52 protein-coding genes (2 of these 52 running past the window's edge) are annotated in these 57,168 nt (G+C 71.5%); 28 read left to right on the top strand and 24 right to left on the bottom strand.

The features are described 5' to 3' along the window. The 3 genes in view from ABD743_RS22950 to ABD743_RS22940 are tightly spaced (at most 29 nt apart) and all read left to right on the top strand, a layout consistent with a single transcriptional unit that may run on beyond the window. Positions 1-283, top strand: the 3' portion of a protein-coding gene (locus ABD743_RS22950; protein ID WP_344724208.1) for a dienelactone hydrolase family protein. The gene continues 422 nt to the left of window position 1, outside the view; 283 of the gene's 705 nt are visible here — the last part of the coding sequence; the start codon falls outside the window, past its left edge; its stop codon occupies positions 281-283. 29 nt (positions 284-312) lie between these two features. Beyond that, a complete protein-coding gene (locus ABD743_RS22945) occupies positions 313-1,614 on the top strand; it encodes an O-acetylhomoserine aminocarboxypropyltransferase/cysteine synthase family protein (protein ID WP_344724207.1) in 1,302 nt (433 codons plus the stop codon). Further along, positions 1,611-2,090: a CoA-binding protein gene (locus ABD743_RS22940; RefSeq protein WP_344724206.1), complete on the top strand. Its 480-nt coding sequence runs from the start codon at positions 1,611-1,613 to the stop codon at positions 2,088-2,090. The genes ABD743_RS22945 and ABD743_RS22940 overlap by 4 nt, the downstream gene beginning before the upstream one ends. Here ABD743_RS22940 and ABD743_RS22935 read toward each other — a convergent pair. Further along, on the bottom strand, positions 2,065-3,648 hold the full coding sequence (locus ABD743_RS22935) for an FAD-dependent oxidoreductase (RefSeq protein WP_344724205.1): 1,584 nt from the start codon (positions 3,646-3,648) through the stop codon (positions 2,065-2,067). The genes ABD743_RS22940 and ABD743_RS22935 overlap by 26 nt on opposite strands. Positions 3,649-3,702: 54 nt before the next feature. Between ABD743_RS22935 and ABD743_RS22930 the strand changes: the two genes are divergently transcribed. Then, complete coding sequence (locus tag ABD743_RS22930) at positions 3,703-4,350, top strand: TetR/AcrR family transcriptional regulator (protein WP_344724204.1); 648 nt, start codon at positions 3,703-3,705, stop codon at positions 4,348-4,350. Positions 4,351-4,357: 7 nt separating this feature from the next. Here ABD743_RS22930 and ABD743_RS22925 read toward each other — a convergent pair whose 3' ends face one another. Beyond that, positions 4,358-4,810, bottom strand: coding sequence for a hypothetical protein (locus ABD743_RS22925; RefSeq protein WP_344724203.1), 453 nt, complete (start codon positions 4,808-4,810; stop codon positions 4,358-4,360). 50 nt (positions 4,811-4,860) lie between these two features. Continuing rightward, positions 4,861-6,066 carry a DUF418 domain-containing protein gene (locus tag ABD743_RS22920; protein WP_344724202.1) on the bottom strand — a complete coding sequence of 402 codons (1,206 nt, stop codon included), beginning with the start codon at positions 6,064-6,066 and terminating at the stop codon, positions 4,861-4,863. Between the two features lie 162 nt (positions 6,067-6,228). On the opposite strand from ABD743_RS22920, the gene ABD743_RS22915 reads away from it, so the two are divergent. Beyond that, complete coding sequence (locus ABD743_RS22915; protein ID WP_344724201.1) at positions 6,229-7,224, top strand: malate dehydrogenase; 996 nt, start codon at positions 6,229-6,231, stop codon at positions 7,222-7,224. Between the two features lie 55 nt (positions 7,225-7,279). On the opposite strand, the gene ABD743_RS22910 is transcribed toward ABD743_RS22915, so the two are convergent. Beyond that, positions 7,280-7,738, bottom strand: a complete 459-nt coding sequence (locus ABD743_RS22910) for a nuclear transport factor 2 family protein (protein ID WP_344724199.1) — start codon at positions 7,736-7,738, stop codon at positions 7,280-7,282. Between the two features lie 97 nt (positions 7,739-7,835). Between ABD743_RS22910 and ABD743_RS22905 the strand changes: the two genes are divergently transcribed. After that, entirely contained in the window at positions 7,836-8,432 is a 597-nt protein-coding gene (locus ABD743_RS22905) for a TetR/AcrR family transcriptional regulator (RefSeq protein ID WP_344724198.1), read from the top strand. Positions 8,433-8,474: 42 nt separating this feature from the next. Here ABD743_RS22905 and treZ read toward each other — a convergent pair whose 3' ends face one another. From treZ to ABD743_RS22885, 4 genes are all read right to left on the bottom strand, one after another. Next, entirely contained in the window at positions 8,475-10,214 is a 1,740-nt protein-coding gene (treZ, locus tag ABD743_RS22900) for a malto-oligosyltrehalose trehalohydrolase (protein WP_344724196.1), read from the bottom strand. Between the two features lie 78 nt (positions 10,215-10,292). Next, positions 10,293-12,647, bottom strand: coding sequence for a malto-oligosyltrehalose synthase (gene treY / locus ABD743_RS22895; RefSeq protein WP_344724195.1), 2,355 nt, complete (start codon positions 12,645-12,647; stop codon positions 10,293-10,295). A gap of 11 nt (positions 12,648-12,658) precedes the next feature. Further along, entirely contained in the window at positions 12,659-14,827 is a 2,169-nt protein-coding gene (glgX, locus tag ABD743_RS22890) for a glycogen debranching protein GlgX (RefSeq protein WP_344724194.1), read from the bottom strand. 155 nt (positions 14,828-14,982) lie between these two features. Beyond that, on the bottom strand, positions 14,983-15,444 hold the full coding sequence (locus ABD743_RS22885) for a PPOX class F420-dependent oxidoreductase (protein ID WP_344724193.1): 462 nt from the start codon (positions 15,442-15,444) through the stop codon (positions 14,983-14,985). A 46-nt stretch (positions 15,445-15,490) separates the two neighbouring features. Here ABD743_RS22885 and ABD743_RS22880 point away from each other — a divergent pair, with 46 nt between their 5' ends. The 9 genes from ABD743_RS22880 to ABD743_RS22840 all read left to right on the top strand — a co-directional run bounded on the left by ABD743_RS22880 (position 15,491) and on the right by ABD743_RS22840 (position 27,275). Continuing rightward, positions 15,491-15,916: an HIT family protein gene (locus tag ABD743_RS22880; RefSeq protein WP_344724192.1), complete on the top strand. Its 426-nt coding sequence runs from the start codon at positions 15,491-15,493 to the stop codon at positions 15,914-15,916. A 13-nt stretch (positions 15,917-15,929) separates the two neighbouring features. Beyond that, the gene (locus ABD743_RS22875) at positions 15,930-16,559 is read left to right on the top strand and encodes a histidine phosphatase family protein (protein WP_344724191.1); all 630 of its coding nucleotides are present in this window, start codon (positions 15,930-15,932) and stop codon (positions 16,557-16,559) included. Positions 16,560-16,574: 15 nt separating this feature from the next. Continuing rightward, on the top strand, positions 16,575-17,699 hold the full coding sequence (gene ald, locus ABD743_RS22870; protein ID WP_344724190.1) for an alanine dehydrogenase: 1,125 nt from the start codon (positions 16,575-16,577) through the stop codon (positions 17,697-17,699). A 174-nt stretch (positions 17,700-17,873) separates the two neighbouring features. Then, positions 17,874-19,145, top strand: a complete 1,272-nt coding sequence (locus ABD743_RS22865; protein ID WP_344724189.1) for an MFS transporter — start codon at positions 17,874-17,876, stop codon at positions 19,143-19,145. 1,317 nt (positions 19,146-20,462) lie between these two features. Beyond that, positions 20,463-21,830 carry a sensor domain-containing diguanylate cyclase gene (locus tag ABD743_RS22860; RefSeq protein ID WP_344724188.1) on the top strand — a complete coding sequence of 456 codons (1,368 nt, stop codon included), beginning with the start codon at positions 20,463-20,465 and terminating at the stop codon, positions 21,828-21,830. A gap of 157 nt (positions 21,831-21,987) precedes the next feature. Further along, a complete protein-coding gene (locus tag ABD743_RS22855; RefSeq protein ID WP_344724187.1) occupies positions 21,988-23,283 on the top strand; it encodes a sensor domain-containing diguanylate cyclase in 1,296 nt (431 codons plus the stop codon). 46 nt (positions 23,284-23,329) lie between these two features. After that, positions 23,330-25,369: a 1-deoxy-D-xylulose-5-phosphate synthase gene (locus tag ABD743_RS22850; protein ID WP_344724186.1), complete on the top strand. Its 2,040-nt coding sequence runs from the start codon at positions 23,330-23,332 to the stop codon at positions 25,367-25,369. After that, positions 25,369-26,034, top strand: a complete 666-nt coding sequence (locus ABD743_RS22845) for a response regulator transcription factor (RefSeq protein WP_241039179.1) — start codon at positions 25,369-25,371, stop codon at positions 26,032-26,034. The genes ABD743_RS22850 and ABD743_RS22845 overlap by 1 nt, the downstream gene beginning before the upstream one ends. Before the next feature lie 11 nt (positions 26,035-26,045). Further along, a complete protein-coding gene (locus ABD743_RS22840) occupies positions 26,046-27,275 on the top strand; it encodes a sensor histidine kinase (protein WP_344724185.1) in 1,230 nt (409 codons plus the stop codon). 2 nt (positions 27,276-27,277) lie between these two features. Here ABD743_RS22840 and ABD743_RS22835 read toward each other — a convergent pair whose 3' ends face one another. The 3 genes from ABD743_RS22835 to ABD743_RS22825 all read right to left on the bottom strand — a co-directional run bounded on the left by ABD743_RS22835 (position 27,278) and on the right by ABD743_RS22825 (position 30,062). Further along, positions 27,278-28,456, bottom strand: a complete 1,179-nt coding sequence (locus tag ABD743_RS22835; protein ID WP_379659457.1) for an HRDC domain-containing protein — start codon at positions 28,454-28,456, stop codon at positions 27,278-27,280. 65 nt (positions 28,457-28,521) lie between these two features. Continuing rightward, entirely contained in the window at positions 28,522-29,175 is a 654-nt protein-coding gene (locus ABD743_RS22830) for a LuxR C-terminal-related transcriptional regulator (RefSeq protein WP_075949948.1), read from the bottom strand. 305 nt (positions 29,176-29,480) lie between these two features. Continuing rightward, positions 29,481-30,062 (bottom strand): DUF3000 domain-containing protein, encoded by a 582-nt coding sequence (locus ABD743_RS22825; RefSeq protein ID WP_344724184.1) that lies wholly within the window; start codon positions 30,060-30,062, stop codon positions 29,481-29,483. A 117-nt stretch (positions 30,063-30,179) separates the two neighbouring features. Here ABD743_RS22825 and hemE point away from each other — a divergent pair, with 117 nt between their 5' ends. The 3 genes from hemE to hemQ all read left to right on the top strand — a co-directional run bounded on the left by hemE (position 30,180) and on the right by hemQ (position 33,458). Then, positions 30,180-31,241, top strand: a complete 1,062-nt coding sequence (gene hemE, locus ABD743_RS22820) for a uroporphyrinogen decarboxylase (protein ID WP_344724461.1) — start codon at positions 30,180-30,182, stop codon at positions 31,239-31,241. After that, complete coding sequence (gene hemG, locus ABD743_RS22815; protein ID WP_344724183.1) at positions 31,238-32,674, top strand: protoporphyrinogen oxidase; 1,437 nt, start codon at positions 31,238-31,240, stop codon at positions 32,672-32,674. The genes hemE and hemG overlap by 4 nt, the downstream gene beginning before the upstream one ends. An 88-nt stretch (positions 32,675-32,762) precedes the next feature. Beyond that, entirely contained in the window at positions 32,763-33,458 is a 696-nt protein-coding gene (hemQ, locus tag ABD743_RS22810; RefSeq protein WP_344724182.1) for a hydrogen peroxide-dependent heme synthase, read from the top strand. Positions 33,459-33,482: 24 nt separating this feature from the next. On the opposite strand, the gene ABD743_RS22805 is transcribed toward hemQ, so the two are convergent. The 3 genes from ABD743_RS22805 to ABD743_RS22795 all read right to left on the bottom strand — a co-directional run bounded on the left by ABD743_RS22805 (position 33,483) and on the right by ABD743_RS22795 (position 35,751). Then, the gene (locus ABD743_RS22805) at positions 33,483-34,859 is read right to left on the bottom strand and encodes a hypothetical protein (RefSeq protein WP_344724181.1); all 1,377 of its coding nucleotides are present in this window, start codon (positions 34,857-34,859) and stop codon (positions 33,483-33,485) included. A gap of 108 nt (positions 34,860-34,967) precedes the next feature. Continuing rightward, positions 34,968-35,390 (bottom strand): peptide-methionine (R)-S-oxide reductase MsrB, encoded by a 423-nt coding sequence (gene msrB, locus ABD743_RS22800; RefSeq protein ID WP_344724180.1) that lies wholly within the window; start codon positions 35,388-35,390, stop codon positions 34,968-34,970. A gap of 55 nt (positions 35,391-35,445) precedes the next feature. Continuing rightward, positions 35,446-35,751, bottom strand: a complete 306-nt coding sequence (locus tag ABD743_RS22795) for a hypothetical protein (RefSeq protein WP_344724179.1) — start codon at positions 35,749-35,751, stop codon at positions 35,446-35,448. A 31-nt stretch (positions 35,752-35,782) separates the two neighbouring features. Between ABD743_RS22795 and ligD the strand changes: the two genes are divergently transcribed. Continuing rightward, complete coding sequence (gene ligD, locus ABD743_RS22790) at positions 35,783-36,826, top strand: non-homologous end-joining DNA ligase (protein WP_344724178.1); 1,044 nt, start codon at positions 35,783-35,785, stop codon at positions 36,824-36,826. A gap of 27 nt (positions 36,827-36,853) precedes the next feature. After that, complete coding sequence (locus ABD743_RS22785; protein WP_344724177.1) at positions 36,854-37,147, top strand: hypothetical protein; 294 nt, start codon at positions 36,854-36,856, stop codon at positions 37,145-37,147. 5 nt (positions 37,148-37,152) lie between these two features. Here the strand turns inward: ABD743_RS22785 and ABD743_RS22780 are convergent, their stop codons facing one another. Continuing rightward, the gene (locus tag ABD743_RS22780; protein WP_344724176.1) at positions 37,153-38,298 is read right to left on the bottom strand and encodes an RNA polymerase sigma factor; all 1,146 of its coding nucleotides are present in this window, start codon (positions 38,296-38,298) and stop codon (positions 37,153-37,155) included. Between the two features lie 26 nt (positions 38,299-38,324). Beyond that, positions 38,325-38,732, bottom strand: coding sequence for a YciI family protein (locus ABD743_RS22775; RefSeq protein WP_344724460.1), 408 nt, complete (start codon positions 38,730-38,732; stop codon positions 38,325-38,327). A 267-nt stretch (positions 38,733-38,999) separates the two neighbouring features. Here ABD743_RS22775 and ABD743_RS22770 point away from each other — a divergent pair, with 267 nt between their 5' ends. From ABD743_RS22770 to ABD743_RS22755, 4 genes are all read left to right on the top strand, one after another. Further along, positions 39,000-39,848, top strand: a complete 849-nt coding sequence (locus tag ABD743_RS22770) for an alpha/beta fold hydrolase (RefSeq protein WP_344724175.1) — start codon at positions 39,000-39,002, stop codon at positions 39,846-39,848. A gap of 231 nt (positions 39,849-40,079) precedes the next feature. Further along, positions 40,080-41,078, top strand: a complete 999-nt coding sequence (locus ABD743_RS22765) for a DMT family transporter (protein ID WP_344724174.1) — start codon at positions 40,080-40,082, stop codon at positions 41,076-41,078. Between the two features lie 187 nt (positions 41,079-41,265). After that, positions 41,266-42,600, top strand: coding sequence for an MFS transporter (locus tag ABD743_RS22760; RefSeq protein ID WP_344724173.1), 1,335 nt, complete (start codon positions 41,266-41,268; stop codon positions 42,598-42,600). 128 nt (positions 42,601-42,728) lie between these two features. After that, entirely contained in the window at positions 42,729-43,523 is a 795-nt protein-coding gene (locus tag ABD743_RS22755) for a hypothetical protein (protein ID WP_344724172.1), read from the top strand. A 16-nt stretch (positions 43,524-43,539) separates the two neighbouring features. On the opposite strand, the gene ABD743_RS22750 is transcribed toward ABD743_RS22755, so the two are convergent. The 6 genes from ABD743_RS22750 to ABD743_RS22725 all read right to left on the bottom strand — a co-directional run bounded on the left by ABD743_RS22750 (position 43,540) and on the right by ABD743_RS22725 (position 50,195). Then, positions 43,540-44,817 carry an MFS transporter gene (locus ABD743_RS22750; RefSeq protein ID WP_344724171.1) on the bottom strand — a complete coding sequence of 426 codons (1,278 nt, stop codon included), beginning with the start codon at positions 44,815-44,817 and terminating at the stop codon, positions 43,540-43,542. Positions 44,818-45,000: 183 nt separating this feature from the next. Further along, the gene (locus ABD743_RS22745) at positions 45,001-46,413 is read right to left on the bottom strand and encodes an MmgE/PrpD family protein (protein WP_344724170.1); all 1,413 of its coding nucleotides are present in this window, start codon (positions 46,411-46,413) and stop codon (positions 45,001-45,003) included. Continuing rightward, positions 46,410-47,258 carry a cyclase family protein gene (locus tag ABD743_RS22740; protein ID WP_344724169.1) on the bottom strand — a complete coding sequence of 283 codons (849 nt, stop codon included), beginning with the start codon at positions 47,256-47,258 and terminating at the stop codon, positions 46,410-46,412. Before ABD743_RS22740 ends, ABD743_RS22745 begins: the two co-directional genes overlap by 4 nt. After that, a complete protein-coding gene (locus ABD743_RS22735; protein WP_344724168.1) occupies positions 47,255-48,136 on the bottom strand; it encodes an HpcH/HpaI aldolase/citrate lyase family protein in 882 nt (293 codons plus the stop codon). Before ABD743_RS22735 ends, ABD743_RS22740 begins: the two co-directional genes overlap by 4 nt. Beyond that, the gene (locus tag ABD743_RS22730; RefSeq protein ID WP_344724459.1) at positions 48,133-49,341 is read right to left on the bottom strand and encodes a CaiB/BaiF CoA transferase family protein; all 1,209 of its coding nucleotides are present in this window, start codon (positions 49,339-49,341) and stop codon (positions 48,133-48,135) included. Before ABD743_RS22730 ends, ABD743_RS22735 begins: the two co-directional genes overlap by 4 nt. Further along, complete coding sequence (locus tag ABD743_RS22725; protein ID WP_344724167.1) at positions 49,341-50,195, bottom strand: IclR family transcriptional regulator; 855 nt, start codon at positions 50,193-50,195, stop codon at positions 49,341-49,343. Before ABD743_RS22725 ends, ABD743_RS22730 begins: the two co-directional genes overlap by 1 nt. A 167-nt stretch (positions 50,196-50,362) precedes the next feature. Here ABD743_RS22725 and ABD743_RS22720 point away from each other — a divergent pair, with 167 nt between their 5' ends. Next, complete coding sequence (locus ABD743_RS22720) at positions 50,363-51,718, top strand: FAD-dependent oxidoreductase (protein WP_344724166.1); 1,356 nt, start codon at positions 50,363-50,365, stop codon at positions 51,716-51,718. Positions 51,719-51,761: 43 nt separating this feature from the next. Continuing rightward, entirely contained in the window at positions 51,762-53,222 is a 1,461-nt protein-coding gene (locus tag ABD743_RS22715; RefSeq protein ID WP_344724165.1) for a dihydroorotase, read from the top strand. 65 nt (positions 53,223-53,287) lie between these two features. Here the strand turns inward: ABD743_RS22715 and ABD743_RS22710 are convergent, their stop codons facing one another. Beyond that, positions 53,288-54,088: an SDR family NAD(P)-dependent oxidoreductase gene (locus ABD743_RS22710; protein ID WP_344724163.1), complete on the bottom strand. Its 801-nt coding sequence runs from the start codon at positions 54,086-54,088 to the stop codon at positions 53,288-53,290. Between the two features lie 121 nt (positions 54,089-54,209). Here ABD743_RS22710 and ABD743_RS22705 point away from each other — a divergent pair, with 121 nt between their 5' ends. Next, the gene (locus ABD743_RS22705; protein ID WP_344724162.1) at positions 54,210-55,403 is read left to right on the top strand and encodes a zinc-dependent alcohol dehydrogenase; all 1,194 of its coding nucleotides are present in this window, start codon (positions 54,210-54,212) and stop codon (positions 55,401-55,403) included. 33 nt (positions 55,404-55,436) lie between these two features. On the opposite strand, the gene ABD743_RS22700 is transcribed toward ABD743_RS22705, so the two are convergent. Then, a complete protein-coding gene (locus tag ABD743_RS22700; protein WP_344724161.1) occupies positions 55,437-56,138 on the bottom strand; it encodes a class II aldolase/adducin family protein in 702 nt (233 codons plus the stop codon). Positions 56,139-56,241: 103 nt separating this feature from the next. Between ABD743_RS22700 and ABD743_RS22695 the strand changes: the two genes are divergently transcribed. Continuing rightward, on the top strand, positions 56,242-57,168 hold the 5' portion of the coding sequence (locus tag ABD743_RS22695) for a serine hydrolase domain-containing protein (RefSeq protein WP_344724160.1). 192 nt of this gene lie beyond the right edge of the window; 927 of the gene's 1,119 nt are visible here — the first part of the coding sequence; its start codon is at positions 56,242-56,244; the stop codon falls past the right edge of the window.

Below are 57,168 nucleotides of genomic sequence, written 5' to 3'. Positions count from 1 at the left end.
CCGCATCGACCTCCCCCGTTCGTGCCCGGTCGTCGCCAGCTACGGCGGGCGGGACATCACCACTCGTGGCTACCCGGAGCTGCTCGAAGCCCGTCTCGAGGCGATGGACGTGCCGCACGACGTCGTCACCTACCCCGAAGCGGGCCATTCGTTCTTCACACGCACCTCCGGGATGACGGGTTCCCTCGTGGCGCGCTCGCCGCTGCACGCCGAGTACCACGCGCCGAGCGCCGCGGACGCGCACCGGCGGATCGTCGCGTTCTTCCGGGAGCACCTCGGCTGAGCCCGGCCCCGCGAGGCAGGATGAACGGCATGAGCGATCAGGACCGCAACTGGGGCTTCCGCACCCGGGCGGTGCATGCGGGGCACGTGCCCGACTCGGCCACCGGCGCCCGGGCCGTGCCGATATACCAGTCCACGAGCTTCGTCTTCGAGGACACCACCGACGCCGCGAGCCTGTTTGCGCTGCAGAAGTACGGGCTGATCTACAGCCGGATCGCCAACCCCACGGTGGCCACCCTGGAGGAACGGCTCGCCAGCCTGGACGGGGGGATCGGCGCGGTCGCCACGTCCAGCGGGCAGGCAGCCGAGTTCCTGACGTTCGCCTGCCTCGCCGGGGCGGGCGACCACATCGTGGCCGCCGCCGGGCTCTACGGCGGCACGATCACGCAGCTCGACGTGACGCTGCGGCGGTTCGGGGTGGACACGACCTTCGTGCCCGGCGATGCGGCCGAGGCGTTCGCAGCGGCGATCACGCCGCGCACCAAGCTGTTGTTCTGTGAGGTCGTGTCGAACCCGGGCGGAGAGATCGCCGACATCGCTGCGCTCGCCGAGGTCGCCCACTCCGCGGGGATCCCACTGGTCGTCGACGCCACGATCGCCACCCCGTACCTGTGCCGCCCGATCGAGCACGGCGCCGACATCGTGATCCACTCGGCCACGAAGTTCCTCGGCGGCCACGGCACCACGCTGGGCGGCGTGGTGATCGAGTCGGGCCGCTTCAACTGGGGCAACGGCAACTTTCCGCAGATGACGGAACCGGTGCCGTCCTACGGTGGGCTCACCTGGTGGGGCAACTTCCAGGAGTACGGGTTCCTCACCAAGCTGCGCGCGGAGCAGCTGCGTGACGTCGGCGCCTCGTTGTCGGCGCACAGCGCGTTCCTGCTGATCCAGGGGGTGGAGACGCTGCCGCAACGCATGGAGGCGCACGTCGCCAACGCCCGCGTCGTAGCCGAGTGGCTCGCCGCCGACCCGCGCGTGTCCTACGTCCGCTGGGCCGGGCTGCCCGGCCATCCCCACCACGACCGGGCCGCCCGCTATCTGCCGCTCGGGCCGGGCGCGGTCTTCTCGTTCGGCGTGCAGGGCGGGCGCGAGGCCGGGCAGCGGTTCATCGAGTCGGTGCAGCTGTGCAGCCACCTGGCCAACATCGGCGACGCCAGGACGCTCGTGATCCACCCCGGCTCCACCACCCACCAGCAGTTGACCGACGAGCAGCTCCGCGACGCCGGGGTGCCGCCGGATCTCGTACGCATCAGCGTCGGGCTGGAGGACCCCGACGACATCCTCTGGGATCTGGATCAGGCTCTCGCCGCGGCCGCGAAGGCGGACTCATGACCTGGGAGAACCCGTCGGCCACACGGCGGCAGCAGATCCTGCGCGCCACGCGCACCGTCGCCGTTGTGGGGGCATCGCCGAACCCGGCGAGGGCCAGCAACTTCGTGGCCACCTACCTGCTGGCCAGCACCGACTTCGACGTCTACTTCGTCAACCCGAACGCCAGCGAGATCCTCGGGCGCCCCGTCTACAAGAAGCTCGCGGATCTTCCCGTCGTCCCCGACCTCGTCGACGTGTTCCGGCGCCGGGAGGATCTGCCGAGCGTCCTCGACGATGTCCTCGCACTCGACGGCGTGCGCACGTTGTGGCTCCAGTTCGGGCTGTTCGACGAGGAGGTCGCGCGGCGTGCGGAGGCGGCCGGGCTGGAGGTCGTGATGGACCGGTGCCTGAAGGTGGAACACGCGCGCTTCCACGGCGGCCTGCACGTCGCGGGCTTCGACACAGGCGTGATCAGCGCGCGGCGGCGGACGAGCTGACGGGCACGGCAGCGCCGAACCAGCGGCGGAGCGCGGCCTCCGGCGAGTCGGATGGATCGCTGCCGGCCCAGCAGACGTAGCCGTCCGGGCGGACCAGCACCCGGTCGGCTCCCACCGTGGTGCCCACCGACGAGTCGACGACGCGTGCGACGACCCGATCGACGCGAGGATGCACGGCATCGGTCGCTTCGCCCGCATCCGCCGCGCCGAGCTCGAGGAGCAGGCCGCGCCCGGAGCGCAACAGCGTGCTGACCGTGGTCGGTTCGTCCGCGGTCTCGAGCGACAGGTCGACCATGCGGGTGCCGACCAGCGGGTGATCGTCGAGACGTTCGATGCTCATCTCGTAGCGCAGGTCCAGGCCCGACATCATCCCGGCGAGGTAGCGGTTGGCGTCGGGCAGGCGGGCCAGGTCGATCATGATGTCGCGCAGCGCGCGGACGTCGTCGGCGTCGGGTGGCGGGCTCATCAGCACGCTCTGCGCCCGCGTCATCGCGAGGACGCGGGCGGCCACGGGGTGCCGTTCCGCGTGGTAGCTGTCGAGCAGTCCCGCTGGTGCGTCACCCCGTAGCTGTGCGGCGAGCTTCCAACCGAGGTTCATCGCGTCCTGCACGCCCAGGTTGAGCCCTTGACCGCCCATCGGCGGGTGGATGTGGGCGGCATCGCCGGCGAACAGGACGCGTCCGTGCCGATAGCTGGTGAGCTGCCGGGTGGCGTCGCTGAACCGGGTGCCCCAGCGCAGCCGCCCCAGCTTCGTCTCCGGGCCGTGCACCGCTGTCAGCGCCGCGGTCACCTCGGCCTCCGTGACCGGCGCGTCCCTCGGCAGCGTGGCCTGTTCCGGGCCGCCGAACACCACTCGATGCGGCGTGGACGGGTCGGTCGTGTCGCCGAGCGGGTGCATCAGCATCCAGTAGCCGCCGCCACGGCGGGTGTGCTCGCTGATGTGACCCACCGTCTGCGGCACCGTCTCGGAGGCCGTGGCCAGCTCGATGTCGGCGGTCACCGCGGCCATCGTGCCGGCTCGCCCGGGGAACGGGACGCCGGTCACCCTCCGGACGGAGCTGTGCCCGCCGTCGCAGGCGACCAGGTAGCGGCTGCGGAGCACATCCGGGCCATCGGGTCCGGTGACGGTCGCGCTCACCTCGTCGTCGCCGAGGGTCAGGGCGGTGAGCTCGGTGCCGCGGTGGACGACGGCGCCGAGCTCGCGGACGCGCGATTCGAGGACCTGCTCCAGGCGGTCCTGCGGGATCATCAGGCCGTCGGGGTGGCGGGTGCGCCACGGCCGCGCGTCGAGCGGCACCGGCAACCCGGCGAAGTGCCCGCCCCCGGCCCCGAGCGTGACGGCCACCGCGGTGGCGGCGTCGATCAGCCCCCGCATGGCAAGGACCTCACACGTCCGGGCCGAGATTCCGCCGCCCCGGCTCTGTCCGCTCGGGGTCTCCTGCCGCTCGATGACGGTGACGGCGGCGCCGGCGAGGGCGAGCTCACCGGCGAGGGTGAGTCCGGTCGGGCCGGCACCGATCACGAGGACGTCGGCGTCACGTGTCGCGTCGTTTTTCACACCGAGAGCATAAGTAGACCGAGTGCAACTATCAACCCGATGTAATATCGCCGAGTGGAATCAACGGGTGGGCTGCGGGAGCGCAAGAAGGTCCGCACGCGGCAGGCCATCTCGGAGGCGGCGATCGCGCTCTTCCTGGAGCGCGGCTACGACCAGGTGTCCGTCGCCGACATCGCCGCCGCGGCGGAGGTGTCCAAGCGCACGCTGTTCGCGTACTTCCCCACGAAGGACGACCTGGTCCTGCACCGCATCGCCGACCACGAGAACGAGGCCGCGCGGGTGGTCCGCGGAAGGGGGGATGGTGAGGCGCCGCTCGACGCGCTGCACCGGCATCTGCGAGCCCGCCTTGCGGAGCGCGACCCGATCACCGGGCTCTGTGACCATCCCCAGGTCGTTGCGTTCTACCGGCTCATCACCGGCACACAGGCGCTGCAGTCCGCGGTAGTGCGATACCACGCGGCCGGCGAGGACGCGCTTGCCGCCGCTCTGCACGAGACGACGCCGGCAGACTCACGGTTCGCAGAGGTCACGGCTCGCCTGGCCGCCGGCCAGATCCTCCATACGCAGCGCAGTCTGGCCGAGGCCAACCAGGCCTGTATCGCGCGCGGCATGAGCGCCGACGAACGCGAGCCGGACGCACTCGCCGAGGCCGACCACGCCTTCGGGCTGCTGAGCGGCGGGCTCGCCCCCTACCGGGGATGAGGAGGGTTCACCCTCCCACCAGGGTGGCCAGCGCGCGCAGCACCCAGAAGAACGGCGCGGCGGTCACCACCAACATCCAGAACGCCCATCCCCGGTGGCGGGCGATCAGCCAGACCGCCAGCGCCGCCAGCACGGCAGGGACCACCAGTGCGCCCAGGAGCCGGGCCACGGCCGAGCCTGCGGGAGGCGCCCCGGCGACGATCAGAACCAGCACGACGTTGACCGCGGCCCAGATCGCGGCCGCTCCGAGCGCCGTCAGGAACTTCGTGCCGGGTGCAGGCCGCCCGACCGGGGGCGGTGCGGGCTCCGGCGCCGCGGGGTAGGGCGGGGCGCCCGGCATGGGGGCGTGCGGCGGCAGGTCGTCCCGGTAGGGCGAGTAGCCCGGGGCGCCCATCCACGACGGGGGACGATCGGACCCGTCCCCGCCGAAGGGGTCGGACGGCGGCTGCGCGCGGCTCACCGGAGAGACGGTAGCCCGCCTCGGCAGCGCTCACGTCCATCTCACGGCCCTCAGGCGGGCTGGGGAGTGCGGCGTGGCCCGTAGGTCAGCCTGCGCAAGAGGATCTCCGCCGGCCCGCGGTAGCCGGCGCGCTCCGACGCGTCGGCCACCAGCAGGATCACCAGCCACGTCCCGATCGCGAGAAGCGCGGTCTGCCACAGGTGGGCGTCGTCGCCGAGCCCGAGCGTCCAGGCAGGCAGCAGCGCCACGAACGCGACGGACTGGGCGAGGTAGCACGAGAGTGACCGCTGCCCGCAGGCCTGCAGGGCGTGGGTGACCGGTCCGGGGCCACCGCGCTGCGTGAGCCGGATCGCAAGAAGCCCGAAGGCTGCCGCGTACCCGATCCCGCCGGCGTAACCGCCGACGGTGTGCAGCGCCCCGGCGAGCAGAACGAGGCCGATCGGCGGTGCGGTCCACAACTGCGCGGCCATCAGGGCCATGGGCAGCCCGAGCAGCACCGCCGCCGCGACCCCCGCCACGGCGAGGCGCGCCAGCAACAGGCGGTGCCGCTCCGGCTCGTCGAGCAGCCGCCGCCGGGCGGCCCAGGCGCCCAACGCCACCGCAGCGAACACGCCGATGGACTGGAACAGCAGGCCGATGCCGAGCCACTCGACGGACCGAACAGCCATGGCGGCAAGGGGGTTCTCGATGGTCATCGAGGGCAGGAAGGAGTTCTGTTCGCCGGGCAGCGGGATGCCGCTCCCTGCGTTCAGCAGCGTCACCAGGACGACGCCGACGATTGCGGTGGTGATCAGCGCGCGATCCGTTCCGCGCACGAGCATGCCGGCCATCAGCACGGCCAGCAGCCCGTAGCAGCCGATGATGTCGCCGGGCCAGAGCAACACCCCGTGGGCCAGGCCGATGACGATCATCCAGGCGCCGCGCCGCCGCACGAGCTTCGTGACGGCGGGCGCCGGTAGGCCCACCGCGCTGCGCCGCCACGCGAGCTGCACGATCCCGTAGCCGAAGAGCAGTCCGAAGAGCGGATAGGCCCGCCCGTCGACGAGGGTCATCTGGAGCAGGGCCACCACCTGGTCGGCGCTGTCGAGAGTCGTCGGGTAGCCGCGGGGACCGATCGGGTGCCCGTAGACGTAGACGTGCACGTTGGCGAGCGCGATGAGCAGGAGCATGCCGCCGCGCGCCAGGTCCGGGGCGAGAGAGCGTGCGGTCGTGGGGGTGGCGCCGGGGTCGGTGGGTGAGGACGCGGCGGCGGTCATGCGAAAAGGATAATGAGGACGGAACGGTCCGCGGATCCATCGGACGGCCGATAGAGATCCGTTTCCCTTCGCCGGCGGTGGTCGTTGTGCCGATGCCCACTCCGGGCCCGGAACGTGCTCCCCATGACGGCGACTGGCTCGACAGAGGGCTAGCCTGCCTGCGTGTCTTCGTCGACCTCGTCACCTGTCACCGTCACCGTCACCGGAGCCGCAGGCCAGATCGGCTACGCGCTGCTCTTCCGGATCGCCTCCGGGCAGCTTCTCGGGCCGGACAAGCCCGTTCGGCTGCGCCTGCTGGAGATCCCGCAGGCGGTCAAGGCCGCCGAGGGCACTGCGATGGAACTCGACGACTGTGCGTTCCCGCTGCTCACGGGCATCGACATCACCGACGACGCCACCGCGGCCTTCGACGGTGTGAACATCGCGCTGCTGGTGGGTGCCCGCCCGCGCACGAAGGGCATGGAGCGCGGCGACCTTCTCGAGGCCAACGGCGGCATCTTCGCGCCGCAGGGTCGGGCCATCAACGCCGGTGCCGCCGACGACGTCCGCGTGCTCGTGGTCGGCAACCCGGCCAACACCAACGCCCTCATCGCCCAGGCCGCCGCCCCCGACGTGCCTGCCGAGCGCTTCAGCGCCATGACCCGCCTCGACCACAACCGTGCCGTCGCGCAGCTCGCGAAGAAGCTGTCGGTGCCGGTCGAGGACATCGTCAAGCTGACGATCTGGGGCAACCACTCGGCCACCCAGTACCCCGACCTCTACCACGCCGAGGTCAACGGCAAGATCGCCGCCGAGCAGGTGGACGACGCCTGGCTGCGCGACGACTTCATCCCCACCGTCGCCAAGCGTGGCGCGGCGATCATCGAGGCCCGTGGTGCGTCCTCGGCCGCGTCGGCTGCCAACGCCGCCATCGACCACATCTACGACTGGGTCAACGACACCCCGGAGGGCGACTGGACCTCGGCGGCGATCCCGTCGGACGGCTCCTACGGCGTGGCCGAGGGGATCATCTCGTCGTTCCCGGTGACCGCGAAGAACGGCGCCTGGGAGATCGTGCAGGGGCTCGACATCAACGAGTTCTCCCGCAGCCGGATCGACGCCTCCGTGGCCGAGGTGGTGGAGGAGCGCGACGCCGTGAAGAAGCTCGGGCTCATCTGAGAGTGGCGTGACGTCGGTGGGCGGTCCCCCGACGGCACCGCCCACCGACGGTGGGTCACCACACGGGGAACGGTACCCCGCGCTCGTCCTCCGGGCGCGGTCCGAAGATTCGGCGCTCCGATTCATCGATCGGGCGGTCGTTGATGCTCGCCTCGCGGCGGCGCATCAGACCGTCGTCGGTGAACTCCCAGAGCTCGTTGCCGTAGCTGCGGAACCACTGGCCGGACGCGTCGTGGCTCTCGTACTGGAACCGCACGGCGATCCGATTGCCGGTGAACGACCACAGCTCCTTGCGCAGGGCGTAGTCGAGCTCGCGCTTCCACTTCTCTGTGAGGAACGCGACGATCTCGTCCCGGCCCGTGACGTGCCGGTCGCGGTTGCGCCACTCCGAGTCCACGGTGTAGGCGAGCGACACCTTCTCCGGGTCACAGGTGTTCCAGGCGTCCTCGGCGGCCTGCACCTTCTGAGCGGCTGTCTCGGCGTCGAACGGGGGGTAGGGCGGGCGACCGGCCATGGATCAGCTCTCCTCGTATCCGGGGGCGAGAACGATCGTTCTCGCTCGGTGCGAGTAGCTTAGAGAACGCACGTTCTCGTAGAGGTGGGGGAGTGGCGTGGGTCGCACTGACGCCGAACGACTGCTAGGGGCGGCCGAGGCCCTGTACTACGCCCGAGGCATTCGAGCCGTCGGCATCGACGAGGTCCGCACCGCCGCAGGTGTCTCGCTCAAGCGGCTCTACCAGCTCTTCCCGTCCAAGGAACACCTGGTCGCGGCGTATCTCGACGCGCGCGACGAACGGTGGCGCGGCCGGCTCGCCGATTATGTCGCCCGCCACGGCGGGAGCCCCCGAGAGCGGATGCTCGCCGTCTTCGACTGGCTGGGTCTCTGGTTCGCCGAGCCGGACTTCCGGGGCTGCGCCTTCATCAACGCCTTCGGCGAGCTGGGCGGGAGCGCGCCACTGGTCCTCGCGGCCGTCCGCAGGCACAAGGACCTCTTCCGCGAGTACCTGCTCGACCTCGCGCACGATCTCGACGTCCCCGACCCTGCGGGCATCGGCGAGCACCTGCTGCTCCTGGCAGAGGGAGCCATGACGGCCGCGGCGGTGCTGCCGGAGCCACGAGCGGCACAGCAGGCCCAGCGGGCAGCGGCGGCGCTGCTCGACGCCGCCGCAGCAGGTGGGCCGGCGCGCAGCGTCGAGGCGACTGCCTGACGGCGCGGTGCGTGCCGCGCCCGAGCGCGATCAGCGCCCGGATCAGGTGAGCTGCACGATCGCGAACGACTCCGGCGGCAGGCTCACGGTGTCGGCCTCGCCCTCCACCGGCTCCGAGGCCAGCAGAATCCGCGCGAGGGGGGCACCGAGCGCGATCGTGACCACGTCGCTGCCGAGGTTGCACGCCACCCGCAGCCGCCCGCGGTGCAGCACGACGGTGCGCACCTCCTCGTCGACGTCCACCTCCACGTCGTCCAGCCACGGGTCGGACAGCTCCGGCCACGCCTTGCGCAGCGCGATCAGCTCCTTGTACACCCGCAGCAGCGTGGCGTGCGGTTCGAGCGTGGCCTCGTCCCATTCCAGCTTGGAGTCGAGGAAGGTGCTCTCCGCGTTGGGGTCGGGCACCTCGACATCGCCCCAGCCGTGCTCGGCGAACTCGGCGGCGCGGCCGTTGCGCACCGCTTCCCGCAGCGCCGGGTCGGGGAAGTAGGAGAAGAACTGCCAGGGCGTCCGAGCTCCCCACTCCTCGCCCATGAACAGCATCGGGGTGAACGGCGAGCTGAACACCAGCGCTGCACCGCAAGCGAGCAGACCGGGGGAGAGCGTCTGGGTGAGCCGATCGCCCGTGGCGCGGTTGCCGATCTGATCGTGGTTCTGCAGGTACGCGACGAAGCGGTGGCCCGGGATACGCCGGGTGTCGACGCCCGCACCGTGGCGGCGCTGCCGAAAGCTCGACCACGTGCCCTCGTGGAGGAAGGCCCGCGTGAACACGTGTGCCAGGCCGGTGAGCCCCGCCGCGGCGAAATCGGCGTAGTAGCCCTGCGACTCGCCGGTGAGCGCGGTGTGGAGGCTGTGGTGGATGTCGTCGGTCCACTGCCCGTGCAGGCCGTAGCCGCCAGCCTCCCGCGCGGTGATCAGCCGCGGGTCGTTCAGGTCCGACTCGGCGATCAGCGACAGCGGCCGGCCCACGTGGGTGGAGAGCGCCTCCACCTCGGCCGCGAGCTGCTCGAGCACGTGTGTCGCGCGCGTGTCACGCAGCGCGTGGACGGCGTCGAGACGCAGCCCGTCGACATGGAAGTCACGCAGCCACATCAGCGCGTTGTCGATCACGTACCGGCGCACCGGCTCCGAATGCGGGCCGTCGAGGTTCAGCGACGGGCCCCACATGTTGCTGCCGGCGAAGTACGGGCCGAACCGGTCGAGATACGCCCCGGACGGGCCGAGGTGGTTGTAGACGGCGTCGAGCACCACGCCCAGCCCCCGGGCGTGGCAGGCGTCGACGAACCGCTTGAAGGCGTCCGGGCCGCCGTAGTTCTCGGTGACGGCGTACCAGCCGACGCCGTCGTAGCCCCAGTTGCGCGGGCCGTCGACCGCGTTGACCGGCAGTACCTCCACGAGGTCGACGCCCAGCTCGACGAGGTGGTCGAGCCGCTCGACCGCAGCGTCGAACGAGCCGTGCGGGGTGAACGTGCCGATGTGCAGTTCGTAGATCACGCTGCCGGGCAGCTGGCGACCGGTCCAGTCGTGGTCGGTCCAGTAGAACGCCGAGTCGTCGTACACGCGGGACGCGCCGTGGACCCCGTTGGGCTGCCAGCGCGACCTGGGGTCGGGCAGCGGCGTCTCGTCGTCGTCGAGCAGGAAGGCGTAGGAGCTGCCCGGGCTCGCGTCCTCGACGGTGGCGCGCCACCACCAGGTCCCGTCGACGGCCATCGGGTACACGGTGCCGTCGACCAGCACTCTGACCTGGGCACACTGCGGTGCCCATACGGCGAATTCGGTCACGCCGCATGATCCTTCCCGGCGCCGTGGCGCCTCGCCCGGTCCAGGGGTGTGACGTATCGCATCGCGATCACCGGATTGCTAGGCCGGCCGCACGAGCAACGCCACCGGGTACCGCTCCAGCACCCGCGCCAGCGACGGCGCGGAGCCGTCGACGGCGGCTCCCGTGATGACGTCCTGCCAGTCGGTGGCGCCCTCCGGGAGCGGGAGGACGGTGTCCTCCCAGCCGCCGCGCTCCGCGAGCCCCACCGGGAGCCGCGTGGCCACAGCCACCAGCGATGCGGAGCGGGCGAACGCGATCGCGTGGTGCGCAGCCGGACCCTCGGCGTGCAGCGGCCGGTACCCGGTGAACACCTCCGGCCGGAAGCGGCGCAGCCGCAGCGCACTGGCCGTGACCAGCAACTTCGCCGCTCCCGACGCGTCGACGTCGGGCAGCCAGCCCTCGTCCAGACGGGCGAGGAGCTCCCGGCGCTGCGCCCAGTCGACCGGGCGCCGGTTGTCGGGGTCGACAAGGGAGTACTCGAACAGCTCGGTGCCCTGGTAGACGTCGGGCACGCCCGGTCCGGCGATCTGCAGCAGCTTCTGGCCCAGCGAGTTCGACCGGCCGGGCGCGGAGATCCGCCCGACGAACTCCTCGATCTCGGCCACCACGTCGGCGTCCGCCAGCACCTGCGCCGGCCAGGCCGCGATCGCCTCGTCCACCTCCGGGACCGCGTCGACGTGGCTGGTGACGAGCTTGGCCTCCTTCGAGGCCTTGGTGAGATAGCTCGCGAACCGCTCGGGGGAGATCGGCCACGCGCCGACGAGGTTCTGCCAGGCGAGCAGCTCGAACGACGGGTCGGGGAGCGGGTGCGCGGCGGACCAGCGGCGCATCCGCTCGATCCACTCGCCGGGCATCTCCGCGATCACCGCGAGCCGGGCCCGGACGTCCTCGGAGCGCTTGGTGTCGTGGGTGGACAGGGTGGTCATCGTGGCAGGCCAGGAGGCCTCCCTGGCCGCCATGGCGGTGTGGAACTCGCTGGGCGACACGCCGAAGCGGGACGGATCGCCGCCCACCTCGTTGAGCGCGACGAAGCGGTTCCAGCGGTAGAACGTGGTGTCCTCCACGCCCTTGGCCATCACCATGCCCGACGTCTGCTGCACCCGGGTGGCGAGCAGGCCGCGCGGCTCGGCGAGCATCGCCGAGCGGATGCTGCTCAGCACGTCGGCGAGATCGGGCCGGTGGGTGCGGGCCACCGAGACCGCGATCTCGAGTGTGGAGCGTCCCTCGGGCAGGTAGCTGCGGTACACGGGGAAGCCACAGAGCAGTTCGGCCACGGCGGCGCGCACGCGCTCGGCCGCCTCGCCCGGCTCCTCCTCGGTGGCCGGCGCCGCCTCGGGCACGGGTACCAACGAGGCGATACGGCGCACCTCCGCCGCGAGGATCGTGTCGGCCACCTCGCGGCGCGCCGTGTGCTCCGCCGCGTGCAGCGACTCCTTGCGGCCCACGTGTTCGGCCGCGAACTGGGTGAGTAGGCCTGCCCCGGACGCGTCGACGAACACGCCCTGGATCTCGCGCAGCGCCTCGTAACCCGAGGTGCCGTTCACGGGCCACGACGGAGGCAGCTCCTCACCGACACCGAGGATCTTCTCCACGAGAAGCCACCGGCGCGGCCCGATCGCAGCCCGCAGCCGCCGGACGTAGCCGCCGGGGTCGGACAGTCCGTCCGGGTGGTCGACCCGGATGCCGTCGACCTCTCCGGCGTGCACCCAGCGCAGGATCTCCCGGTGTGTGTCCTCGAAGACCTCCGGGATCTCGACGCGCACGGCGGCGAGGGTGGAGACGTCGAAGAACCGGCGGTAGGTGAGCTCCGCCGCACCGCGCTTCCAGGACACGAGCCGGTAGTGCTGGCGCTCGTGGACCTCCTGCGGTGAGCCGGTGTCGCCCGTGCCGGATGCCACCGGGAACACGTGCTCGTAGTAGCGCAGCTCCGAGCGGTCATCGGACAACGACAGCTCCGAGAGCGCCTTCTCCTCGTCGGCGTCGAGGATCGGCAGGAGCACCGGCCCGGCATCCCAGTCGATGTCGAAATGGCCGGCGTAGCGCGACGCGCGGCCGTGGGTGAGGACGTCCCACCACCAGGGGTTGGCCTTCGCCACATCGACGCCGAGGTGGTTGGGCACGATGTCCAGGACGAACTGCAGGCCCCGATCGCGCACCGCCGCCACGAGGGCGCGGCGTCCCTCCTCGCCGCCCCGCTCCTGCGAGACCCGGGTGGGGTCGACCACGTCGTAGCCGTGGTTGGAGCCCGCCCCGGATTCGAGCAGCGGAGAGGCATAGAGCCCGCCGACGCCCAGCGCGTCGAGGTAGGGCAGCAGCTCCACGGCGTCGGTGAACGTGGTGTCCTTGGAGAACTGCAGCCGGTAGGTGGCCGAGGGAACGGTCGGTGAAGGCACAGCCGGGACCGTCATGCGCGCGCGTGCTCCGTCCGCTGCAGGACCAGAACCGACCTGGCAGGCACCGTGAGCACCGCCCCGCCATCGACCGTGCGCGGATCGGCCGCCACGATGCCGGGAGCGGTGGACAGGGTGGTGACCTCGCCTTCGGCCGTGTCGACCACGATCGCCCACCGCGAGCCGTACTCGGTGCCCGGCAGGGTGGCGTCGATGTCCTCGTGGTGGGCGTTGAGGCAGAGCAGGAACGAGTCGTCGGTGACCCGGTTGCCGCGAGTGTCCGCCTCGGTGATGCCGTCGCCGTTGAGGAACGCCGTGACGCACTTGCCGAAGCCCGAGTCCCAGTCCTGCTCGGTCATCTCCTCGCCGGCCGGGGTGAACCAGGCGATGTCCTGCAGCGAGTCGCCGCCGCGGCGCCGCGGCCGGATCGGCCTGCCGTCGAAGAAGCGACGCCGCCGGAACACCGGGTGGGCGGTGCGCAGCGCCACGACGCCTGCGGTGAAGTGGAGCAAGGGCGCGTTCTTCGTGGCCAGCGACCAGTCGACCCACGAGACGGGCCCGTCCTGGCAGTAGACGTTGTTGTTGCCCGCCTGGCTACGGCCGAGCTCGTCGCCGTGCAGCAGCATCGGGACGCCCTGGCTCAGCATCAGCGTGGTGAGGAAGTTGCGCTGCTGGCGGGCGCGCAGGTCGAGCACCGCGGCGTCGTCGGTGGGGCCTTCCACCCCGCAGTTCCAGGAACGGTTGTGGCTCTCGCCGTCGTTGCCGCCCTCGAGGTTGGCCTCGTTGTGCTTCTCGTTGTAGGAGACCAGGTCGGCGAGCGTGAAACCGTCGTGCGCCGTGACGAAGTTGATCGACGCGAACGGGCGGCGGCCGTCGTCCTTGTACAGGTCGGAGCTGCCGGTCAGCCGGGAGGCGAACTCGCCGATGGTGCCCGGCTCGCCGCGCCAGAAGTCGCGCACGGTGTCGCGGAACTTGCCGTTCCACTCCGTCCACAGTGGCGGGAAGTTGCCCACCTGGTAGCCGCCGGGGCCGACGTCCCACGGCTCCGCGATGAGCTTGGCCTGGCTGATCACCGGGTCCTGCTGCACGAGGTCGAAGAACACCGACAGCCGGTCGACGTCGTAGAACTCGCGGGCGAGGGTGGAGGCGAGGTCGAAGCGGAAGCCGTCGACGTGCATCTCGGTGACCCAGTACCGCAGCGAGTCCATGATCAGCTGGAGGGTGTGCGGGCTGCGGACATTGAGCGAGTTGCCGGTGCCGGTGTAGTCCATGTAGTACCGCGGGTCGTCGTCGACCAGCCGGTAGTAGGCACTGTTGTCGATGCCGCGCAGCGAGAGCGTGGGGCCCATGTGGTTGCCCTCGGCCGTGTGGTTGTAGACCACGTCGAGGATCACCTCGATGCCGGCGTCGTGCAGGTCGCGCACCATCGCCTTGAACTCCTGCACCTGGTTGCCAGGACGCGGGCCCGGCATCGCGTAGGCGTGGTGCGGGGCGAGGTAGGCGATGGTGTTGTAGCCCCAGTAGTTGCTGAGGCCCTTCTCCTGCAGGTGGTGGTCGTTGAGGAACTCGTGCACCGGCATGAGCTCCACGGCCGTGATGCCGAGGTTCTTCAGGTGCTCGATCATCACCGGGTGGGCGAGGCCGGTGTAGGTGCCGCGCAGGTCCTGGGGGATCTCCGGGTGGTTGATGGTGAGGCCCTTGACGTGGGCCTCGTAGATCACCGTCTCGTGGTACGGGATGCGCGGTGACCGGTCGGTGCCCCAGTCGAAGAACGGGTTGACCACCACCGACTTGGGCACGAACGGCGCCGAGTCGGTGTCGCTGCGGGCGTCGGGGTCGCCGAAGGGGTAGCCGAACACCGCCTCGTCCCACTGGACCGGGCCGTCGAGCGCCTTGGCGTAGGGGTCGATGAGCAGCTTGTTGGGGTTGCACCGCAGACCCTTCGCGGGGTCGTACGCGCCGTGCACGCGGTAGCCGTAGCGCTGCCCGGGCTCGACGTTCGGCAGGTACCCGTGGTGGACGAAGCCGTCGACCTCGACGAGCTGGATCCGCTCCTCCTCGCCGTCGGGCGCGAAGAGGCAGAGCTCCACCCGCTCAGCGACCTCGGAGAAGATCGCGAAATTCGTTCCTGCGCCGTCGTAGCTGGCGCCCAGCGGGTAGGCGTGACCTGGCCACGGCCGCATCAAGTTCCTCCGGTGTTGTCAATCAGCGATCGGCCACGGCCGTCGTACTCGATCTTCAGGCGCGCCGGAGCGGCGACGCTCCGTCCGTTGGAGGCTACCGGGGTGAGTGGAGGTTCCGCCCGATGCAACGGCGCACCGGGCGCTTGTACGGCGTGTCAGGCCAGGTGAGCGGGGAATCCGCCCGTGGCCACCGGGCTCCACCGGGTGGGCGTGATCCGGATGAGGGCCTTGCCCTGTGTAGTCATCGCGGCGCGGTACTCGTCCCAGTCCGGATGCTCGCCGGAGATCGAGCGGAAGTAGTCGACGAGCGGTTCGAGCGCATCGGGGAGCGTGAGCAGCTCGGCATCCCCGTCGACCTGAACCCACGGGCCGTTGAAGTCCTCGGAGAGCACCACCACGGCGGCCTTGCCGTGCCGGGCGACGTTGATCGCCTTGGCCCGTTCGGGGTAGGTGGAGATGACGATCCGGCCCTCGGAGTCGACGCCGGACGTGACCGGCGAGCCCTGCCAGCCGCCGTCGTTGCGTGGTGTCAGGAGGATCACGTGGTGGCGTGGCCGCAGGAACGCGACGAGCTCGTCGCGGTCGACCTCGGTGTTCGTAGCGATGGTCCTGGCCATGCTCCGACCCTAGAAGATGCCCGTCGAGCCGCTAGGGTCGCGTCTGATGGCCACTCTCTTCACGAAGATCATCAACGGCGAGCTGCCCGCGCGTTTCGTCTGGTCGGACGAGCGCGCCGTCGGCTTCCTGTCGATCAATCCTCTCGGTCCCGGGCACACGCTCGTCGTGCCACGCGAGGAGGTCGACCACTGGATCGACGCCGGGCCCGACCTGCTCGCCCACCTGACAAGCGTGTGCCACACCATCGGCGCCGCCGTGCAGGAGCTGTGGGAGCCGCCGCGCGTCGGGTTGCTCGTCGCGGGCTTCGAGGTGCCCCACCTGCACCTGCACGTGTTCCCGGCCTGGGACATGGCGGCCTTCGACTTCGCCAACGCGGCGAAGTCGGTCGACGCCGCGGAGCAGGACGCCCACGCGGAGAAGCTGCGCGGCGCCCTGCGCGCCGCGGGCCACGCCGCGCACGTCCCGGACTGACCAGGTGCAGCTCGTGCTCGTCCGGCATGCGCTGCCGGAACGCATCCACGCCTCCGATGCGGCGCACGCCGACCGGGCAGGCGGACCAGCCGACCCCGGGCTGACGGAGCTGGGCGAGCGGCAGGCCACGCGCCTCGTCGACGCGCTCGGAGCCGAGGACGTGGCCGGGCTCTACGTCAGCCCGCTGGCCCGGGCCCGCGGCACCGCGGTGCCCCTCGCGGCTGCGCTCGGGCTCGACCCTCAGGTGGTGGCGGACCTGCGCGAGTACGACGCCGACTCCGAGCACTACGTGCCCGTCCACGAGATGGCCCGGCTCGACCCTGCCGCGTGGCAACGGATGCTCGCCGGACTCCTGCCCGAGCACGTCGACGTCCCGGCGTTCACCGCGCGGGTCGACGGCGCTCTCGAGCGGATCATCGCGGCTCATCCCGGCCGGTCGAGCGCGGTGGTGATCGCCCACGCCGGGGTGGTGAACACCTGGCTCGCCCACCTGCTCGGCCTCGCCCGCCCGCTGACGTTCCCGCTGGACTACACCGGGATCACCCGCGTCATCGCCGGTCGCGACGGGCGCCGGGTGGTCCGGACGGTGAACGAGATCGCCCACGTGAGCGACCTTCTCACCATGACGGCGGGCGCCGACTAGGGCAGGATCGGCCGGGTGCTGGTTGGAGTCCCGCGCGAGCTCAAGAACCACGAGTACCGGGTGGCGATCACCCCGGCCGGCGTGCGCGAGCTAACGGGCCGGGGCCACGAGGTGCTCCTCGAGAGTGACGCCGGAGCGGGTGCGGGCCTGCCCGACACGGACTTCGTCGCGGCAGGGGCGCGCACCATCGCCGACCCCGACGAGGTCTGGGGCGCCGCCGAGCTCGTCCTGAAGGTCAAGGAGCCGATCCCGCAGGAGTACCACCGGCTGCGCCCGGGCCAGGTCCTCTTCACCTACCTGCACCTGGCGGCGTCGAAGGAGTGCACCGACGCCCTGGTCACCGCAGGTGCCACGGCCATCGCCTACGAGACCGTCCGGCTCGCCGACGGCTCGCTGCCGCTGCTCGCGCCGATGAGCGAGGTGGCGGGTCGGATGGCCCCCCAGGTCGGCGCCCACTATCTGCAGCGCACCGTCGGCGGGCGGGGTGTGCTGCTCGGCGGGGTGTCCGGCGTGCCTGCCGGGAAGGTGGCCGTCATCGGGTCCGGCGTCTCGGGCATGAACGCCGCCAGCATCGCGGTGGGGATGCAGGCCGAGGTGAGGGTGCTCGACACGAACATCAACCGGCTGCGCGAGATCGACTTCAGCTACCGGGGTCACTTGCAGACGATCACCAGCAACGCCTACGAGATCGAGCGTGCGTGCCTCTGGGCCGACCTCGTCATCGGGGCCGTCCTGGTGCCGGGGGCGAAGGCGCCGAAGCTGGTGTCGAACGACCTCGTGGCGAGGATGCGGCCGGGGTCGGTGCTCGTGGACATCGCGATCGACCAGGGCGGCTGCTTCGAGGGCTCCCGGCCGACCACCCACGACGACCCGGTGTTCCCCGTGCACGACTCGATCTTCTACTGCGTGGCGAACATGCCTGGTGCGGTGCCGAACACGTCCACCCGTGCGCTCACCAACGCCACGCTGCCCTACGTGCTCGCCCTTGCCGACCGCGGGCCGGCGGGCGCCGTGGCCGCCGACCCCAGCCTCGCGGCTGGTGTCAACGTCGTCGCCGGGCAGGTCGTCCAGCCCGAGGTGGCCGCCGCCCACGGGATGGTGGCCGTGCCGTTGAGTGACGCGCTGTCCGACCTGCACTGACGCGCACCGGAGGCCGGCTTGCCCCGTTCTTCGCGGGTCCGTTCCGCGCCGCAGGGCCGGGTAGTTCCGGTCCGGAAGCGTTCATGTGCCGTCCTGACCGGATGCGTTGGTTCGCCTACCCTCCGTTGAGTCGGCCCGCGAGGCGGCTGGCGCACTCGAGGGGAGAACGGCCGGATGGCGGGTGCAGAGCTGCGCGCGGTGTTCCGCGTACGGGAGTTCCAGGTCGTCTGGGCCGCGGAGCTGCTCTCGATCGCGGGCGACCAGTTGGCGCGTGTCGCGCTGGCGGTCCTGGTCTACGGCCGCACCGGCTCTGCGGCGTGGGCGGCCGCGACCTATGCCCTCACATTCCTACCGGCACTGCTCGGCGGGGTGCTGCTGTCGGGCCTCGCCGACCGGCACCGCCGCCGCGAGGTCATGATCGCAGCGGACGTGGTGCGCGCCGTGTTCGTCGCCGCCATGGCGATCCCGGGACTACCGCTGTGGGCGCTCTGCACGCTCCTCGTCGTGGTGGTGCTGCTCGGCGCACCGCACACCGCCGCCCAGGGCGCGCTCCTACCCGAGATCCTGCGCGGCGAGCTCTACGAGCGCGGGCTCGCCGTCCGCCAGATCACGGGCCAGACCGCGCAGCTGGCAGGGTTCGCGAGCGGTGGCGTGCTCGTGGCCGCCATCAGCCCGTCGATGGCGTTGCTGGGCAACGCCGTGTCGTTCGCATTGTCGGCTGTGCTGGTGCGAGGAGGACTGCGCGATCGGCCGGTGCCCGCCACGGACAGGGACGACCGCGGCGACGCGGGTGTCGCCGCCGACGTCCCCGCCGCGGGGCTGAGCGGCGTGGTCGCCGCACTCACCGAGATCGCCGCGGACCCACGGCGGCGCGCGCTCGTGCTCCTTGCCTGGCTCGTCGGCTGGTACGTCGTGCCCGAGGCGCTCGCGGCGCCCTACGCCGACCAGGTCGGCGCGGGCCCCACGGTCGTTGGGCTCCTGATGGCGGCCGACCCGCTGGGGAGCGTGGTCGGCGCCTGGCTCTTCGTGCGGTTCGTTCCAGCCGTGATCCGGGCTCGGCTCGTCGGGGTGCTCGCCGCCGGCGCAGGCGTTCCGCTGGTGTTCTGCTTGTTCCGCCCGCCGATCCCGCTCACTCTGCTGCTGTGGGCGGTGTCGGGGATGCTCTCCACCGCCTACCTCCTGCAGACCCAGGCGAGCTTCGTACGAGCGACGCCTGCGGTGGGCCGCGGCCGGGCGATCGGGGTCGCCGCGTCCGGGATCATCGCGGCCCAGGGCGCGGCCGTCCTCGTCGGTGGGGTGCTGGCCGACCACTGGGATCCGGCGACGGCTATCGCGGTCGCCGGCGCGGTGGGAGTGCTCCTGTCGTCCGGGGTCGCGGTGGCGTGGCACCGCGCCAACCGGAGCAGCAGCGAGCCTGTCGCTGCGACAGTGCTGGCGAGCGGTTGATCCCGGTCGTGCCCTCGCGCGGTTGTCGGTCACCAGTTGTGGTTGCGCATCGCGCGTCCTCCTCCGTTCATCGGTGCGGTGGGTCGGGTTCACCAGTTGTGGTTGCGCACGGTGTGCTCTCCTTCGGGCTGGGAGGGATGGGGGAGTTGGTCACCAGTTGTGGTTGCGCACAGGGCCTCCTTCACGGACGGGTGGGTAGGGGGTGTGGTCCGGGTTCACCAGTTGTGGTTGCGCATGTCGCGTCTCTCCTTCGGGATATGGATGTGGGGGAGTGCTCACCAGTTGTGGTTGCGCATGACGTCCTCTCTTCCATTCGTGGTGGTCTGCTGTGGTCCGGTCACCAGTTGTGGTTGCGCATTGCCACCTCCTTGGGCCGTGCGGGTGGTCGGGCTATTCGTCACCAGTTGTGGTTGCGCACGGGTCCTCCTCGCTCGGTGCGGCTTCGGGGCGGGTTCACCAGTTGTGGTTGCGCATGTCGCGTCTCTCCTTCGGGATATGAGTGCGGGGGGTGTGCTCACCAGTTGTGGTTGCGCATGACGTCCTCTCTTCTTTTTGCGGTCGGGTGCCGGGGTGCGGTCACCAGTTGTGGTTGCGCATTGCTGCCTCCTTGCGTGCTGTGCGGGTCGTCGGGCGAGGGCTCACCAGTTGTGGTTGCGCACGGGTCCTCCTCTCTCGGGGCCGGTCGGGACGGGCGGGCTCACCAGTTGTGGTTGCGCACGAAGGCCTCCTCTGTGGTCCGGGTGACAGGTGGGACGTGGTTCACCAGTTGTGGTTGCGCACGGGGCACTCCTCTGCGGTCGGCGGGTAGCGGAGCGGTTCACCAGTTGTGGTTGCGCACGAAGCTCTCTCCTGTGTCGGTGTGGTCGGGGCGGTATGGCGGTTTCACCAGTTGTGGTTGCGCACGGCTCTCTCCTCCTCCTTAGGTGTTGACGCTCGGCGCTCGCCCGAATCACCAGTTGTGGTTGCGCATGCCGTTACCTCCTCGCATCGCTCGCGGCGCCACTCAGCGGACGTCGTGAGACGCCGACCCGGGCGTGGGTAGTCGAATTGCAGGAGAGATGCGCCGGCGGTCCCGCACAAGCGGTTCGGAGCATGAACGGGACTTTGTTGCATACTTGTGTTGGTTTTCGCCGCGCGAACCTCGGAGCGCCGTGCATTCGGCCTACCTCACTGACCCGGAAGTGGGATCGTTACGGCCTGTCGCTCCGAGCCGCGTCACTGTGACACGAGCGGGTTGCGCCACTCCCCGAGTGGGTGGTCCTTGCCGTCGGGCTCCACTAGGCTTCGGTCCACGCCCAGCGGACACAGAGAGCGCGGATGGGAACTGACGAAGCCACAGAGAAGGGCAGTTCACGGGCGCGCGCGTTCGCCGTTCGACAGTGGGCGGTCTGGTCGCTCCCCACGCGGCTGGTGGGCCCCGTGCTGCTCGTCGAGGCCACGTCGCTGGCGCTCGTCGTGCTGGGGCTGTTCGGCCACCCTCCGCTGACGCCCGGTCAGCTCCAGGTCGCGGTGGTGCTGTGCCTGCTCGGCATCGCACACACCGAGGTCGCCCTCGGTGTCGAGCGTGTTCGCCGCCGGGTCACCGACGGCAACCACGTCGACCTGAGCTCGGTGTGGACGTTCGCGGCCGCGGTGGCCCTGCCCGCCTCGTACGCGGCGCTCGTGGCCGTGATCGTGCACTGCCACCTGTGGTGGCGCGCGTGGCGGCTGCGTGTGCCGCTCTACAAACAGGTGTTCAACACCGCCACCGTGGTGCTCGCGTGCCTCGCGGCCGCCACCGTGCTCGAGCGAGCAGGCGGCGGCACAGATCCCGGCAGCGACCACCAGCTCTGGGCCTTGGCGCTCGCCCTGCTCGTCTACACCACGGTCAACAGCTGTCTGGTCGCCGGCGCCATCGCGGTGAGCACCCCGGAGGCCAACCTCTCCAAGGTGTTCGCGCCGTGGGACGAGAACATGCTGGAGATCGCCACCCTCTGCCTCGGCGCGCTCACCGCTGTCGCGCTCGGCATCAACCCGTGGCTCGTGCTGCTCGTCCTGCCACCTCTACTGGTGCTCCACCGCGCCGTTCTCGTCCGCCAGCTCGAACAGGCCGCCAGCACCGACGGCAAGACGGGGCTGCTCAACGCGGCCGCATGGCACGCCCAGGCCGAGCGAGCCCTGCGCCGGGTGAGCCGTCACGACGGTGCCCGTGGTGTGCTCGTCCTCGACCTCGACCACTTCAAGCTGGTCAATGACACCCACGGCCACCTTGCGGGCGACCAGGTGCTCGCCGCCGTCGCCGACGCCCTGCGCACCGAAGTGCGTGATCGCGACCTCGTCGGCCGGTTCGGTGGCGAGGAGTTCGTGATCCTTCTCGGCGGCCTGGAGGGCAGCGGCACGGCGGAGCTCGAAGCGGTGGGGGAGCGGATCCGCCGTCGCGTCGCCGACCTGCGGGTGGAGATCCCCACCCCCGATGGTCCGCTGACGGTCGCCGGGCTGACCGTGTCGATCGGAGCGGCCATCTCGCCTACCGAGGGCGGCGACCTCCGCACCCTGCTCCAGATCGCCGACACCGCCCTCTACACGGCCAAACGCGCGGGGCGCAACGTGGTGCGGATGGGGTTCACGTTGCCCAGCCACCACGCGGCTCAGCACTCGGCCCACCTGTCCGCAGCGGCGGGCGAGCCGCCGGCCGCCACCGGCTGACGACACCCCGGAGTGACACCACTTCGATACAGAGGGTGACGAGAAGGTCGACTAGTCCACCCCGAAGAGCGATCACGAACCTCCTGACACGTCAACTGCGCCTCACTAATCTCGGCGCCGCACCCGTTCTCGGTGTCGGCGAAAGGGGATCGCGGTCGTGGACGAGCCGTTGTCGCCGACTTCGGACAGGAGCGAGCTGTGGGCCCTGCCGCGCCGGGCGGTCGTCGTCGTCCTGGCCGTGGAGGCCTCCGCTGTGGCGCTCGTCGTCGCCGGTAGCGCCACGCCGCCGCCGGGAGCGGTCGGGCTCGCCGTCTTCCTGACGGTGCTCAGCGTGGTGCACACCGAACTCGCCACCGGTATCGAGCGGATCCGGCGGCGCGCGGCCCAGACCGCGTACTTCGACCTGAGCTCCGTGTGGACGTTCGCGGCCGCGCTGCTGCTCCCGCCGATGCTCGCCGCTGCCGTCATCGCGGCGGTGTACCTGCACCTGTGGCAGCGGGTGTGGCGGCCGGCGAAGGTACCGCTGCACCGGCACGTCTACACCACAGCCACGGTGGTGCTCGCGGCCAACGCCGCGCATGCGGTGGTGCAGGGGGCGGGCGGTCTGCCCGCCGCGGCCGCAGACCTGGGCGGGGTCGCCGGGATCGCGCTCGCCGTGCTGCTCTACGTCCTGGTCAACGCCGTGCTCGTCGCCGTGGTGATCGTCCTCACGAGCGAGCGCCCCGGGCTGCGGGACATCTTCGGCGGGTGGGACGACAACGCCGTGGAGATCGCCACCATCTGCATGGGTGCCCTGGCCGCCGTCGCGCTCGGTTCCACGCCGGGCCTCGTCGCTCTCGTCCTGCCACCGATCCTCGTGCTGCACCGCGCCGTGCTCGTCCGGCAGCTCGAGGAGGTGGCGAGCACCGACGGCAAGACGGGGCTCCTGAACGCCGCGGCCTGGCAGGTGCAGGTCACGCGGATCGTGCGCCGCGTGCACCGCTCGCGCGGCACTGCCGCCGTGCTGATCCTCGATCTCGACCACTTCAAGCTGGTGAACGACTCCCACGGACACCTCGCAGGCGACGAGGTGCTGGCCGCGGTGGCGACAGAGCTGCGCAACTCGGTACGAGAGCAGGACATCGTCGGCCGGTTCGGCGGCGAGGAGTTCGTGGTGCTGCTGCCCGACCTCGCCCCCGGACCGGACGGGAACACCGAGATGCGCACCATCGCCGAGCGCCTCCGCAAACGCGTCGCGGAGCTCGTGGTCCCGGTCGGCACCCCGGATGGCGACCTCAGCATCTCGGGCCTGTCCATCTCCGTGGGAGGCGCCGCGGTCCCGAACGACGGCACCACCCTCGAACAGGTGCTGAACGCCGCCGACGCATCGCTCTACGCAGCGAAGCGTGACGGGCGCAACCTGGTGCGCTTCGCCGGGCCGGTGGAGATCCCCGGCCCGCGCAGCGGCAACTGAACGCCACCATGAAGCCGGTGCGGGCTGCCTCTCGTAAGCTGGGTCGGTGACCGTGTTGCGATCGATCCGCGGACCGGCCGATCTCAAGCGACTGGGGGCCGACCAACTCGCCCCTCTCGCCGCGGAGATCCGCAGAGAGCTCGTGGCCTCGGTCTCCCGCACCGGCGGGCACCTGGGCCCCAACCTCGGCGTCGTCGAGCTGACCATCGCGCTGCACCGCGTGTTCGACTCCCCGCGCGACACGCTGATCTGGGACACCGGACACCAGGCGTACGTGCACAAGATGCTCACCGGCCGCCAGGACGGCTGGGAGCAGCTCAAGAAGACCGGCGGTCTTTCGGGCTATCCGTCCCGCTCGGAGAGCGAGCACGACCACGTCGAGAACAGCCACGCGTCCACCTCGCTGTCGTGGGCCGACGGCATCGCGCGCGCCTACGCGCTCACCGGGCAGCAGCGCCACGTCGTCGCCGTGATCGGCGACGGTGCGCTCACCGGCGGGATGGCGTGGGAGGCGTTGAACAACATCGCCACCGGTGGACGCAGGCCCAGCGCCGACGCCGCCGTCGGACGCGGCCCGGGCGCCATCGGGGGTGCGTCCGGTGTGGACGACCCCGCGGCCCGTACGCCCGGTGCGGGCGACCGCAACATCGTCATCGTCGTCAACGACAACGGCCGCTCGTACTCCCCGACGATCGGCGGCCTGGCCGACCGGCTGGCCACGCTGCGGCTGCAGCCGGGCTATGAGCGTGTGCTCGACGCCGGCAAGCAGGCGCTCGCGCGCACCCCGGTGGTCGGCAACGCCCTCTACTCCGGACTGCACGCGCTCAAGGCGGGCGTGAAGGACGCGTTGAGCCCGCAGGAGCTCTTCTCCGACCTCGGCCTCAAGTACTTCGGCCCCGTCGACGGGCACGACATCGCAGCGATGGAGTCGGCGCTGCGCCGCGCCCGCCACTTCGGCGGCCCGGTGATCGTCCACGCCGTCACGCGCAAGGGCGCGGGTTACCCGCCCGCGGAGAACGACACCGCCGAGCAGATGCACAGCCCGTCCGCGTTCGACCCGGAGACCGGGTTGCCCACCGGGCCCCCGTCCGTCGGCTGGACCAGCATCTTCTCCGAGGAGATGGTGGCGCTCGGGGCGCGGCGGCCGGACGTCGTCGCGATCACCGCCGCGATGCTCGGCCCCACCGGCCTCGCGCCGTTCGCCAAGGCGTACCCCGAGCGCTGCATCGACGTCGGCATCGCCGAGCAGCACGCGATCACCTCCGCCGCCGGCCTCGCGGCGGGCGGGTTGCACCCCGTCGTCGCCCTGTACTCGACGTTCCTCAACCGGGCCTTCGACCAGCTGCTGATGGACGTGGCGCTGCACGGCAAGGCCGTCACCCTCGTGCTGGACCGTGCCGGCGTCACCGGCAACGACGGACCGTCGCACAACGGGATGTGGGACCTGTCGGTCCTCGGGATCGTGCCCGGCATGCGGGTGGCGGCGCCACGCGACGCACATACGCTGCGGGAGGAGCTGGCGGAGGCGGTCGCGGTCGACGACGGGCCGACGGCCATCCGGTTCCCCAAGGGCGCGGTGATCGAGTCGGTGCCCGCGGTGCGCCGGATCGACGGCGTCGACGTCCTGCGCGAGCCCGGCCCGGCAGCCGACCGGAGCTCCACCGTGCTCATGGTGTGCGCCGGGGCGTTCGGTGAGCTGGGCATCGCGGCCGCGCAGCGGCTCGAGCAGCAGGGCATCACGGTCACCGTCATCGACCCGCGCTGGGTGCTGCCGGTGCCCGACGTGCTCGTCCGCCTGGCGCGCGAGCACCGGCTCGTCGTCACGGTCTCCGACTGCGGACGCCACGGCGGGTTCGGTTCCGCCCTCGCCGACGCGCTGCGCGCCGCCGAGTGCGACGTCCCGCTGCGCGACCTCGCGATCCCGCAGCGCTTCCTCGACCACGGCAGCCGGGCCGACGTGCTCGCCGCCGCCGGACTGACCGCACAGGACGTGTCGCGGCGGGTCACCGAGTGGGCTGCTGCCCTCCCCGGCTTCCAGGTCGTCGACGAGCCCGCGCCGTCGGCCCGGGGAGAGCAGGCGCGCTGATGCGCGTTCTCATCGTCGAGGACGAACGGGCGCTGGCCGACGCCGTGGCACGTGGACTACGCCGGGAGGGAATGGCCGTCGACGTGGCCTACGACGGCGACACGGGCCACGAGAAGTCGGTCGTCACGCGCTACGACGTGGTGGTGCTCGATCGGGACCTGCCCGGGATGTCGGGCGACCGGCTGTGCGCCGAGATCGTCGCCTCCGGGGCCACCACGCGGGTGCTGATGCTCACCGCCAGCGGCACGCTCGCCGACAAGATCGACGGCCTGTCCCGCGGCGCCGACGACTACCTCGCCAAGCCCTTCGACTTCCCCGAGCTCGTGGCCCGCTGCCGCGCGCTCGGCCGCCGGGCCACCCCGGCCGTACCGCCGTTGCTCACCGCAGGCGACCTTGCGCTCGACCCGGCCCGGCGCACCGTGCTCCGGGCCAACCGGCCCGTCGAGCTGACGCGCAAGGAGTTCGGCGTGCTGGAGGTGCTGCTCGGTGCGGGCGGCGCGGTGGTGAGCAGCGAGGAGCTGCTGGAGCGCGTCTGGGACGAGAACGCCGACCCGTTCACCACCACCGTCCGGGTCACCGTGATGACCCTGCGCAAGAAGCTCGGTGAGCCCGGTGTGATCGAGACCGTGGTCGGCGCGGGCTACCGGGTGCCGGCCGCAGGCTGACGAGGGCTGCCATGGCCGAACCAGCGAGGCCGGTGGCGAGGGTTCAGGAGCCCGCGCAGGGCACCGTGCGGCCCGACGGGAGCGAGCAGGTGCCTCCCCGGAGCGCCTGGTGGCGGCTCGGTGGCCGGAGCGTCGGACTGCGTCCGCGGCTGACGTTGGTCAGTACGGTCGTCGTCGCGCTGGTGAGCGCGCTGCTGCTGTGGCTGGGGTGGCTGCTGGTCGGCGGTGTGGCCCGGGCCGTTCCCTCGCTGCCGCCCGGCACCACCGTTCGCGTGGGCGACGTGGCCGTGCCCGCCGAGCAGCTCCAGGACGCCGTCGGCGCCGCCGCGCGGGCCGACGTGCTGCGGGCAGGGTTGATCGCCTTCCCGCTCCTCGTCGTGGCGGCCGCGGTGGTGTCGTGGGTGTTGGTCGGCCGGGTGCTCGGCCCGCTGCACGCCGTCACGGCCACCGCGCGGCGGCTCACCGTGGAGTCCTTGGACACCCGCACCGGGGTGCACGACGCACGCGGTGAGGTCGCGGAGCTCGCGGCGGGCTTCGACGCGATGCTGGACCGGCTGCAGGCGGCGTTCGACGCTCAGCGGCGCTTCGTCGCCAACGCCAGCCACGAGCTGCGGACGCCGCTGTCGGTGTTGCGCACGGAGGTGGACGTCACGCTCGCCGACCCTGCGGCCGACGTCACGGAGCTGCGCCGGATGGCCGCTGTCGTCCGGCAGGCCACCCGCCGCGCCGACGATCTCATCGCCGGGTTGCTGCTCCTGGCCCGTACCGAGGGTGCCGAGCTGGCCGACGTGCAGCCCGTCGACCTCGCCGCGCTCGCGGGGCCGGCGTTGGCCGGCGTGCGTGCCGACGTGGCCGCGCGGGGGCTGCGGGTGCAGGTCCGCACCTCGCCCGCTCCGACCAGGGGTGATCCCGTGCTGCTCGAACGGGTGGCCGGGAACCTGCTGGAGAACGCGGTGCGGCACAACGTGACCGGCGGCTGGGTGGATGTCTGCACCGGGGTACGCGACGGCTGCGCCGAGCTACGGGTGACGTCGAGCGGCCCGTTGATCCCGGCCGAGCGGGTGCCCGAGCTGTTCGAGCCCTTCCGCCGTGGACCGGTGGAGCGCACCGCCGACACACCCGGCTCGGGGCTGGGGCTCTCGATCGTGCGGGCGGTGGTGCAGGCACACGGCGGGATCGTGCGCGGCGAACCGGTGACCGGTGGCGGCCTCACGGTAACGGTGCGACTGCCGGCGGCGTGAGATCAGCTATGGGCCTGGAGCGCGGGCTCCAGGAGCGGGGTGAGCAGCTCGACCTGCCACGGCCGGGCGCCGCCCGCCCGCAGGGCCGCGGCCACGTCCCCGTCGGCCGGTGGCGACCAGCACAGGCGGCGCAGGAGATCGGGCTGCAGCAGGTTCTCCACCGGCACGGACCGCTCCTGGCCGATGGCGGCGACCGCGGCGCGAGCGGCGGCGAGGCGGGCGGCCGCATCGGGATCGCGATCCGGCCAGCGACCTACCGGGGGCGGTCCGTCGGCGGGCGGGGCGACCTTGGGTAGCTCCGCGGGGTCGAGCGCCGCGGCCTGCCGGAGCGCGCCGAACCAGTAGCTCGTGAGGCGCCGCTGGGAGCGCCCGCGGAAGACCGGTAGCTCGGAGAGCTCGTTCGGGGACGCCGGCGCGGACGCAGCGGCCTCGATGATCGCCGAGTCGGGCAGGACACGGCCGGGTGCGATGTCGCGTTCCGCCGCCAGCCGATCACGCGCCTCCCACAGGGCCCGGACGATGGCGAGGGCGCGCGGCTTGCGCAGCTTGTGCAGGCCCGAGGTGCGCCGCCACGGTTCGGCACGGGGTGGGGGTGGGCCGGCCGTGCGTACGGCCTCGAACTCCTGCTTCGCCCACTCCAGCTTGCCCTGCTCGGCGAGCAGGCCTGCCAGCACGTCGCGCAGCTCGACCAACACCTCGACGTCGAGGGCCGCGTAGACGAGCCAGTCCTCGGGAAGCGGGCGGCGCGACCAGTCGGCAGCGCCGTGACCCTTCTCCAGGCTGAGGCCGAGCAGTTGCTCCACCAATGGCCCGAGGCCGACACGCGGAAGCCCGGCCAGCCGTCCGGCCAGCTCGGTGTCGAACAGCGCGGACGGGGTGAGGCCCGTCTCGGCGAGGCACGCCAGATCCTGGTTCGCGGCGTGCAGCACCCACTCCGCGCCGTCGAGAGCCGGTGCGAGCTCAGAAAGATCGCTCCGCATCGGAATCGGATCGATGAGGGCCGTACCCGCACCGGCTCTGCGCAGTTGTACGAGATAAGCGCGCTGCGAGTACCGGAAGCCCGACGCCCGCTCGGCGTCCACCGCGATGGGTCCGCTGCCCGCAGCGAAAGCCTCCGCGGTGCGCAGCAGCGCATCGCGGTGGCTGACGACCCCGGTGAGCCCGTCGCGGGGTGCCAGCAGCGGAACGGGTGGAGGAACGGGTGACGGAGCGTCCGGCTCTTGTGCTTGGTGCTGAGGTTCTGCGGTCAGCGGATGACCCCGGCACGCATAGCAAGAGCAACCATCTGGGCGCGGTCACCCGTGCCGAGCTTGCGCCCGATCCGGGAGAGGTGGCTCTTGACCGTGAGAGCCGACAGGCTCAGCGCCTCCCCGATCTCCTTGTTGGACTGCCCGTCGGCCACGAGCTGGAGCACCTCGACCTCGCGAGCGGAGAGCTCGCGCGGCGTGTTGTCGGTGCCCGGCACCCGCGTGCCTGTGGCGAGCAGAGGGGCCACCGTCGGATCGGCGTAGACACCTCCGTCAAGCACGCGCTTGACGCCGTCGGTGACGATCGCCGCCGACGCCGACTTCAGCAGGTACGCCTGCGCCCCTGCCTGGAACGCCGAGCGGACCGCGTACGGGTCGTCCGAGGACGCCAGCACGACGAGCCTGTTCCAGCCCAGCGAACGCAGTTCGGTGACGAGGTCGAGCCCGCTGCCGTCGGGCAGACCGAGATCGAGTATCGCCAGGTCGCACGGCCCATTGGCGTGGGCTCGCGCCCGCGCCTCGGCCACCGATGCGGCCTCGTACACCGTGCCTGCTCCCATGGAACGCAGCCGCGCGGCGATCGCCTCGCGTAGGAGCGGGTGGTCGTCGACCACCAGCACCGAGAACAGCTCTTCCCGCGGATGCGGGACCATCGCGGGCGACAGCACAGCACCTGGAGTGCCGCGAACTGGTGCGCCCTGGCCCACAACGGCCACGTCACTACCTCCCTGGAGTCGGTCGTTGCCCCCCGACCGGCACCAGAACCCCGGTCGGATGGAGCTGTCGCCCGACCGCCCGAGGAGGTGTCGTGGAGGAAGCGTAGCCCCCCAAGCGGTCTAACGTCGTGTGGTGGTTCGAAGTTCTCCGGGTGAAAGTTACAGCGTTGTCGATATCCATCCACCCACACGGGTGATGGGACTGATCACGTCCGGGGTGGAATGCGCAGGTCGCAGTGCATTCAGGGCGTTCGGTGACCGAGCGGAAGCACCCCGACCGGGGGCAGACCGGCCGCCGAGGCCACGAGACCGCAGAATGCCTCTGCGTGACGGGACAGATCCGGTGCGGTAGGTGTCCACGAGGCGCGCAGCTCCACGTCGTCGTCGCGGCGCGGACCTGCGATGTCGCCGAAGCGTACCGAGGACGTCTGGGTGACTGTGCCGCCGAGGGCAACGTACTCCGCGCCGCAATGGTCGAGGGCCTCTGTGAGCCATGACCATCCGACGACGGGCAGCATTTCGTCGCCGAGCTGTTCCGGATCGAGGCGGGCCTGCACGAAACACACGAGCCGGAACGTTCCCTCCCACGCCTCCTGGCCGGCGGGATCGTGCAACAGGATCAGCCGGCCGGAAGTGTCGGGCTCGTCGAGGTCCTCGCCCGGGCTGCGGCAGGCGTCCGCCTCCACGCTGAACGCCCACGTGTACGGGGCCAGTCGGGGTGGCGCCTCCAGGGCCGAGACGACCAGTTCGGGCCTCGGCCGGACGGCGCGCAGGGAGGCGACCGCCTGCAGGAACTCTGGTGGTTGCGCGGTCGCGTCGGGCACGAGCGATCACTTTAGGTCGCTCTCCGTGTTCGGGCGCCGAGGCGCGCCGCGCGATCGCACGCCCGAAGGTGCACGGACGGGTGATCAACTTCAGGTCCGTGCGACCATGAGGTCATGATGCTCGACTCCGCGCGTGTGGCCCGGCGCGACCTGCGTTCCGCGCCGTTGCTCGCCGCGGCGCGTGGCGAGGTCCCCGCGCATGTCCCGGTCTGGTTCATGCGGCAGGCGGGGCGTTCGCTACCCGAGTACCGCGCGCTGCGCGCCGGCGCCGGCATCGGCATGCTGCAGGCCTGCCTGACGCCGGATCTGGCGTGCGAGATCACGCTCCAGCCGGTGCGCCGCCACGGTGTCGACGCGGCGGTCCTCTACAGCGACATCGTCGTACCGCTCTACATCGCGGGCGTCGGGGTGGACATCGTGCCGGGCACGGGGCCGGTGGTCGCCGAGCCGATCCGCACGATGGCCGACGTCGAGCGCATCCCGCGGCTGCACGCCGAGCAGGTCGCCCCGGTGGCCGACGCGATCGGCCTGCTGCTGCGCGAGTTGGGGGACACCCCGCTCATCGGCTTCGCGGGCGCCCCGTTCACTCTCGCGTCGTACCTCGTGGAGGGCGGCCCCAGCCGCAACCACGAACGGACGAAGGCGCTCATGCGGTCCGCCCCTGAGGTCTGGCACGCGCTGATGGGTCGGCTCGCCGAGATCGCCGGGGTGTTCCTGCGGGCCCAGATCGACGCCGGCGTCGACGCCGTCCAGCTGTTCGACTCGTGGGCCGGGGCGCTCTCGGAGCGCGACTACCGGGCCTACGCCCAGCCGCACTCGGCCAAGGTGCTCACCGGGCTCGCCGACACCGGTGTGCCGCGGATCCACTTCGGTGTGGGCACGGGCGAGATGCTCGGCGCCATGGCGGAGGCGGGCGCCGACGTCGTGGGCGTCGACTGGCGCATCCCGCTCGACGAGGCCGCGCGCCGGGTCGGTGGCGCCCATGCCGTGCAGGGCAACCTCGACCCCGCCGTGCTCTTCGCCGACTGGGCGTCCATCGAGGCCGAGACCCGCCGGATCGTCGACGAGGGCCACCGGGCGCCGGGCCACATCTTCAACCTCGGCCACGGGGTGCTGCCCAGCACCGATCCGGACGTCCTCACCCGGCTCGCCGACCTGGTGCACGGCCTGCAGCCGTGACGAACGGCACGACCTCGTCCGGCGCCCCGCGGATCGCGGTGGTGGGGGCGGGCGTCTCCGGGCTCGCCGCGGCGCACCGGCTGCGCACGCGGCTCGGCCCCGGCGCGACGATCACGGTGCTCGAGCAGCGCGACCGCACCGGCGGTGTGCTGCACACCGTGGACCTCGCCGGCGTGCCCTACGACGTCGGCGCCGAGGCGTACCTGGCCCGGCGCCCCGAGATGGCGGTGCTGCTCGCCGAGCTGAGTCTCAGCGGCGAGCAGGTGCATCCCACCGCGGCGAAGGCGTCCCTGCGGGCCGACGGGCACAGCTCGGCGCTGCCCGCCGCCACCCTGCTCGGCGTGCCCACGAGCGCCGCGCGGCTCGACGGCCTGCTCTCCGCGGCCGGGCTGGCCGCGGTCGCCGCGGAGCCCGGCCTGCCGCTGGGCTGGGAGCGCGGGGGCGACGTCGCGCTGGGCGGGTTGCTACGGGAGCGGTTCGGCGACGAGCTCGCCGACCGCCTCGCCGACCCGTTGCTGGGTGGGGTCTACTCGGGCCGGGTCGACGCGCTCGGCCTGCGCGCCACCATCCCCGCTCTCGCCGCCGCCCTCGACGACGGCGCCCCGTCGCTGACGGCGGCGGCCGACGCGGCCACCCCGGCTCCGCCACCCGCTCTCCGGGACGCCGCTCCTGCCCCCGTCTTCGGTGCCCTCTCCGGTGGCTACCGGGTGCTCCTCGACGCCCTCGTAGCCGCGGCGGACGCCCACCTGCGGCTCGGCACCACGGTCCGGGAGCTGCGTCCCCACGACACCGGCTGGCGTCTCACGCTGGGGCCCACCACGGCCCCGGAGGTGCTCGACGTGGACGCCGTGGTGCTGGCGATCCCGGCGCCCGCCGCGGCCCGGCTGCTGTCCGAGGCGGCGCCGTCCGCCGCCCAGGCCGCGGCGGAGATCGAGCTGGCCTCCTCGGTCGTCGTCGCGCTGGCCTATCTCGGCGAGGACGCGGCAGGCCTGCCGCCCACCTCGGGTGCCCTGATCGCCACCGGGGAACCGCTGTCGGCGAAGGCCTTCACGCACTCGACGAACAAGTGGTCCCACCTGTCGCCCGACGGCCTGGTCCGGCTGCGCGCGTCTCTCGGCCGGTTCGGCGAGGCCGCCACCCTGCAGGTCGACGACGCCGAGCTCGTCCGCCGGGTCCGGGCCGACCTCGCCGCACTCACCGGGATCACCGCCGAACCTGTCGCCGTCCACGTCCAGCGCTGGGGCGGGGGCCTGCCGCAGTACGGGGTGGGCCACCTCGACCGCGTGCGGGCGATCGAGCACGGGCTCCCCGCGGGGCTCGCCGTGGCGGGGTCGGCCCTGCACGGCGTGGGGGTCCCGGCGTGCATCGGCACGGGCCGAGCGGCCGCCGAACGCCTCGTCGAGCACCTGACGGCGCATCCCGCGCCGGCGTGACCGCATTCCACGCGAACGGCCCGCTCGGCCGGTTCCAGCGATCGAGAGTGCCGACCGTGCGGTCCCTGCGCAGTGGCAGGATGGGGGCATGGCTCGTCTCGACTACGCCGATCTGAACGCCACCATCCGCTACACCATGTGGTCCGTGTTCCGAGTGGAACCGGGGAAGCTCGGCGAGGACCGCACCGAGACGGCCACACAGTTCACGGAGTTCCTCGACGCGCTGGCCGACAAGGGCGTGGCCGTCCGCGGCGTGTACGACCTTGCGGGGATGCGCGCCGACGCGGATTTCATGATCTGGTGGCACGCCGAGAACGTCGAGGCGTTGCAGGCCGCGTACGCCGACCTCCGCCGCACCACCACGCTCGGCCGCGTCCTCGCCCCGGTCTGGAGCCAGGTGGCGCTGCACCGCCCCGCGGAGTTCAACAAGAGCCACCTGCCCGCGTTCATCGCGGGGGAGGAGGCCAAGCGCTACGTCTGCGTCTACCCGTTCGTGCGGTCGCTGGACTGGTACCTCCTGCCCGACGACGAGCGCCGCCAGATGCTCGCCGACCACGGCATGCAGGCCCGCAGCTACCCCGACGTGCGCGCCAACACCGTGCCGGCGTTCGCGCTCGGCGACTACGAGTGGATCCTCGCCTTCGAGGCCGACCAGCTCGACCGGATCGTCGACCTCATGCGGCACCTGCGGGCCACGGAGGCCCGCAGGCACGTCCGCCAGGAGGTGCCCTTCTTCACCGGGCCGCGGGTGCAGCCGAGCGAACTCGTCGTCACCTTCCCCTGACCGTCCGGTGCCCCTGACCCTGGCTCAGGGGCAGGGCGCGAACAGCGGGCGCGTGTTGTCCTCCCCGGGGCTGCCGCTCGCGGAGTAGGCGGCCGCATCGGTGAAGCGGCAGCCGAAGTCCGGGTCGGCCACGGTCTCGGGGTCCGTCACGTCGTCGCCCTCGGGTCGCGTGCCGTCCTCCACCCATGCCACGAGGTCGTCCCATGCCTGGCCGGCCTCGGCGGGGGAGAACTCGCAGTGGCCGGTGGCGCGGATCGCCCGCTGCACGAGGAGCTCGTCGCGGCCGGCCTGCTGCACCTCCGCCGCGTAGACCTGCTCCATGGAGAACGGCACGAACATGTCGCCGAGGTCGTGCAACGACAGCACGGGCGCATCCGGCTTGCCCAACACCTGCGCGACGGGGGTGAGCCCGCGGGACTCCCGCGTGCGCTCGTCGGCCACATCGACGCGCTGCACGTCCGCGTCGAGGTCGACCGGCTCGTCCGGGGCGTAGTCGGTGCCGACGTTGCCCGCCACGACCCCGGGATCGACGGCCACGCCATCGACGGGCGTCGGTGACGCGTCGGGCACGGCGAGGCCGAACAGGAAGTCCTTCCAATAGGCGAACGAGGCGTCGGCGCCGGGTCGTGGGCCGCCGGAGTCGAGCACGGTGGCCGCCCGCAGCTGCTGGGCAGCCGGGGTATCGACGGCCGGGTCGCCCTCGGCGAGCCCGAGACCGCCGTAGATCCGCGGGAGCACCGCCGTGGCGAAGTCGGGACCGGCCGGGTACGCGGGCACGTCGGCCAGGGCACCGGCGGTCAACTGGTAGTCGAGGAAGTAGTCGAAGAGCTCGTGGTCGCCGAGCACGCCGCACATCGGCAGCGCACCCGCGTAGGTGTTCGGGTGCTCCTCCAGCGCCCGGGCCACCACGTGCCCACCCATCGAGACGCCCGCGAGGTAGGTCCGCTCCGGCGCCCTCACGAGCTCGGTGAACTCCGTCGCCAGCGCCGCGGTGGACTGGACGCCGGAGGCGACGTCGTAACCGTTGCGGTCATAGGACGACGCCGCCCACGCGTAGCCCTGTGAGATGAACCGCTCCCGCAGCCCGTACGGCGGCGCGTCGACCGTGAGGTCCGCCCCGTTGCCGCGGAAGCCGTGGGCCCACAGGACGAGGTCGCCGTTCCACTGCGGCGGGACCTCGGCGGCATACCCCGCGTGCTCGTTGATCCCGACGAAGAGCGTGGTCTCGCCCCCATCGACGGGCAGCGGGTCGAGCTCGGGCAGCACGATCATGTAGCCCGGTCGCGGCCTGCTCCCGTCCAGGCCGTCGTCCGGCGGGTCCGCCGCCGCGACAGCCGGCGTCCATGCCGTCAATCCGATCACGCCGGCCAGCAGGATGTGCAGCGGACGGGAACGCGGCATGGAGGACCTCCGGCGCGGCGACTGGGGTGTGGATCACACTCCTACCGGTCGCGCCAGCCGGACAAAAGGGCCGAGCGGAGGAGATCGCCAGGAGGGTTCAGCGCGCTCCTAGGCGTCGGGCTCCAGACGCAGCGAGATCGAGTTGATGCAGTAGCGAAGGTCGGTGGGTGTTCCGTAGCCCTCGCCCTCGAAGACGTGCCCGAGGTGGCTGTGGCAGTTGGCGCACAGCACCTCGACGCGCTTCATTCCCAGGCTCGTGTCGACGCGTTCGATCACGGCTTCGCCCGCGAGCGGGGTGAAGAAGGACGGCCATCCGCAATGCGACTCGAACTTGGTGTCGGAGCGGAACAGCTCGGCACCGCACGCCCGGCAGGAGTAGACGCCGGCGGTCTTGGTGTCGGTGTACTCACCGGTGAACGCCCGCTCCGTGCCGGCCTTGCGCAGGACCTGGTACTCGGCGGGGGTGAGCTGCTCGCGCCACTCGGCGTCGCTCTTGACGACCTTCGGCGGCTGATCGGTCTGGGGATCCATGCTCTCCAGACTATGTCGGGATGCGCCCTTCGTGCCGCCGAGCGGGGTCCTGCCGCTACAGCCAGGTGACCAGCACGAACACCAGGGCTTCCCAGATGATGTAGGCCGCCACGGCGAGAAGCAGCATGACCACCAGCACGGCCGCCCAGCGTCGGCCGCCCTCCGCCCGGTTGGCCGAGTCGGCGAAGTTGCTGACGCCCGCGATGTAGCCCTCCACCGTGTACGCGGGGGCGTGCTGCTGCATGCGGTCGAGGTGCGCGGCGAAGGCCTGGGCCTCGGGGTCGTCGGGGTCGAGGCCGATCAGCTCGTCGTCGAACTGCCGTGACCTGGTTGTGCGTTTCGGGTCGTGGAGTTCGCGCATCGGTCGAGGGTAGCCGGTAGCGTGCGCCACCGTGGCGAGCAAGAGCGCGGTGGTGCTCACCGTCCCCGGGCCGCACGGCCCCCGTGAAGTGCGTCTGACCAGCGCCGATCGGCTGTACTTCCCGGAGCGCGGGATCACCAAGGGCGAGGTGGTCGAGTACTACCGCGCCGTGGCGGAGCCGCTGCTCGGGGTGCTGCGCGATCGGCCGACCAACCTCAAGCGCTATCCCGACGGGGTAGACGGCGAGCCGTTCTACTCGAAACGGCTGCCGAAAGGCGCCCCCGACTACGTCGAGACCGCGCGGGTGACGTTTCCGAGCGGCCGCACCGCCGAGTCACTGTGCCCCACGGAGCAGGCCGTGCTGGTGTGGGCGGCGAACATGGGCACGTTCGACTTCCACCCGTGGCCCGTGCGCCGCGCCGACACCGACCGTCCGGACGAGCTGCGCATCGACCTCGACCCCCAGCCGGGCACCGACTTCGACGACGCGAAGGCGGTGGCGGTCGTGCTGCGCGAGGTGCTCGACGAGGCCGGTCTGGTGGGCTGGCCCAAGACCTCGGGCGGCCGGGGCATCCACGTGTTCTCCCGGATCCGGCCCGAGTGGGACTTCATCGCGGTCCGGCACGCGGTGATCGCGATCGCGCGCCGGGTGGCCGAGCGGCTGCCGGCGAAGGCCACCGTCGACTGGTGGAAGGAAGAGCGCGGCGAGCGCGTCTTCCTCGACTACAACCAGGCCGCGCGCGACCGCACGGTCGCCTCCGCATGGTCGGTTCGCGGGCGGCCGCGGGCCACCGTGTCGATGCCGGTCACCTGGGACACGCTTCCCGACATCGAGCCGGAGGACTTCGACGTCAGGACGGTGCCGGGACTGTTCGCGGAACGCGGCGACCCGCACGCGGGCATGGACGACGCGATCGGCGGCCTCGAGACCGTGCTCGACTGGTATGCCGCCGACGAGCGCGACCGCGGGCTCGGCGACCTGCCCTACCCGCCCGAGTATCCCAAGATGCCTGGCGAGCCGATGCGGGTGCAGCCGAGCCGCGCCCGCCGCGTGACCAGCGAGGACGCTGGCTGAGCGGCCCCGATCGACGGGAGGACCACGATGGACGACCAGGTCGCCGCGCTGGCCGCGATTCTGCGCGGGGCCGGTGAGACCCATCACCAGGTGTACCGCCTCGTCGACGGTGAGGACTCCGACTGGGCCTCCTGGTACGCCGACTGGTTGATCAGACTGTCGAGGCTGCCGGAGGTCCTCGGTGTCACGCCGGTCCCCAGTGAGCTGGTCTACGTGCTCGTCGGCTCCGGCAAGGAACACACCGCCCAGCATCCGAACACGCCGTGGGATGTGTTCTACGCGGAGCGGATCATCACGCACTTCCGCCCCGCCGCCGAGTAACGGACTCACCCGCGCAGGGCTTGGGTGATCCGCGCTGCCTGCAGGGTGAGGTGGTGACGTTCGGCCAGGTTGGGGGCGGACCGGGCGGCGTCGGCATACAGCCGTGCCGCGGTCTCGAGGTCACCCGCCTTCTCGTGGAGGTATGCCGAGGCGGCGGTGTGGCGAGGCAGGCCGGGGTCCACCCTGGCCAAGGCTGCGAGGCCGGCCGCGGAGCCGTCGGCCTCGCCGATCGCGACGGCCCGGTTGAGCTCCACGACCGGGCTCCCGGTGAGCCGGAGCAACTCGTCGTACCAGCCGACGATCTGCACCCAGTCGGTCTCTTCGGCGCGCGGCGCGTCGGCGTGCAGGGCGGCGATGGCGGCCTGGGCCTGGAACTCACCGAGTCGGTCGCGACCCAGCGCTTTCTGCAGGACTGCAACGCCCTCGGCGATGAGCGAGGTGTCCCAACGGGAGCGGTCCTGCTCGGCCAGCGGGACCAGGCTGCCGTCGCGCCTGGTCCGCGCCGGTCGCCGAGCGTGGTGCAGCAGCATCAACGCCAGCAGCCCCGCGGTCTCCTCGTCATCGGTCAACGACGCCAACTGCCGGGTGAGCCGGATCGCCTCCACCGCCAGGTCGACGTCCCCGGTGTAACCCTCGTTGAAGACCAGGTAGAGCACCCGTAGCACCGTCGCCAGGTCGCCCGGCTCGTCGAACCGCACGTCGCCGACCGTGCGCTTGGCCCGGCTGATCCGCTGCGCCATCGTCGCCTCCGGCACGAGATACGCCTGGGCGATCTGCCGGGTGGTCAAGCCACCGACGGCCCGCAGCGTGAGGGCCACAGCGGACGCCGGGGTCAGCGACGGATGGGCGCAGAGGAAGAAGAGCTGCAACGTGTCGTCCGCGGTCTCCGCCGGTCCGGGCGGCGGCTCGGCCTCGACCCGCTGCTCCCGGTCGCGACGCGAGACCTCGGAGCGGCGGGCGTCGAGGAACTTGCGCCAGGCGACCGTGACCAGCCAGCCCTTCGGGTCGGCAGGTTGCCGGCCCGGCCAGGTCAGCGCGGCCTGGATGAGTGCTTCCTGCACGGCGTCCTCGGCCGTCGCGAAATCGACTCCGCGATGCACGAGGACGCCGATCACCGCGGGAGTCAGCTCCCTCAGCAGCAGTTCGTCCATCAGCCGATCTTCCCTGGCCGGTCTGGTTACTCGGTGACCGTGGGCGCTGCGCCCAGGAACGGGCGCAGCTCGAGCCATTCGTGGATCGGCTTGCCGCCTGCTCCGGGGGCTGCCGACAGCTCGCCGGCGAGCGCGAGCGCGCGCTCGTAGGTGTCGACGTCGATCACCATCCAGCCGGCGATGAGGTCCTTGGTCTCCGCGAAGGGCCCGTCGGTGACCGGCGGCCGACCCTCCCCGTCGTACCGGACGAACGTGCCCTTGGGGGAGAGCGCCTGGCTGTCGACGTACTCACCGGTGCTCTCGAGCCGGGCGGCGAAGTCGTTCATGTACTGCACGTGGTCGTGGACCTCCTGCGGGGTCCACTGGTCCATCGGAACGGGGTTCACGGCCTCGGGGGCGCCGCGGTAGTGCTTGAGTAGCAGGTACTTCGCCATGCTGGTCTCCTCGGTGCGGTGCGGCCACGGTGGCTGCATCTGGCCCTGGGACGGAGCCGCCACGCCGGTCTCGACATCCTCGCCACAACTTCTTCGAGAATCTTCTGACGCAGCACGCTCCGAGCAGCACCTGAGCATCGCGGACGTCCTCGGAGGTCCGTGACCCGACGCACACGTCCTGGTCCCCGGGACCGGCATAAGAACCGGTCCCGGGGTGCTTACACGAGTAAGTTCGTCGCCGACGAACCGAGAAGTGGAGGAGATCGGATGTCACCGAACGATGAGAAGCGCGCGACCGTGGACGTCGACGGCGCGCCGGCAAGCTATTTGACCGCAGGCGACGGCCCGGTCGTCCTGATGCTGCACGGCACGTACTGGAGCCGAGTCTTTCTCCCGATCCTGGACGATCTCGCTGCTGCGGGTCTCCGGCCTGTCGCCGTGGACCTGCCCGGGTTCGGTCGCTCCGGGGGAGAGCTCACGATGCGGACCGCGACCATCCCCGAGCTTTCCGCCTGGGTGATGCGCTTCGCCCGCGCGCTCGGTGTCGACGGGCCTGTGTCGATCGTCGGGCACGACATCGGTGGCGCGATCGCGCAGCACCTGCTCGCCGCGGGCTCCGTCAACGCTTTCGCGCTGGTCAACGGCGTGACCTACGATTCGTGGCCGCAGCCCAGGATCGCCCGGTTCAGCGATCCGGCCCTGGTCGCCGCAACGTCGGCGCGCGACCTGGTCGAGATCCGGCGTGGGGCGGTCGTCGATGCGCTGGCCGGCGCGGCGACCGATGCGCTGGTGGAGGAGTACCTCGAGCCGCTCGCCGTGGAGCGTGTTGCGCGGTCCTGGATGGCCTTCGCCGCTGCGGCGGACAAGCGCTACACCCTCGATCTGATGCCGTCGCTGCGCGCATCCGCCACTCCGAAGCTGCTGGTCTGGGGTCAGGACGATCCCTTCCAGCAGGTTCACAACGCCGAGCGGTTCGCCGCCGAGGTGCCGAACACGACGCTCGTGCGTGTTGCGAACGCCGGCCACATCCCGACGGAGAACGATCCCAGGGCAGTGGGCGCCCCGCTGGCCGACTTCTTTGCGAAGCACGCCGCGAGCAAGCCGAACAAGGGCTGACCTTTCGTCCCACGATCCCGGCGTATCGACGCGCCGTGGCGGATCGATGTCCCGCTCGCCGTTTCCGGCAAGACCGTTCGACGGGTGCTGGGCCTGGCGTCGATTCCGCAAACTCGCGTTCCACGAATCCTCGCTGCTGACTCCTGCCCGCGTCCGTGGGTGGCAACGGATTCGTGCATTCGCAGAATGAAACAGAATTCCCCGCCATTCGTTCCGGATCGGATTCAGGACATGCGAATACTGCCCGCCTCCACAGGTGCTCGTGCAGGCTCTGCCGACGTCTCCGCCGGGCACCGGGAGTGTGCCTCCGATGTGCGCGACAGCGCGGCCGGTCGGCTGCTCGCGAAGGTGAAGGCCCTTCTGCTTGCCGCGCTTCCCGGCGCTCTGTTCATCGCGATCTGGTCGAGCGGCTATCTGGTCGGGAAGATCGGCATGCGCGAGATGTCGCCTCTCACGCTGTTGTGGTGGCGATTCCTGGTGGCCGCGGTGGTGATGGGCGCCGTCGCCATCGCGACCCGTGCCCCATGGCCGCGCAGGCCGATGGCATGGATCCATCTGACCGTCACGGGATTCGTGTTGCATGCCGTTCAGTTCGGCGGCATCTACATCGGTTTGGGCCTCGGGGTGTCCGCGGGTCTCGCGTCATTGATCGCCAGCGCGGGCCCGCTGGTGATCGCGGCGATCGCCGTCCCCGCGTTCGGCGAGCTGCTGCGAAAGCGGCAATGGGCCGGATTGGTGCTCGGCCTGCTCGGAGTTGCGGCCGCGGTCGGTTCCGAACTCGGCGGCGGTGTTTCCGTGGCGGGGCTCTTCGCCTTGCTCGTATCGCTGGCGGCATTCGCCGGGGGCACGTTGTACCAGAAGCGATTCGGTGCGGTGATGGATCTCCGGAGCGGCCTGACGGTGCAACTGCTCGTGGCCACGGCCGCGATCACACCGCTCGCCCTCGGCCATGGCGGCCTGTCCATACCGGTCACGTTTGCCGCGATCTGGCCCATCGTGTGGGCAAGTCTCGTGAGCTCCATCGGCGGGCTCGTCCTGCTCTTCGTCCTGCTGCGGCGCAGGGGCGGCGGGGCGGCCACGAGCTACCTCTTCCTGGTTCCGCCCGTGACCGCGCTGGCCGCCATCCCGTTGCTGGGCCAACCGCTGGAGGCGGGAGCGATGATCGGAACGGTGTTGGCCGCCATCGGCGTCGCGCTGGTCACCAGGTCGGAGCAGACGCCCGCCGACTGACGGAAGGCCCACCGCGCTCGTCGAGGGCGACCGGCACCCGGCAGGGGGTAGGGCGTGGCGTCCCGGCACCTCCGTTCTCGACCTTGACATCTCCTCCCGCAGGGGACGAATCTGAGAAGCGTCTTCTAGAGCCGCATTCCAGTGTGGCTTGGCGTGACATTCGGGTCTTTGCGACAAGGAGGTCGCCGTGAGCCCTTCGTACGTACGCCAACTCGACGAGTACCCCACAGGCAGTCGCAGGCTGCGCATCCTGGCGATGGCCGTGCTGGCCAGTCTCATCTGCTCCTACGAAGCGGTGATCGCCCCGGTCGTGCCGCTCCTGCTCGAGGACCTGCACATGAGCCTGGGGACGTACGGGGCGATCTCGGCCGCCGCGGCCGTGGCGGGTGCGGTGGCCGGGATGATCGGCGGCAGACTCACCGACAAGGTCGGACGCGTACGGCTGCTGGTCCCGCTCATGATGCTCACCTCCCTGTGCTGTTTCGGAATGGTGCTGGTCCAGACGCCGACCGAACTGCTCGTGGCCCGGGTGGTGCTGGCGTTCATCGACGGTGTGGCGGTGGCCAGCACCGCTCCGCTCGTTCGTGACTTCTCCCCTCGCATGGGCCGTGCGCAGGCCTTCGGGTTCTGGACGTGGGGACCGGTGGGGGCGAACTTCCTGGCAGCGGCGATCGCCGGGGCCACCCTGACACTGTTCAACGGCGCGTGGGAGTCCCAGTTCGTGATCATGGGTGCGATCTCGCTCGTGGTCTCGGTGGTGATCGCGCTGAACATCGCCGAGCTCTCTCCCGCGTTGCGGGCCAAGATCGTGCAGACCGAGCGGTCGGTCCGCAGCGCCGTGGACGAGACGCGACCCCCGCAGATGCGTGACCTGCTCGTGCACCGCACGATCTGGGCTCACGTCATCGGCATCGCGTTCTGGCTGGTGCTGTACCTGACGCTCACGCTCTACGGGCAGACGATGCTCGTGCAGACCTTCGACATGAGCACCGCTCAGGCGTCCTCGGTGATGACGGTGTTCTGGATCCTGGACCTGGTGATCGTCGTCGCCGCCGGGCGCCTGTCGGACCGGTGGCAACTGCGTCGCCCCTTCGAGCTCGGTGGCACCATCGCCGGGCTGGTCGTCCTGCTGGTGCTGGTGTGGCTGATCGGGCGCGACACCGTTTCCATTCCTGCACTCATGGTCACCGGACTCTTCCTCGGTGGGCTGCTCGGTGCCGCCTACTCGCCCTGGATGGCGAACTTCTCGGAGGACGCCGAGAACATCGATCCGCGGTTGCAGGGCACGGCCTGGGGCCTGTTCTCCTTCCTCGTGAAGGGCATGGCCGTGGTGGTGCTCCTCGTGGCGCCACAGGTGGTCGCGGCCACGAACTGGCAGGTGTGGATGGGGATCACCGCCGGCTGCATGGTCGTTTTCGGGGTGGCCATCTGCTTCTTCGGAGGTCCGTGGCGGCGCACCGCGCCGAATGCGGTGGCACCGGCGTCGGTCCCGGCCGCCGCGAGCGACTCCACCACGACGTAGATCGACGGGTGGGCGATCGGCGCCGTTCTGACCGTGCGTGACACGCCGGACACGCACAGTTGTAACGGCGCCGACTGCCGTCGCCGATAGCTCCATGGGTCGGGGGACCATCGAGAGTTGGAGCTCGGATGTCTCACTACCTCGTGCCGCCCAGCCATGCCCGGCAGTCGTCCGAGTCGACACAACCCATGTACTCGGCACCGCCCTACCCGGTCCGGCCGGTGCTGGTTGCGCCGAAGGTGAAGCGGAAGAAGTGGCCGTGGAGCGTCGCTGCCGTCGCCGTGCTGCTCATCATCGTGATCAACACGAGCGCGGGACCGGACGCACCGGCCATGGTCCTCGGCGAACACGTCCCGGCATCGGTGAAAGCTGTGCCGGCCGACACGATCGATCTGGCCCCGGGCCCGCCCGCCGCACCGATCTCCTATGGAGGACAGGGCGACGAGGTGCTGAACCTCGAGAAGCCGGTCGGCGTGGCCGTCCTCGATTTCGAATGCCTCCAATGCTCCGGCAACACGGCGCTGAAGACGGACGGCAGAGAGGCTCTTCTGGTCAACGAGATCGGTGGCTATTCGGGGCGCCACCTCATCGACGTCTCCGACACGGCGCGGACGTCCATGCTGACGATCACCGCGAACGGATCGTGGAAGGTGACTGTGACGCCGGGCTTGTCGGCTGTCCGGATCACCGACGGTGCCAGGGTCAGCGGGACGGGCGACGACGTGGTCGCCATCAATGCCGCCACGACACGGGCGCTGATCAAGAACCGCGGAGAGTCGAACTTCGCCGTGTGGATCGTGGGCGGGGACACGACCGAACTCGCCGTGAACGAGATCGGCTCCTACGAAGGCACGGTGCCGTTGCGCGCCCCGGCCGTCGCGATCGTGACGTCGTCCGGCGACTGGTCGATCGCCCCCTTCTGACCGGCGGGCCGCTCGGTCACGCCGAGGTGGCCCGCACGGTGTCGGACGGCGCGACGCGGCGTTCCCGGGGACCGAACAGCATGAGCAGTGCGCCGGCGGCGGCCAGCACGCTCATGAGAACGAAGCCGCTGGTGAACGTGCCGGTGCCGGAGACGATCAGGCCCATGATGATCGGCGCCAGGATCCCGGACAGGGCGAACGAGGCGTCGGTGAACCCGGCCGCGCTGGCCGGCTGGGCGGGCTCGGCGTCGATCGAGGCGACCCACCAGATCCCGCCGGTGATGAACCCGAACCCGACGCCGAGCGAGATGAACACCAGCGCGACGGTGAGGGTGGGGTGGAGGAAGACGGGGATCAGCGAGCAGGCCGACAGCAGCAGTGCGACGCCCATGATCGTGAAGCGGCTGCGGATGCTCTGCGTGCGGGCGTAGAACCGGTCGACGACGAACCCGCCGACCAGCGCGCCGACCACGCCGGCGGCCCACGGGGCCACCGAGAAGGCGCCGACTTCCTTGATGCTCAGTCCGTAGGACGAGAGGTACTGCGGCAGCCAGTAGAGGAAGCCCCAGAACATGAAGCCCCAGGCGAAGTAGCCGGCGGCGACGATCCACAGGTTGCGGTTGGTGAGCAGCGCCCTCCAGTCGACGCGGCCGCGGCTCGCCGACTCCTCCGCCACCCGCCCTGCGGCGATATGAGCCAACTCGCGCCCGTTGACGCGGCGGGACTCCTCGGGGGTGTTGGTGAGCAGGCCGATCGCGGCGATCGCCCAGGCGATCCCGAGCACGGCCATCAGCCAGAACGTGCCACGCCAGTCGATCAGGGCGATCAATTGGGTGAGCAGCGGCCCGGCGATCAGCAGGCTGCCGGAGACCGCGACCCCGCCGATGAGCGCCAGGGCGAACCCTCGCTCCACCGACGGCAGCCAGCGACTGACGATCCGGGTAGCGGCAGGAAAGGCGGGTGCCTCGCCTGCGCCGAGGAGGATCCGCAGGAGCAGCAGTCCGGCGAACCCTCCGGCCACCGGGATGAGCGCCACGGAGATCGAGAAGATGGTGATCGCCACCAGGAGCACGCGGCGCGGGCCGAAGCGGTCGACGAGCGGGCCGGACAAGAAGGCGAACACCATGTAGCCGACCGAGAAGGCGCTGCTGATGACGCCGTACTGGGCCGTGGTGATTCCGAACTCCTGCTCCAGCGGAGCGACGGCGAAGGAGATCGCGCTGCGGTCGATGTAGTTGATGATGATCAGCGCGACGACCAGAACGATCGTCGCCCAGCGAAAACGGGTCCTCATTGGCGGCGTACCTCGCTGTGCTGCGACTGGAACGGGCTCACATCGAATTCGTTCCGCTGGTCGGAACGCTTTCCGTTTGTTCGGTCGAGCCTGGCATCCGGTGCCATTCCGGGTCAATGCGTTGAGCCCGCAATTGTGGGTGTCTACCAGGTCGTTACAACCGTTCCGCTAAGAGGAACGCAATTAAGACGCCTGGCGAAGAAGCTCTGTGACGCCTGCGACGTCGCGTCCGTCCCGAAGATCCCAGACGGCCTGTGCGAGCTGCCGGGCGGCCTCGGGGCTCACCGACCGTTCGGCGTTGCCGGTGAACTTCACCGACAGCTCGGCGTCCGACAGCGGCCGCTGCGGGCCTCCGCGGTTGGCCCGCACCCGTTCGGTGACGGTGCGGCCGTCGGCCAGCTCGGCGGTGAGCACCGCGGGGAACTGGCGCGGGAAGATCGCGGTGGACTCCGCGTCGGCCTCGCACCGCACCAGCGCCGCGAGCGCCAGCCGGGCGGGGTCGGCAGCGGCCGCGTCGGTGAAGTCCTCGTGGAAGAGCCCGAGGCCGCCGCCGCCCAGCAGGGCCGCCGCGACGGTGTACGGACCGCTGAAGGCGGCGTGGTAGCCCGAGCGGGGCCGCGCCTTCTCCTCCGGAGGCTCGGCGATGGTGCGCAGCACGGGAGCGGGGACGCCGAGCGTCAGGCGCCGCACCGACTCCGCCGTCACTCCCGACGCCCGCAGCGCCAGCGCCGCGTCGATGCCGGCATGGGTGAAGTGGTTGCACGGATAGGGCTTGAAGAAGATCCCTGGTGTCTCCCACTGCTCGCCGAGCCCGTCGGTGACCCGCTCGACATGCGCCCGGTCGCCGCAGAACGCCTGCAGGAACCCGAAACGGCCCTCCAACACGGTCGGTGGTCCGGTGAGCCCGTGGCGCGCGAGGTCGGCAGCGGCCACACCGGCGTGCGCTGCCCACCCGCAGTGCACGCGCTTGATCGTGCCGCCGGTGCGGTTGGCCTCGATGATGCCCGCGCCCATGCTGGCCGCGATGCCGATCACCGAGGTGATCGTGTCGGCGTCGAGCCGGCGCAGCATCCCGGCCGCCACGGCGGCCCCGATCGCCCCACAGATCGCGGTGGCGTGCTGGCCGTGCTCGAAGAACACCGAGTTGCCCAGCTCCTCGTCGTAGCCCGCCATCCCGAGGCGGCAGGTCACCTCGATGCCGACGGCTGCGGCGTCGAGCATCGCCGTGCCGGACGCCCCCACCTGCTCGGCGACGGCCAGCGCGGCGGGCAGCACCGCGGAGGACGGGTGCAGCACCGAGGGCAGGTGGGTGTCGTCGAAGTCCAGGCTGTGCGCGAGGGTGCCGTTGACGAGCGCGGCCGACGGGGCGGGCAGCCGGTCGCGCGACCCGACGGCGGTGGCGACGCCCGTGCCGCCCCACTCGCGCACGACGGCGTCGACGATCCGCGCGGGCTCCTCGCCCCGTGCGGCGAGGCAGTTGCCGAGCACGTCGACCGTGCGGGCGGCGAGATCGTCACGCAGGAAGGCAGGAAGGCCGTCGCGGACAACCCGCTCGGCGAGCATCCCCACCTGCTGTGCCGGGGTTGGATTCTTCATACCCCCACCACCGCAACCGGACGCACCGGCGACCCGGTGCCCCCGACGATCCGCAGCGGGGCCAGCACGAACAGGAACTCGGTGAGCCCCTGGCGGGAGGCCTCCTCCATGTCCAGGTGCTCGATGATGTGGATGCCGTTCTCCACCAGCAGGATCCGGTGCACGGGCAGCACGCGGTGGCCCGTTCCCGGCGGGATGCGCTCGTAGGCCGTGGTGTCGGCGCCGGTCGCGATCACGCCGCGCTCGACCAGCCAGCGCGCACCGTCCTCGCTGACCCCCGGCACGCCGCTGTCGTGGCCGATGTAGGCCACGGGGTCGGCGAAGTGCCGGGCCCAGCCGGTGCGCACCAGAGCGACGTCACCCCGGCCGGGTTCGGCGCCGGCCCGCTCCGCGGCCGTCGCGAGGTCGTCGGCGGTGATTCCGTGCCCACCCTCGAGCACCTCGACACCACGCGCGGCCGCGACGTCGAGCAGCACGCCTCGCGTGATCATCGCCGGAATGCGCTCGGCGCCGTGCTCGGCGTGCCTGCCGCCGCGCTGCCCCGCCTCGGCGTCCACGCCGCCGTGCAGGCACCCGTCCTGGCTGACGTGTGAGAGCGCGTCGACGTGGGTGCCGACGTGACCCCCGGTGATGATGAGCTCGTTGGAGGCGGACCCGCCGTCGGGACGCACGGTGTCGCCGTGGCGGCGGATCAACGTCATCCGGAACCCGGGATGGTTCGGCGACGTCGACATGCCGGTGACGAGCGGATGGCTGAGCTCGACGGTCCGCACGCCGCGGGCGATCGCGGCGAGCAGGGCGGCCGTGGTGGGGTCGGTGGCGCCTGTGGTTCGGGCGGTCGTCATGAGCGTTCCCTCCCGGCCGCCGTCGTGGCGGCCGGATCGTCGAGTCCGGGTGCGAGGTCGAGCAGCCAGCGCGCGCCCGCGACCACCGCGGGGTCGACGAACCGGCCGCGTTCGTCCACGAATGCGCTCTCCCCGTTCTCCGCGGCGGTCTGCAGCGAGTCGAGCAGCGCACGTGCCGAGTCGATCTCGGCCGGCGCCGGGGTGAACGCCCGGTGTACGGGTTCGAGCTGGGTCGGGTGGATCACCGAGCGGCCGAAGAAGCCGTCGTCGCGCGCGGCGATGCTGTCGGCGGCGAGGCCGTCGAGGTCGGCGAGGTCGGTCCAGACCGCGGCGACCGGGCTGGGGAGGCCGGCGGCCCTGTTGGCCACGACCACCCGCTGGCGGGCCCACCGCAGCGCTGTGGGGTTGCGGACGTGCAGGTCGGCGGCAAGGTCGGCCTCACCGAGCGACACACCGGCGACCAGCGGGTGGCACCGGGCCAGCAGGAACGCGTTCTCGACACCCAGCGCCGACTCCAGTAGCAGGTGCACCGGCACGGCGAGCCGGTCGGCGAGCTCCGCGGCCGCGGCGACGTCGGCCGCCTTGGGCACGCGCACCCCGTCGGGGCGGGCGCTCGCCAGTGCGTCGATGTCGGCGTGTGCCCACGGGCTGTCGAGGGTGTTCATCCGCACCCACACCGGCACGGACCGGGGCGCCTCCAGGGCCGCGACGGCCGCGTCGCGCGCGGTGTCCTTGGCCTGCGGCGGTACCGCGTCCTCGAGGTCGAGCACCACCGCGTCGGCGGCGCCGGCCAGCGCCTTGGCCACGAGATCGGTGCGGTGGGCCGGGACGTAGAGCCAGCTGCGGGCCCGGCCGAGCGCGGTGACCGGCGCCGTCACACCGCACCCGCTGCGCGCAGCTGCTCCAGCCGCGCCTCGTCCACGCCGTAGCGGGCGAGCACCTCGGCGGTGTGCCGGCCCAGCGGCGGGCCCGACGTCCGGACCCGGCCCGGGGTCTCCGACAGGCGGAACGGCACGTTCTGGAACCGGATCGGGCCCAGCTCGTCGTCCTCGATCCGGACGATGCTGCCGAGCGCCCGGAACTGCGGGTCCTCCAGCACGTCGGCCGCGGTGTAGATCGGGGCGACCGCGGCCTGCGCCTTCTCGAACTCCTCGATCACCTCGTCGCGGTTGCGCCTGCCGATCCACTCGCCCACCGCGTCGTCGAGCTCGTCGGCGTGCTCGGCGCGCTGCCGGCCGGAGGCGAACCACGGCTGCGCGGCCAGGTCGGGACGCCCGACCAGGTGGAGCACCCGCTCGGCGATCGACTGCGCGCTGGTGGAGACCGCGACCCACTGACCGTCGGCGCAGCGGTAGGTGTTGCGCGGCGCGTTGTTGCCCGAGCGGTTGCCGGTGCGCTGCTGCAGCACGCCGAGCTGGTCGTACCCGATGATCTGCGGGCCGAGGAGCGTGAGCAGCGGCTCGATGATCGCCATGTCGAGCACCTGGCCGCGGCCGGTGGTGTCGCGGGCGCGCAGCGCGGTCATGATGCCGAACGCCGTGGTCAGCGCGGCGACACCGTCGGCGAGCCCGAACGGCGGCAGCGTCGGCGGCCCGTCCGGCTCACCGGTGATCGCGGCGAAGCCGCTCATCGCCTCGGCCAGCGTGCCGAAGCCGGGCCGGTTCGAGTACGGCCCGAACTGGCCGAAACCGGTGACCCGCGCGAGCACCAGTCGCGGGTTGAGCTCGCTGAGCACGTCCCAGCCGATGCCCCAGCGCTCCAGCGTGCCCGGCCGGAAGTTCTCGATCACGACATCGGCGTCGGCGGCGAGCGATCGGAACAGCTCCTGGCCCTCCGAGGTGGAGAGGTTGAGGGTGACCGACTTCTTGTTGCGGCCGAGCATCTTCCACCAGAGGCCGACGCCGTCGCGTTGCACGCCATGGGTGCGCGACGGGTCGCCGCCGCGCGGGTGCTCGATCTTGATCACGTCGGCGCCGTGGTCACCGAGCAAGGTGGCGGCCAGCGGCCCGGCGAAGAGTGTGGCGACGTCGAGGACCCGCAGGCCTGCGAGAGCGTCGCCGGTGACTGTGTCCGGCGTGGTGATCACGTCCTTCCCGTGGCGACCGCGGCTGCGGTCGCATTCGTGCCGGTGCCGGAACGCATGTGGGCACCGGGAGTGGCGCCGAGGCGCCTCGAGATGTGTTCGGCCACCGCGACGACGCGCGGGGCGATCAGCCCGACGAGCTCCTCGCCCATCCGGTAGCGCGGGCCGCACACCGAGATCGCGCCGACCACCTCGTCCGACAGCCCGAAGACCGGGGCCGCGACCGACGCCGCGTCGCCCTGCCGCTCGCCTGCGGAGGTGGCGAAGCCGCGCTCCCTGACCAGGGCGAGCTCGGCGGCGAGCACGTCCGGATCGACGATCGTGGCCGGGGTGAGCTTCTCCAGTGGAGCGTCCAGGACACCGGCGATCACCGCGGCCTCGGCGAAGGCGAGCATGCATTTGCCGGTGCTGCCGGCGTGCAGCGGGAACCGGCGCCCCAGCTCCACCGACATCGTGATCTCGTGGGTGCCGGTCACCTGGTCGAGGTAGACGCGGCCGTGCGGCACGGGAGTGCTGAGGGTGGCGGTCTCGCCGAACTCGTCGCGGAGCTGCCGCAACAGGACGAGCGCTGCGGAGCGCAGGTCGGAGTCGCGCAGCGCCCTGGCGCCGAGCGCGGCGGCGGCCGGTCCGAGCCGGTACTCCCTCGTGGCCGGGTCGAGCACCACGAGCTCCCGGCCTGCCAGCGACTGCAGGATCCGGTGCACCACGGCCTTGCTCAGGCCGAGCTCGCGGGCGATCCGCGAGACGCCGAGCGCCGACGGGCCCTCGGTGAACATCAACAGAACGTCTGCGACCCGCGCCGTGCTCTCGGTGCCGCCGCTCGGCTCCCCGGTCGTCGCCCCGGTAGTCACCATTGTCCCCGCCTGTCCGAACGTACCGCCTGACGGAACAAGCCTGAAGGTGTCGCTCTCGGCTGTCAAGGAGCGCTGTCGCAGGCCTTGCCCTTCTTCGACCCGAGATGTAGAGATGAGAGGCACTAACGACCGGCAGGTCGTTCCGGTAAGCGGAACGAAGGGGGCGCATGGACGTCGATCTCGTGGTCGCCGGAGCGGGCGGTGGACTCGCCGGCGCACTCCGGACGGCGCAGCTCGGCATGGACGTGCTCGTGGTCGAGGCCGACGAGCACCACCTGCGTGGCAACAACACGTCGATGTCCACGGCGATGATCCCGGGAGCCGGGTCGCGCTTTCAGCGTGCCGCCGGCATCGAGGACTCCCCGGAGGGGTTCCTCGGCGACATCGCCGCCAAGACCGGCGGGCAGGCCGATCCCCGGGTCGCAACCGCCCTCGCCACGGTCAGCGCACAGCTCGTGGAGTGGCTCGCCGACCACGTCGGGATGCCGATCGAGCTGGCCGGTGACGTGGACTATCCCGGGCACAGCGCGCGGCGGATGCACACCCTGCCGGGACGGCACGGGTCGGTGCTGCTCCAGTGCCTGACCGACGCCGTGCGGGCGCACGACCGCATCGACCTGCTCGCTCCGGCCCGGCTCGTCGGCGTGGGCGCAGACGGTGCGGGAAGCCGGAGCGCCGTCGTCGAGTACCCCGACGGGCGGCGCGAGGAGATCAGCGCGCGGGCCGTGCTGCTCGCCACCAACGGCTTCGGCGCCGACCGCGAGCTCGTCCGCACCCACCTTCCCGAGATCGCCGGGGTCGACTACCACGGCAGCGAACAGTCACGCGGAGACGCGCTGCGGATCGGCGAGTCGCTCGGCGCGGCCACCGGCTGCCTGGACGCCTACCAGGGCCACGCCGCGGTCTCCGCCGCCGCGCGCACCCTCGTCACCTGGACGACGGTCATGCAGGGCGGGCTCGTGGTCGACGGGGAGGGCCGCCGTTTCGGCGACGAGACCGTCGGCTACTCCGAGTACGCAGCGCTGCTGGCCGCGCAGCCCGGCGGGTACGGCTGGATCGTGCTCGACGAGCGAATCAACGAGCTCTGCCGCAGCTTCACCGACTTCCGCGACGTCGTCGACAGCGGCGCCGTGCGTACCGCTGACACCCTCGGCGAGCTCGCGGAGCGCACGGGGATGTCCGCCCCGATCCTGGCCGCCGAGGTCGCCGCGATGGCGGCGGTGGCCAAGGGAGAGGCGAGCGACCCGCACGGCCGCACGCACGTGGCGGCCCCGCTCGCCCCGCCGTACCAGGCGATCGAGGTCGTCCCCGCGCTCTTCCACACCCAGGGCGGCCTGCTGGTCGACGAACACGGCCGGGTGCTCGACACCGCGGGCGCGCCGCTGGCAGGCCTGTACGCGTCCGGCGGCGCGGCGGTCGGCATGTCCGGCCACGGAGCCGCCGGTTACCTGGCCGGCAACGGGCTCCTGCCTGCGCTCGGCTTCGCCTATCTCGCGGCCGATCACCTGGCCACCACCGCATGACCAGCGACAACCCGACCCGTACACCACCCTCGAGAGGTGACCGATGACCGACCTCATCATCCGTGACGTCAGGGTGGTCCGTCCCGGCGTCGAGGACGTCGACACCGCCGACATCGCGGTGGCCGACGGGCGCATCACGCAGGTGGCTCCGCGCATCGAGCCCGAGCCCGGCACCACCGTGCACGACGGCCGTGGCCGCCTCGCGTTCCCCGGCGTCGTCGACGCCCACCAGCACTGGGGCATCTACAACCCGCTCGCCGACGACACGGCCTCCGAGAGCAGGGCCTGCGCGCAGGGCGGCGTCACCACGTCGCTCACCTACATGCGCACCGGCCAGTACTACCTGAACCGGGGCGGGAGCTACGCGGAGGTCTTTCCCGAGGTGCTCGCCGCGGCGCAGGGCCGCTCCTATGTGGACTACGGCTTCCACCTCGCGCCGATGCAGGCATCCCACATCGACGAGATCCCCGCGCTGGTGGCCGAGCACGGCGTGACGTCGTTCAAGATCTTCATGTTCTACGGCAGCCACGGGCTGCACGGCCGCTCGTCGGACCAGAACGCGTTCCTGATGATCCCCGAGGGGGAGCGCTACGACCTCGCGCACTTCGAGTTCGTGATGCGCGGCGTGCAGGCAGCGCGCGAGGCGCACCCGGATCTCGCCGAACAGATCTCCCTGTCGCTGCACTGCGAGACCGCCGAGATCATGACCGCCTACACGCGGATGGTCGAGCAGGCCGGTGAGCTGTCCGGGCTGGAGGCCTACAGCGCGTCGCGCCCGCCGCACTCCGAGGGCCTCGCCGTCACCATCGCGTCCTATCTCGCCCACGAGACCGGGCTGCCCACGATCAACCTGCTGCACCTGTCGTCGGCGAAGGCGATGGAGGCGGCGATGCTGATGGCCCGCACGTTCCCGCACGTGGACTTCCGCAGGGAGGTGACGATCGGGCACCTGCTCGCCGACGTCACCACCGCCGACGGGATCGGCGGCAAGGTGAACCCGCCGCTGCGCCCGCGCGCCGACGTGGAGGCGCTGTGGGAGCACCTGCTCGCCGGGAACGTCAGCTGGGTGGTGTCCGACCACGCCTGCTGCAAGGAGGAGACCAAGTTCGGCGAGGACCCCTCCGACGTGTTCGCGGCCAAGTCCGGCTTCGGCGGCACCGAGTACCTGCTGCCCGGACTGGTGGGGGAGGGTCGCAAGCGGGGCCTGTCCCTGTCGCGGATCGCGGAGCTGACGGCCGCGACCCCGGCGCGCCGCTTCGGGCTGCCCACCAAGGGCGACATCGCCCCTGGCTTCGACGCCGACATCGCACTCGTCGACCCGGACACGTCCTTCGTCGTGGATCCGGCCGACTCGGAGTCGACGCAGCAGTACACCCCGTTCCGCGGCATGGAGATCGGCGCCACGGTCACCTCGACGTTCCTGCGCGGCGAGCTCGTGTTCCAGGACGGAAAGATCATCGGCGCTCCGGGCGGCCGCTACCTGAACAGATCCCGGAAGGCCTGACCGAAGAGGGCCTCGCGGGGTGCCGCGCGGGGGCCCGGCGCGGCGTCGGGGTCCGGCGCTCGTCCTCAGCGGGAGGACGGGCCGGGCCTCGCCATCTGCCGGTGGACGGCGGCCTTCACCCGGTCGGGTAACACCGCGGCCGCGACTCCTTGCGCCATCGTGCCCAGCGACCCGGCCACGAGCCTCGGGTCACCTTTCACCAGCGCCCGGAAGCCCTGCTCCGCGACCCCGGCGGGATCGTCCTTCGACGACGCGCCCACCTTCGTGCCCCGCATGCCGGCGCGGCGGAAGAAGTCGGTCTCCATGGGGCGGGGCATCAGCACGGTGATGGTGATGCCGGTATCCCTGAGCTCGTTCTGCAGCGCTTCCCCGAACGACTGCAGGAAGGACCTCGACGCGTTGTGAACGGCCTGGAACGAGCCCGGCACCGTGGCGGCGACGGAGGAGGTGATCAGCATCTTCCCCTCGTCCCGGACGGCCATGTCGTGCAGGAGCCGCTTGGCCAGGCGCACTGTCGAGGTGATGTTCAGGTCGATGACGTCGAGCTCGTCGGCCAGGTCGTTGTCGAGGAACGCACCGCCCTGCCCGACCCCCGCGTTGAGCGCCGCGACATCGACCGGGCGTCCGATCGCCGTGACGGCCGTGTAGACCTTCTCCACGCCTTCGGCGGTACGCAGGTCCGCGCGCACGGCACGAACCCAGGCGCCGTACCCACGCAGCTCGGCCGCGGCAGCGTCCAGGCGGTCGTCCTCGGCGTTGACGAGGAGATCGAAGCCGTTCTTGGCGAGCCGCTTCGCCAGCTCCCGGCCGATCCCGCTCGACGCGCCCGTGACGACCGCCAAGGGTTTGTTCTCGGTAGAGGTCATGCGGATCGGCTACCCCGTGGTCGTGGGGTTACGCCCGGTTTCCCCCGCTCCAGTGGGGGAATGTCTGCCTCGAGCGATCAACCGCCGAGCAGCGACCGGCCGAGGCGACGAGGAGGGCTCCATGCGAGCGGTCACCTGGCACGGCAGGCGTGACGTCCGGGTCGACACCGTGCCCGACCCGACGATCCAGGACCCCACGGACATCATCGTGCGGATCACGTCGACGGGGATCTGCGGCTCCGACCTGCACCTTTATGAGGTGATGGGGCCGTTTCTCGACGAGGGAGACATCCTCGGGCACGAACCGATGGGTGTGGTCGCAGAGGTCGGGGAGCAGGTCACCGAGGTGCGAGTGGGCGACCGGGTCGTGATCCCGTTCACCGTCTCGTGCGGCACGTGCTTCATGTGCGGCAGCGGGCTGCACTCGCAGTGCGAGACCACCCAGGTGCGCGAACACGGCAAGGGCGCGGCGCTGTTCGGCTACACGAAGCTCTATGGCCAGGTGCCTGGCGGCCAGGCCGAGTACCTCCGCGTCCCGTTCGGCAACACGCTCCCCATCAGGGTGCCCGAGGGGCCGCCCGACGACCGGTTCGTCTACCTCTCCGACGTGCTCCCGACCGCGTGGCAGGCGGTGGAGTACGCCGCCGTCCCGCCGGGCGGGTCCCTCGTGGTGCTCGGGCTCGGGCCGATCGGTGACATGGCCACCCGGATCGCCCTGCACCGCGGGGTCGAGAAGGTCATCGGCATCGACCTCGTGCCGGAGCGGCTGGAGCGGGTGCGCGCCCGCGGCGTCACGGCACTGGACGTGACCGGCCACGGCCGCCACCTCGGCGACTACGTCCGCGAGATGACCGGGGGCCGCGGCCCGGACGCCGTGGTGGACGCCGTCGGGATGGAGGCCCACGGCTCGCCGGTCGGGAAGCTCGCCCAGCAGCTCACGGGCCTGCTGCCGGACGCACTGGCGGCACGGCTGATGGAGACGGCCGGTACTGATCGGCTGAACGCGCTCCACTCGGCGATCGAGCTGGTGCGCCGCGGCGGCACGATCTCGATCAGTGGCGTCTACGGCGGTACGGCCGACCCGATGCCGATGCTGACGCTGTTCGACAAGCAGATCCAGCTGCGGATGGGCCAGGCCAACGTCCACCGCTGGGTGCCCGAGATCCTCCCGCTGCTCACCGCGGCCGACCCGCTCGGCACCGAGGACTTCGCCACCCACCGGCTGCCCCTGGACGCCGCTCCGGAGGCGTACGAGGCCTTCCAGGCCAAGAAGGACGGGATGGTCAAGACGCTGCTGCAGCCCGGGCGGGCATAGGAGGCGGTGCACTCCGAGCGGGCAGCCGGCGGTTCAGTGGTGGCCGGCCGGTTCGCTGCGCGGAAGGGGAAACACCGGATCGGGGTTCGTCCCGTACCCAAGGGGGTTCTGCCCGTAGCTGCCGAGCATCCGCGCCACCCGCTCGATCTCCTCGGGCGGCAGGAGCCGGGGTTGCCCGAGCAGCTGCGCCTGGTGGTACAGGCGGCAGAGCCACTCCAGGTAGATGCTGCGGGTGTAGGCCTTCTCCAGGGTGTCGCCGTAGGTGGTGGCGCCGTGGTTCTGCAGGATCACGCCGTAGCGGCCGGCGAGCGCCCGCACGCTGCCCTCCGCGAGCTCCGGGCTCCCGTACGTGGCGTACGGAGCCACCCGCACCGGGCCGCCGAGCAGCGCCACCATGTAGTGGATCGCGGGCAGCTCGTCCACCAGCGTGGACAGCGCGGTGGCGTACAGCGGGTGGGTGTGCACCACGGCCACGGCGTCGGTCTCCGCGTAGACGCGCGTGTGCATGGGGAGCTCCGACGACGGCGCGAGCCCCTCCTCCACGGGCCTCCCGTCCAGGTCGACCACGCAGATCGCGGCAGCCGTGAGGTTCTCGTACGGCACGCCGCTCGGCGTGATGGCGATGTGGTCGCCGGATCGAACGGACAGGTTGCCCGAGGTACCCACCGTCAGCCCATCGGCTTGCATCTGACGGCAGTACTGCACGATCTCGACGCGCTGGTTCGGCAGCAACATGTCGAACGGTCTCCTCTCGGGTGGCTGTCGCGCGGGGCGCCCCCGGCACCGACGTACCCGAGGACACCTCATCACAGAGAGCCGCCACGAAGGGATGAACGCGATGGACGACATGCAGGGCGACGTACAGGCGGTACTCGACCGGCTCATCGAGTCCGGCGCGGAGCGGGGCCTGCAGGTGGCCGTCTACCGCAACGGGGAGCAGGTGGTGGAGGCGGTCGCCGGCGTCGCCGACGCGGAGACCGGGCGGCTCGTCACGGCGAGCACCCCGTTCTTCGCCACGTCGACGGGCAAGGGTGTCACCGCGACCGTTGTGCACGTCCTCGCCGAGCGCGGCGTGCTCGACTACGACACCCCGATCGTGGAGCTGTGGCCGGAGTTCGGCGCGCACGGCAAGGAGGGAGCCACGCTGCAGCACGCGCTCACCCACAGCACCGGCGTTCCCGGGCTCCCGGTCGCCACGCAACCCGAGGACTTCCTCGACTGGGACGGGATGTGCGCCCTGATCGCGGACGCCGAGCCCTGGTGGGAGCCCGGGACGGCCACCGGCTACCACGCGCAGACGTTCGGGTGGATCGTCGGGGAGATCGTCCGGCGGGTCACCGGGAAGCGGATCTCGCAGGTGCTCCACGACGAGGTGGCCGGGCCGCTCGGTGTGGCCGACGAGCTCTTCTTCGGTGTCCCGCCCACGGAGATGAGCAGGCTCGCCCGGCTGGAGGACCCCGTGCCCGCGGCGAGCGGGGACGAGCAGCCGCCGGCGTTGCCGTCGCCGGGAGCTCCCGATGGCTGGGTGTGGGCGCCGCCTGCGACGGCGCCCGTCGCCGCGTTCGGCAACCGCGCCGACCTGCTCGCCGCCGACATCCCGGCGACCGGCACCATGACAGCGCGCGCGGTGGCGCGGATGTACGCGGCACTCATGCACGACGTCGACGGGGTGCGGCTCATCTCGGAATCGCGGCTGCGGGAGGCCACGGCCCTGGCCGTGGAGGGCGTCGACGCCGTGTTCTCGTTCCCGGTGCAACGCGGGCTG

The sequence above is a fragment of the Pseudonocardia yunnanensis genome, from assembly GCF_039534065.1.
GTDB classification, from domain to species: domain Bacteria; phylum Actinomycetota; class Actinomycetes; order Mycobacteriales; family Pseudonocardiaceae; genus Pseudonocardia; species Pseudonocardia yunnanensis.
This window is presented reverse-complemented; position numbering and strand designations above follow the sequence as displayed.

Coding starts and splice junctions, on each gene's coding strand:
- ABD743_RS22945 (WP_344724207.1), top strand. CDS start 313: ATGAGCGATCAGGACCGCAACTGGGGCTTCCGCACCCGGGCGGTGCAT.
- ABD743_RS22940 (WP_344724206.1), top strand. CDS start 1,611: ATGACCTGGGAGAACCCGTCGGCCACACGGCGGCAGCAGATCCTGCGC.
- ABD743_RS22920 (WP_344724202.1), bottom strand. CDS start 6,066: ATGACCGCCGCCGCGTCCTCACCCACCGACCCCGGCGCCACCCCCACG.
- ABD743_RS22910 (WP_344724199.1), bottom strand. CDS start 7,738: ATGGCCGGTCGCCCGCCCTACCCCCCGTTCGACGCCGAGACAGCCGCT.
- glgX (WP_344724194.1), bottom strand. CDS start 14,827: ATGCGGCCGTGGCCAGGTCACGCCTACCCGCTGGGCGCCAGCTACGAC.
- ABD743_RS22885 (WP_344724193.1), bottom strand. CDS start 15,444: ATGGCCAGGACCATCGCTACGAACACCGAGGTCGACCGCGACGAGCTC.
- ABD743_RS22880 (WP_344724192.1), top strand. CDS start 15,491: ATGGCCACTCTCTTCACGAAGATCATCAACGGCGAGCTGCCCGCGCGT.
- ABD743_RS22865 (WP_344724189.1), top strand. CDS start 17,874: ATGGCGGGTGCAGAGCTGCGCGCGGTGTTCCGCGTACGGGAGTTCCAG.
- ABD743_RS22860 (WP_344724188.1), top strand. CDS start 20,463: ATGGGAACTGACGAAGCCACAGAGAAGGGCAGTTCACGGGCGCGCGCG.
- ABD743_RS22845 (WP_241039179.1), top strand. CDS start 25,369: ATGCGCGTTCTCATCGTCGAGGACGAACGGGCGCTGGCCGACGCCGTG.
- ABD743_RS22840 (WP_344724185.1), top strand. CDS start 26,046: ATGGCCGAACCAGCGAGGCCGGTGGCGAGGGTTCAGGAGCCCGCGCAG.
- ABD743_RS22830 (WP_075949948.1), bottom strand. CDS start 29,175: ATGGTCCCGCATCCGCGGGAAGAGCTGTTCTCGGTGCTGGTGGTCGAC.
- hemE (WP_344724461.1), top strand. CDS start 30,180: ATGCTCGACTCCGCGCGTGTGGCCCGGCGCGACCTGCGTTCCGCGCCG.
- hemQ (WP_344724182.1), top strand. CDS start 32,763: ATGGCTCGTCTCGACTACGCCGATCTGAACGCCACCATCCGCTACACC.
- ABD743_RS22805 (WP_344724181.1), bottom strand. CDS start 34,859: ATGCCGCGTTCCCGTCCGCTGCACATCCTGCTGGCCGGCGTGATCGGA.
- msrB (WP_344724180.1), bottom strand. CDS start 35,390: ATGGATCCCCAGACCGATCAGCCGCCGAAGGTCGTCAAGAGCGACGCC.
- ABD743_RS22795 (WP_344724179.1), bottom strand. CDS start 35,751: ATGCGCGAACTCCACGACCCGAAACGCACAACCAGGTCACGGCAGTTC.
- ABD743_RS22785 (WP_344724177.1), top strand. CDS start 36,854: ATGGACGACCAGGTCGCCGCGCTGGCCGCGATTCTGCGCGGGGCCGGT.
- ABD743_RS22780 (WP_344724176.1), bottom strand. CDS start 38,298: ATGGACGAACTGCTGCTGAGGGAGCTGACTCCCGCGGTGATCGGCGTC.
- ABD743_RS22775 (WP_344724460.1), bottom strand. CDS start 38,732: ATGGCGAAGTACCTGCTACTCAAGCACTACCGCGGCGCCCCCGAGGCC.
- ABD743_RS22770 (WP_344724175.1), top strand. CDS start 39,000: ATGTCACCGAACGATGAGAAGCGCGCGACCGTGGACGTCGACGGCGCG.
- ABD743_RS22765 (WP_344724174.1), top strand. CDS start 40,080: ATGCGAATACTGCCCGCCTCCACAGGTGCTCGTGCAGGCTCTGCCGAC.
- ABD743_RS22755 (WP_344724172.1), top strand. CDS start 42,729: ATGTCTCACTACCTCGTGCCGCCCAGCCATGCCCGGCAGTCGTCCGAG.
- ABD743_RS22750 (WP_344724171.1), bottom strand. CDS start 44,817: ATGAGGACCCGTTTTCGCTGGGCGACGATCGTTCTGGTCGTCGCGCTG.
- ABD743_RS22745 (WP_344724170.1), bottom strand. CDS start 46,413: ATGAAGAATCCAACCCCGGCACAGCAGGTGGGGATGCTCGCCGAGCGG.
- ABD743_RS22740 (WP_344724169.1), bottom strand. CDS start 47,258: ATGACGACCGCCCGAACCACAGGCGCCACCGACCCCACCACGGCCGCC.
- ABD743_RS22725 (WP_344724167.1), bottom strand. CDS start 50,195: ATGGTGACTACCGGGGCGACGACCGGGGAGCCGAGCGGCGGCACCGAG.
- ABD743_RS22720 (WP_344724166.1), top strand. CDS start 50,363: ATGGACGTCGATCTCGTGGTCGCCGGAGCGGGCGGTGGACTCGCCGGC.
- ABD743_RS22715 (WP_344724165.1), top strand. CDS start 51,762: ATGACCGACCTCATCATCCGTGACGTCAGGGTGGTCCGTCCCGGCGTC.
- ABD743_RS22710 (WP_344724163.1), bottom strand. CDS start 54,088: ATGACCTCTACCGAGAACAAACCCTTGGCGGTCGTCACGGGCGCGTCG.
- ABD743_RS22705 (WP_344724162.1), top strand. CDS start 54,210: ATGCGAGCGGTCACCTGGCACGGCAGGCGTGACGTCCGGGTCGACACC.
- ABD743_RS22700 (WP_344724161.1), bottom strand. CDS start 56,138: ATGTTGCTGCCGAACCAGCGCGTCGAGATCGTGCAGTACTGCCGTCAG.